Genomic DNA, 55876 nt, shown 5'->3' on the forward strand with positions numbered 1-55876 from the left:
GGCGACACGAACGCGGCCGGGGGCCCGGGCGGCGGCGCCACGGCCGCGCCCACCACCGAGGCCCCGCCGCCCGCCGCCACGGGCTGCGTCGCCTCCGGCTCCTCCGCCACCTGCCAGGTCGTCCGCAGCGCCACGACCACCCGCTACGACGGCGGCGAGATGGGGACCGTCGGCGCGGGCCCGCACACCTTCTTCTGCCAGGTCGACCTCGACCGCACCGAGTCGTACGGCGGCCGCACCAGCCGCTGGTTCGCCCGCACCGACGACGACAGCGGCAACACCAACGTCTACCTCAGCGTCCTCCACCTCTCGGGAGGCTCGGGCGGCGGTGCCGTGGCGGGCCTGCGCGTCTGCTGAGGAGCGTGGTGCTCCGGCCGTCCGGGACGGGGGTGTCTCAGGCGGCCGGCGGCGGGATCTCGCCCGAGCCGCGGGCCAGGAGGGTGGTGCCGAGGATGACGCGTTCCGGCGCCCCGTCGGCGCCGTCGAGGCGGCGGAAGAGCCGTTCCGCCGCCGTGCGGCCGAGGGCGGCGGGGTCCTGGGCGACGACCGTCACGCCGAGCAGGTCGGCCAGTTCGATGTCGTCGAAGCCGACGAGGGCGACCGGACGCGGGAGCGCCGCGAGGGCGCGGACCACCGTGACGGTCACCCGGTTGTTGCCGGCGAACAGCGCCGTCACCGGCTCCGGGGCGGCCAGCAGCTCCCGCACCGCCGCGCTCACCCGCCGGGGGTCGGTGGAACCGAGCGAGACCCACTCCTCCCGGACCGGCAGGCCCGCGTCGTCCATCGCCGCCCGGTAGCCGCGCAGTCGTTCGGCCGAGGTGTGGATGCGGGGCCGGTCGCCGATGAAGCCGATCCGGCGGTGGCCGTGGGCGACGAGGTGGGCCACCCCGTCGCGCGCCCCGCCGAAACTGTCGGAGAGGACGGCGTCGGCGTCGATGAGGCCGGCCGGACGGTCGACGAAGACCGTCGCCACGCCCGCCCTGATCTCCGGCTCCAGGTACCGGTGGTCGTCGCCGGCGGGGATGACGATGAGCCCGTCGACCCGGCGCGCGCACAGCGCGAGCGCCAACTCCTGCTCGCGTTCCGGGTCCTCGGCGCTCGACCCGTTGATGAGGAGGGCCCCGTGCGCCCGCGCGACCTCCTCGACCGCCCGGCTGAGCGGTCCGTAGAACGGATCGGCGAGGTCTTCGAGGACCAGCCCGACGGTCGCGGTCCGGCCCTTGCGCAGCACCCGCGCGCTGTCGTTGCGGCGGAAGCCGAGTATCTCGATCGCCTCCCGCACCCGGCGCTCGGTGTCGGGGGTGACCCCCGGTTCGCCGTTGACGACCCGGGACACCGTCTTGAGACCGACCCCCGCACGGGCGGCGACGTCTTTCATCGTGGGCCGGTTGCCGTAGCGGGTCTCGGGGCGGCGGGCGCTGTCGGCCACGGTGTGCGGTTCCTCCGTCGTGTCGGGTCTCGTGTCGAGCATAGGCCCTGGACAACGTTGTCACGCCAAGGGAGACTGGCGGGAACGACTCCCCGTTCCCGGCCGCCGACTGGAGAATCCGCCTTCATGCACACCGACCTCGCCGAGGGCCTCGTCGTCGCGCTCGACATCGGGGGCACCAAGATCGCCGGGGCCCTGGTCGACGGCGCCGGTCGCGTCGTGCTCCGGTCCCAGCGGCCCACGCCCGCGCGTGAGGACGGCGAGACGGTGATGCGCGCGGTCGCGGACGTGCTCGCCGGCCTCGCCTCCTCGCCGCTGTGGGAATCCGCCCTGGCCGTCGGCATCGGGAGCGCGGGCCCGGTCGACGCCGCACGGGGGACCGTGAGCCCGGTGAACGTGCCGGGCTGGCGCGACTACCCGCTCGTCGAGCGGGTCCGCGGCATCACCGGCGGACGGCCCGTCACCCTCGTCGGCGACGGCGTCGCCATGACGGCGGCCGAGCACTGGGTCGGGGCGGCCCGCGGCCACGACAACGCCCTCTGCCTCGTGGTCTCCACGGGCGTCGGCGGCGGCCTGGTCCTCGGTGGGCGGGTCCACCCGGGCCCCAGCGGGAACGCCGGCCACATCGGCCACGTCTCCGTGGACCTGGACGGCGACCCCTGTGCCTGCGGCGCGCGGGGCTGCGTCGAACGCATCGCCAGCGGCCCCCACCTCGCCCGTCGCGCCCTGGAGAACGGCTGGCGCCCCGGACCCGACGGCGACGTCTCCGCCGCCGCGGTGGCCGCCGCCGCCCACGCCGGGGACCCGATCGCCGTGGCCTCCTTCGCCCGCGCGGCCCAGGCGCTCGCGGCGGGCATCGCGGCCACCGCGGCCCTCGTCGAGATCGACATCGCGGTCGTCGGCGGCGGGGTCGCGGGCGCCGGCGAGGTCCTCTTCGCCCCGCTCCGCCGCAGCCTCGGCGACTACGCCACGCTCTCCTTCGTCCGCAACCTCACCGTCGTCCCCGCCCTCACCGGCACCGACGCGGGCCTCCTCGGCGCCGCGGCGGCCGCCACGCGCGCGCGTGGCGGCGGAGCGTGGGCGGCGACGCCCGCCACCGGCGGCGGTTCCTGAGACCCGGCCGTCGACGGGACGCGGCAGCCGCGAGGGCCTTCGCTCACTCCCGTAGGGCCCTGCCGTCACTCCGGTACGGGCCTTGCCGTCACCCTGGCTACGGGCTCGACCGTCACTCCCGTACGGGCCCCGGCCGTCACTCTGGCTGCGGGCTCGACCGTCACTCCCGTACGGGCCCCGGCCGTCACTCTGGCTGCGGGCTCCACCGTCACTCCCGTACGCGCTCCGGCGTGCGCTGTTCCACGATCACCAGGAACGTGTCGGACTCCAGGTCCATCACGACCCGGGCCGGCACCCCCTCGTCCCGCCGCGCGCCGGCGAACTCCTCCGCCGGCCAGCTGCCCCGCGGACCGCCGGCCGGGAAACGTTCGAGAACCGTACGACTCATCTCCGCACCCCCTCGTGCTCGACGGTGTCAACGACGGTTGCCCGGATGGGTCACGCCCGCGCCCGGACATGTGTTCGTGGTTTCCGTGGCAGGGTGTTGAGGGCAAGCCACAGGGGGCTACCGACGATGAGGGGGAATCGTGATCGTCTGGATCAACGGTACGTTCGGCGCGGGGAAGTCAAGCACCGCGCGCGAGCTGGTCGATCTGATCCCGCACAGCCATGTGTACGACCCCGAGCTGGTCGGCGGGGCGATGAGCCGGCTCCTGCCGGCCAAGCGCCTCGACGAGGTCGAGGACTTCCAGGACCTGCCGATCTGGCGGCGCCTGGTGGTCGACACCGCGGCGGCCCTGCTCGCCGAGGTCGGCGGTGTCCTGGTCGTCCCCATGACGCTGCTCCGGCAGGAGTACCGCGACGAGATCTTCGGCGGGCTGGCCGCCCGCCGCATCGAGGTGCGGCACGTGCTGCTCGCCCCGGAGGAAACGATCCTGCGGCAGCGGATCGACGGCCGCACCGAGCACGGCGACCCCGAGGCCGACGCCCGCGTCCGCGCGTGGTGCCACGCCCACCTCCCGCCGTACCGGGCCGCCCTCGACTGGCTCGCCGCCGACGCGTACACCGTCGACACCTCGGCGCTCACCGCGGCCGAGGCCGCCCGGACCGTCGCCGACGCGGTCCTGGCCGGCCACGCCGCCCCCTGCGGCATCGTCCAGACCCCGGAGCCGACCGGCGAGACCCTCGCGGCCGGAGTCCTGCTCTTCGACGAACAGGACCGCTTCCTGCTCGTCGACCCCACCTACAAGCCCGGCTGGGAGTTCCCCGGCGGCGTCGTCGAGCCCGGCGAACCGCCCGCCCGCGCCGGGATGCGGGAGGTCGCCGAGGAGATCGGCCTCGAACTCGACGCCGTCCCCCGTCTGCTGCTCGTCGACTGGGAGCGCCCCAAGCCCCCGGGCTACGGCGGCCTGCGCCTCCTCTTCGACGGCGGCACCCTCCGCGGCGACGACACCGCGCGACTCCGCCTCCCCGGCGCCGAACTCCGCGACTGGCGCTTCGTCACCGAGGAGGAGGCCGCCGACCTCCTGCCGCCCGTCCGCTACCGCCGCCTCCGCTGGGCCCTCCGCGCCCGCGAACGCGGCACCGTCCTCAACCTGGAGGCGGGCGTCCCGGTGGGGTGAACCTCAGGAGGCGACCGCCGCGGCTGCCGCCGCCGCGAGCCGGTCCGCCGTGTCCGTGGTCACCGGTGCCCCGTGCCCGCAGCACAGGACGGACGGGGAGAGCTTCGCCAGGGCCCGCATCGAGTCCAGGGCGAGGGCGCGGTCGACGTGGAGGACGCCGAACATCACGTCCGGGACGGAGGCCACCGTGTCCCCGGTGAACAACACGCCGTGGCGCGGCAGATGGACGGCGAGGGAGCCGGGGGTGTGGCCCGGGGCGTGCACCACCACCGCGCCGTCACCGAAGCCGAGCTCTTCGCCGTCCTCGACCTCCCGGTCGACCCGGGTCGGCGGCGCCTCCGGCGAGGTCAGGCCGTGCTCGAACAGCGGGCGTTCCCAGTCCAGGAGGTCGGGTTCCGGTACCGGGGCCTCGCCCCGGATCACCGGCGCGTCCAGCGGGTGCGCGAGGATCTCGGCCCCGTGCCGGTCCGCCAGCTCCTGGGCCGAGCCCACGTGGTCCCGGTGGCAGTGGGTCAGCACGATGCGGCGCAGCCGGTCGGGGGCCAGCCCGGCCGACCGTATCGCCGCGGCCGTGCCGTCCGCCGTGCCGGCCCAGCCGGCGTCGATCAGGGTCAGTTCCTCATCGTCCTGCCACAGGTAGGCCTGGCCGATGGAGAAGTCGAGGAGGTGCAGCCGCGGAGTGATACGGGTGAGCTCGATGGATGCCATACGGCGAACCTACGCATCCGCGCGGGTCCGCCGTACGTCTCTACGCTCTCGGCGAGCTTCGCCGAGCGCTGAATCCGAAGGGGCGTCAGCTCTGCTTCGAGCGGGCGTAGTTGACCAGGAAGTGCGCCTCGGCCACCGAGAGGCGCTCCAGCTCCTCCGGCGAGACGGACTCGTTGGGGGCGTGGATCTGCGCCTCCGGCTCGCTCAGGCCGATCAGCAGGATCTCCGACTCCGGGTACAGCGACGCCAGCGTGTTGCACAGCGGGATCGACCCGCCCATGCCCGCCGTCTGCATCTCCTCACCGGGGTACGCGATCCGCATCGCGTCCGCCATCGACGCGTACGCCGGGCTCGACGTGTCCGCCTGGAACGCCTGGCCCTGACCGACCTGCTCCAGCGTCACCCGCGCGTTCCACGGCGTGTGCTTCTCGATGTGGGCGTAGAGCAGCTTCGTCGCCTCGGCCGCGTCCTGGCCCGGCGGCACCCGCAGGCTCAGCTGGGCGCGGGCCGACTTCGGGATCGACGGGGTCGCACCCGCCACCGGGTGGCAGTCGATGCCGACCACGGTGACCGCGGGACGGGCCCAGATGCGGTCGGCGATCGTCCCGGCGCCCGGCAGGTCCACGCCCGACAGGACCTTGGCGTCCTGACGGAAGTCCTCCTCCGGGTACTGCAGCCCCTCCCACACCTGGTCGCCCGGCAGACCTTCGACGACGGTCGAGCCGTCCTCGGCGCGCAGCGAGTCCAGTACGCGGATCAGCGCGGCCAGGGCGTCCGGAGCGGCGCCGCCGAACTGACCGGAGTGCAGGTTGCCCTCCAGGGTGTCGATCTGCACCCGGATCATCGTCATGCCGCGCAGCGTCGCCGTCACGGTCGGCAGGCCCACGCGGAAGTTGCCCGCGTCGCCGATCACGATCGTGTCGGCCGCGAGCAGTTCGGGGTGCTGCTCGGCGTACCGCTCAAGGCCCCCGGTGCCCTGCTCCTCCGAACCCTCCACGATCACCTTGACCGTCACCGGGACGCCGCCGTTGGCCTTCAGGGCGCGCAGCGCGAGCAGGTGCAGGATGAAGCCGCCCTTGCAGTCGGCGGCGCCGCGGCCGTACCAGCGTCCGTCGCGCTCGGTCAGCTCGAACGGCGGGGTGAGCCAGGCGGACTCGTCCAGCTTCGGCTGCACGTCGTAGTGGGCGTAGAGCAGGACGGTCGGCGCGCCGACCGGGCCGGGCAGGATGCCGTACACGGACTGCGAGCCGTCCGGGGTGTCGAGCAGCGCCACGTCCTGGAAGTCCTCGGCGCGCAGGGCGTCCGCGACCCAGTTCGCCGCGGCCTCGCACTCGCTGCGCGGTGCCACGGCCTCGTCCGCCACCGACTCGAAGGCCACCAGAGCGGCCAGCTCGGCCTTGGCCGTGGGCATCAGGGACCGGACGGTCTCGGCGATCGGATTCGTGGACATGGGCACGCTCCTGGTGGGTGCGACGTTACGAGGTGAAGGACGGCGTTCGGCGTAGGTCGTGGTACGGCGAACGCACCGTCGATCCTACGGCTCTGTGGCCCGGCTACCGCGCCGTAGGATGCGTCAGGCAGACCACCGGTCGGATCAGGAGCAGAAACACATCGTGAGCAGCGAGCACGGAGACAACGCCGGTCCGGAGCACGCCGAGCCCGTGGGCGCGGCTCCCGAGGGCACCGGTGCGGAGGCCGACGAGGGCGCGGGCGCCGACGCGGTCGCGGACGGCGGCACCGCCGTGGACGCCGTGCCGGACGAGGGCGTGGTCACGTCACCGGTCACGGCACGCGTCACGGATGAGGGGCCGTCGGACGACACGGAGGACGAGGCCGCGGACGTCTGGGACGTGGTCGTGGTCGGCGCCGGACCGGCCGGCGCGTCCGCGGCATACGCGGCGGCGGTGGCCGGGCGCCGGGTGCTGCTCCTGGAGAAGGCCGAGCTGCCCCGCTACAAGACCTGCGGCGGCGGCATCATCGGCCCTTCCCGCGACTCCCTCCCGCCGGGCTTCGAACTGCCCCTCCAGGACCGGGTGCACGCCGTCACCTTCTCCCTGGACGGGCGCTTCGCCCGCACCCGCCGCTCGCGCCGGATGCTCTTCGGGCTCATCAACCGTCCCGAGTTCGACGCGCAGCTCGTCGAGCACGCGCAGAAGGCCGGCGCCGAGCTGCGGACCGGGGCCACGGTGGTCCGGGTGGAGCAGCACGGCCCGTCCGTGCCGGACCGGCGGACCGCCGCCGTCGTCCTCGGCAGCGGCGAGACCGTCCTCGCGCGCGCGGTCGTCGGCGCCGACGGCAGCGCCAGCCGGATAGGGGCGCACGTCGGGGTGAAGCTCGGCCAGGTCGACCTGGGCCTGGAGGCGGAGATCCCCGTGCCGCCGTCCGTCGCCGAGGACTGGAAGGGCCGCGTCCTCATCGACTGGGGCCCGATGCCGGGCAGTTACGGCTGGGTCTTCCCCAAGGGCGACACGCTGACCGTCGGCGTCATCTCGGCGCGCGGCGAGGGCGCCGCCACCAAGCGGTACATGGAGGACTTCGTCGCGCGGCTCGGCCTCGCGGGCTTCGAGCCCACCGTCTCCTCGGGCCACCTGACCCGCTGCCGCACCGACGACTCGCCGCTCTCCCGCGGCCGGGTCCTCGTCTGCGGCGACGCGGCCGGACTCCTGGAGCCCTGGACACGTGAGGGCATCTCGTACGCGCTCCGCTCGGGCCGCCTCGCGGGCGAGTGGGCGGTACGGGTCGCCGAGGCGAACGACGCGGTCGACGCCCGCCGCCAGGCCCTGAACTACGCCTTCGCCATCAAGGCCGGGCTCGGTGTCGAGATGGCGGTCGGACGCCGGATGCTGGCCGTCTTCGAGCGGCGCCCGGGACTGCTGCACGCGACGCTCACGGGCCTGCGGCCGGCCTGGAACGCCTTCGCCGACATCACCCGCGGCTCGGCCACGCTCGGCGGCATGGTCCGCTCGAACGGTCTGGCCCGGCGGGCCCTGGAAGTCCTCGACCGGCGGATGGACACGTCGTCCGGTGTCGGCCCGGCGGGCCGTGGCGTCACTCCGCGGGAGCGGACGGCGTCCGAGACGGAGGACACGGCGGCTCCCGAGGAGCTGTGATCCCCTAGGGGTGTCCATTCTGGAACGGGACGGACTCCGCCGTCCCGGCCGGTTCACGCGGCCGGGGTGACGGGGCCCGTCGTCGTGATGCGGAAGACGGGGTGCTTGGGCGCGGCGGCGCGCAGCTCCTCGGTGGAGGATTCGGGGCCGACGCCGTCGAAGAAGACGCCGACCTCGGCCTTCCAGCGCTTGAGGTAGGCGCGGAGCAGCACGGGCTTGTCGTCGTCGGCCACCTCGACGGCGGTGAACTCCTGCACGTGCTTGCCGAGGTGCAGCTGCCCGCCGCCCGCGGCCCGCATGTTGTGGGTCCACTGGACGTGGCCGCGGGGCGCCACGAGGTAGCGGTCGCCGTCCACCGTCAGGAGGTTGACGGGGGTGCGGCGCCATTCGCCGCTCTTGCGGCCGCGGACGGCGAGCACGCGGGAGCCCCAGACGCTGATGCCGCGGCGGGTCATCCAGGCGACCGAGCGGTTGAGGACGTGCACCGTGAACCAGCCGGGCTTCATGACGTGAGTGGAGGGGTTGGTGGGGCCGGTGGGCTCGGTGGGCTGAGCGGACATGGGGTCCTCCTCGGGGTTCAAAGTGTGAGCACTGCTCTCGCTTGAGATCAGTGTGCACGGGTTGGTGTGCGGAAGCAAGAGCGGTGCTCTCATTTCGTTGCACTGCTCTGAAAGTGGCACACTGCTCTCCATGACCACCGTTCGAGGAGCCCGCGCCCGCGCCCGCATCGAGATCACCGCCGCCATCAAGGACGAGGCCCGCACCCAGCTCGCCGCCGACGGCGCCGCCAAACTCTCCCTGCGGGCCGTCGCCCGCGAGCTCGGGATGGTGTCGTCCGCCCTGTACCGCTACTTCCCCAGCCGCGACGACCTGCTCACCGCGCTCATCGTCGACGCCTACGACGCCATCGGCACCGCCGCCGAACAGGCCGACGCCGACAGCGCGGGGCAGCGCCCCCTCGCCCGCTGGACCGCGGTCTGCCGGGCCGTCCGCGCCTGGGCCGTCGCCCACCCGCACGAGTACGCCCTGATCTACGGCTCCCCGGTCCCCGGCTACACCGCCCCCCAGGACACCATCGCCCCCGCCGCCCGCGTCGGCCTCGTCCTCATCGAGATCACCCGCCGCGCCCACGCGGGCGAGGGCATCGCCCTCCCCCCGCTCCCGGACGACCTGCGGCCCGAGGCCGAGCGCATCGCCGCCGACATCGCCCCGGACCTCCCCCCGGCCCTGGCCGCCGCGCTCGTCGCCGCCTGGGCGCAGCTCTTCGGCCTCGTCTCCTTCGAGGTCTTCGGCCAGTTCAACCGGGTCGTCGAGGACCGCGACACCTTCTTCGCCACGGCCGCCCGCCGCCTGGGCCAGGACGTGGGCCTGCTGCCGCGCGGCTGAACCCGACGGCGTCCGACGCCCTGCGGGGCTGATGGGGCTGATAGGGCTGACGGGGTGGCTGGGCTGATGGGGCTGACAGGGCTGGCGGCGCTGATGGGTCCCGCGGGGTCGGCAAGACCGGCAGGGCCGTGGCACCGGCAGGGCCGACGGCACCGGCAGGGCCGCGGCACCGGCAGGGCTGACGTGGCCGGCAGGGCTGAAGTGCCCGGCGGAGGAGGGGTGGCCGCGGGACTCGTCTACTCCGGCGGGAGTAGGCGTGACCACCCCGCCGGGCTGACGTCCTCGCGTGCGGCGCGCGGCTAGCGTGGCCGGTATGGACGAGGCGTGGGCGGGTGGGAGCGGCGGCGGAGGGCCCTTCGGGCGGTGGGGCCGGGCGGGCGGCCGCCGGGGGCTGCCCTGGCGGTCGACGCTGCTGATCGCCGTACTGGCCATGGTGGGGACCGGGCTTGCCGCGCGGAACCAGCCCGACCGGGAGGCGCTCGACGCGTTCGGACGGGTGCTGCTGCTGCTCGCGGCGGCGCCGCTGCTGTTCCGTCACCGCAGGCCGGTGCCGGTGGTGTTCGGCGTCGCGGCCGTCACCCTCGGGTACCTCGCGGCGGGGTACCCGTACGGCCCGGCCTTCGTCATGGTGGCCGTCGCCTGCTTCGCCGCCGTGGTCCACGGGCACCGGACCGCCGCCTGGTGGGCACTCGGCCTGCTGTGGGCCGGTCATCTGCTGCTCGCGCACTGGCTCTACCGATGGCTTCCCCCGGCCGGCGACGGGCCCGCGCCCTGGGGTCAGGAGCTGTCCGCGGCCGGCTTCGCCGTCGCCGTGCTCGCCGCGTCCGAGCTGGTACGGGTCCGGCGCGAGCAGTGGGCGCAGCTGCGGGCCGAACGAGCCGCGGCCGAACGGCGGCGCGCCGGAGAGGAGCGGCTCCGGATCGCCCGGGAACTCCACGACGTGCTCGCCCACTCGATCTCCGTGATCAACGTGCAGGCGGGGGTCGGCCTCGCCCTCCTGGACTCTGACCCCGAGCAGGCCCGTACGGCCCTCACCACCATCAAGGCGGCCAGCAAGGAGGCCCTCGGCGAGGTGCGGCAGGTCCTCGACACCCTCCGCACCCCCGGCGACGCGCCCCGTGCCCCCGCCCCCGGTCTCGCCCGGCTCCCCGAGCTCGTCGAGCAGGCCGCCGCCGCGGGCCTGGCCGTCGCCGTGACCACGAGCGGCACGTGGACGGGTCTGCCGCCCGGCGCCGACCTCGCCGCCTTCCGGATCGTGCAGGAGGCGCTCACCAACGTGGTGCGCCACTCCGGTTCCCGTACCGCCCGGGTCGAGATCGCCCGCGGCCCGCGGCGCCTGGACCTGCGCGTCGACGACGACGGCCCCGCCACCGGCACCGAGGCCGGCGGCAGCGGCAACGGCCTCGCCGGCATGCGCGAGCGGGCCGCCGCCCTCGGTGGCACCATCGAGGCGGGCGGCAGGCCCGACGGCGGCTACCGCGTCCACGCCGTACTCCCGCTGCCCCCTGAGGAGACGTCGTGACCGGCGGCGACCCCACGACCGGAGGAGACCTGGTGACCGGAGGAGACCCCGGGGTGGCCGGAGACCTCGGGACGGGTGGAGATCCCGCGATCCGCGTGCTGCTCGCCGACGACCAGTCGCTGGTCAGGGCGGGGTTCCGCGCGCTCCTCGACGCCCAGCCGGACATCGTGGTGGCGGGGGAGGCGGCGGACGGCGAGGAGGCGGTCGAGGGGGTCCGCGCGCTGCGGCCGGACGTCGTGCTCATGGACATCCGGATGCCGCGGCTCGACGGCCTGGAGGCCACCCGGCGCATCACGGGCGATCCCGGGCTCGACGGGGTGCGGGTCGTCATGCTGACCACGTTCGAGCTCGACGAGTACGTCTTCGAGGCGATCCGCGCCGGTGCTTCCGGCTTCCTCGTCAAGGACACCGAGCCGGAGGAACTGCTGCGGGCCGTGCGCGCGGTCGTCCACGGGGACGCGCTGCTCTCCCCGGGCGTGACGCGCCGCCTGATCGAGGAGTTCGCCGCCCGTTCCAAGGCCCCGGCCGCCTCGACCGCGCTGGGCGCGCTGACCGACCGCGAGCGGGAGGTGATGGCCCTGGTGGGGATCGGTCTCTCGAACGAGGAGATCGCCCGCAGGCTGGTCGTCAGCCCTCTCACCGCCAAGACCCACGTCAGCCGCGCGATGGTGAAGCTCGGCGCGCGGGACCGCGCCCAACTCGTCGTTCTCGCCTACGAGTCGGGCCTTGTGCGGCCCGGCTGGCTCGGCTGAGCCGCGTACGCCCCGGGTCCGCCCCTACGGACGGGCCCGGGGCTGATAGGAGAGTGGGCGCGGGGCGGGGTTCAGCCCGCCCAGGTGATCGCCGAACTGTCCCGCCACAGCCGGGCGAGGGCCGCGTCCCCGGTCAGGGTCACGGCGTCGGCGGGGAGGCGGTTCCAGAGGGCCAGGTACAACCGGTGGGCGGCGCCGCTCAGTTCCGTGTCGGCCGGGGCCGCGGTCTCGGCGGTCTCGGTGCTCCGCTCCGTCCGGGGCGGTTCTGTTGCCGACAGCCGTACGGTCCACATGTCGCCGGTGTCCGTGGCGCGGACCCGCAGGGTGCGGGGCTCGGGCGTGTGAACCCGGCTGCGGTCGCGGGCGTGGAAGCCGCGCAGGAGCTCGTCGATGCCGTCGGCGGCGAGGGTCGCGTCCACCGGACCGGGGCCGGTCGCGAGCGCCGATTCGGCGTCGGCGCGGTGGACGGTCGTCTCGTGGGCCTGCCGGCGTGCCCAGAAGGCGAGCGGCGAGGGGGCGGGCAGGAAGGTCCAGCACTCCAGCGTCTCCGGCGCCGCGCGGAGGGCGGCGACGAGCAGGGCGTGGCCCTCGCGGTAGTGGCCGAGCAACTCGTCGCCGTCGAGCGCCGGTTCGCCGCCGTCAGGGTGGTACGTGGTGTGCCCCTCGGCCACGAAGGCAGTGGCCCAGCGGTGCACCATGGTGGTGTGCCGGAGGAGGTCCCGGATCCGCCAGTCCGGGCAGGTCGGCACGGCGGCGTCGGGTCCGGCCTCGGCCGCCGCGTCCGCGAGGGCCAGGCCCGCGGTCTCCAGGGCGTCGATGTGTTCCGTGATCTTCATCGTGTGTGCGGTGCTCGCGTCCATGGGATGGATTCTGGCAGCTCCGAGCGACTCGGCGGGGTGGTGGCGCCGACGGGTCCGACGCCACCCCTCCGGGTCAACTCGCCCGTTCCGCTCCCGCGTTGCGCGCCCAGTAACCCATCGCCGCGGCGCCGGCGGCGAGTACCGCGACCGTGGTGAGCGCCACCGGCAGGGAGAACCAGTCGGCGAGGAAGCCGATGGACGGCGGGCCGAGCAGCATGCCGCCGTAGCCGAGGGTGGAGGCCGTCGCGACGCCGCCGGGGCCGGCGAGGGCGCCCGCGCGGGCCACGGCGACGGGGAAGATGTTGGCGAGGCCGAGGCCGGTGACGGCGAAGCCGAGGAGCGTGGCCCAGACGGTCGGCGCGAGCGCGCCGAGGAGCATTCCGGCGGCGGCCGTCGCCCCGCCGGCCACGAGGGTGCGGGTCTGGCCGAGGCGTTCGAGCAGCGCGGTGCCGGAGAGCCGGCCGGCGGTCATGGTCAGGGCGAAGACGGAGTAGCCGGCGGCCGCCACGCCCGGGTGCGCGTGGAGGTCCTGTTCGAGGTGGAGGGCGCCCCAGTCGGCGAGCGCCCCCTCGCCGTACGCCGTGCAGAGCGCGATCACCCCGAAGACGACGACCGTGCGGCGGGAGGCACGCGCGCGGGTGCCCGCCGAGGCGGGACCGGCGGGCGTCGCGAGGGTCTCGGGGAGCACCGGCGAGGGGTGGCGCAGGAGTACGGGCCCGGCGACCGCGGTGAGGGCCAGGCCGACGACGGTGAGGCCGAGGAGGTGGGTGGTGGGGGAGAGGCTGCCGGCGAGCAGGCCGCCGATGCCGGCGCCGAGCATGCCGCCGAGGCTGAAGGCGGCGTGGAAGCTGGGCATCACGGGGCGGCGCAGCGCGGTCACCAGGTCCACGGCCGCGCTGTTCATGGCGACGTTGATGCCGCCGTACGCGGCGCCGAAGACCAGCAGGACGAGGCCGAGCGCGAGCGGCGACCGGGTGAGCGCCGGCAGGGCGACCGAGAGGGAGAGGAGTACGGCGGTGGCGACGGTGACGGGGTGGGAGCCGTAGCGGCGGCAGAGCCGGCCCGTCAGCGTCATGGTGATCACGGCGCCCGCGGACACGCCGAGCAGGGCGAGGCCGAGGTCGCCGGCCGAGGCGCCGGTCTGCTGCTTGACGGCGGGGATGCGGACCACCCAGCCGGCGAAGAGGAAGCCGTCGAGGGCGAAGAAGAGGGTCAGGGCGGAGCGGAGGCGGGACAGGGAGTCGGTGGCGGTGTCTCCGCCGGGGCCCCCCGATACGGCCGTCCGTACTTTGTTTAGTAGCGGCACAAACTCAGGATAGGGGTCGGCGGCCCGTGGAATCAACTGCGCCGGCGGCGTCCGGGCCGGGGTGCGGTGGGGTACGGGGCCCCGTGGCCGTCCGATCATGGGAGACTCGCCCCCATGAACGGCAAGGCGACGACGATCCGGACACGGCTGGACAGGGGGCGCAACGCGCTCGGCCCCGCGCTGGAGCTGGTGCATACCGGCAGGGCGCCGACACGGGCCGTCCTCACCGCGGAACTCGGCGTCACCCGCGCCACGGCGGGCGCCGTCGCCGCCGAGCTCGAAGCCCTCGGCCTCATCCGGGTCGACTCCAACCCCGGGGCCGCCGCCGGTTCCCAGGGCCGCCCCTCGCACCGGCTCGCCGTCGACGAGAACGGCCCCGTCGCCCTCGCCGCCCAGGTCCACGCGGACGGCTTCCGCGCCGCCCTCGTCGGCCTCGGCGGCACGATCGTCGCCACCGCCCCCGGCTGCGTCACGGTGTCCGCCGACCCCGCCCAGGTGCTCGGTGCCGTCGTCGACGCCGGAGCCGCCCTGCTCCGGGAGAGCGGCCGCCGCTGCGTCGGCGCCGGGCTCGCCGCCCCGTCGGCCGTGGCCGAACCCGAGGGCACCGCCCTCAACCCGCTCCACCTCGCCTGGCCCGCCGGGGCCCCCGTCCGGGAGATCTTCGCCGAGCGCGTGCGCGCCGCCGGCATCGAAGGCCCCGCCTTCACCGGCAACGACGTGAACCTCGCCGCCCTCGCCGAGCACCGCCACGGCGCCGGGCGCGGCGCCCGCGACCTGCTCTGCGTGGCCACCGGCCACCGGGGCGTCGGCGGCGCGCTCGTCCTCGACGGCCGCCTGCACACGGGCAGCTCGGGCCTCGCCCTGGAGGTCGGCCATCTGACGGTCAACCCGGAGGGGCGGCCCTGCCACTGCGGCAGCCGGGGCTGCCTGGATGTCGAGACCGACCCGCTCGCCTTCCTCACGGTCGCCGGGCGGGCCCCTGGCCCCGAGGTCTCGCTGCTCCAGCAGGCCCGCGACCTGCTGCGGACGAGCCGCGACGACGCGGGCGTCCGGGTCGCCGTGGGGGAGCTGATCGACCGCCTCGGTCTCGGCCTCGCGGGGCTGGTGAACATCCTCAACCCGGACCGGATCATCCTCGGCGGCCTGCACCGCGAGCTCCTCGACGCCGACCCCGAGCGCCTGCGCGCGGTCGTCGCCGACCGCAGCCTCTGGGGCCGCAGCGGCGGCGTGCCGATCCTGCCCTGCACGCTCGATCACAACAGCCTCGTCGGCGCCGCCGAACTGGCCTGGCAGCCGGTGCTCGACGACCCGCTGACCGCGTTGGGGCGCGCGGCGGCCTGAGGCGTCCGGGGCGGCCGGCGAAGGCCTCCCGCCGTGGCCCCGAAGCCCTGATCCCGGCTACGACCTGTTCTCGCTCGCCCGCCGGGGGGCCGCGAGATCGTCCCCACGGCGCGCGAGGCGATCGGCGAGGGGGGACGGCTGAGCGGCGGCGCCGGGGTCGCGCGGCCCCGGCGGCCGGAGGGTCATCTCCCCGGGTCGGGGCGGCCTTCGGCCACCGCGGCGAGCCGGTCCAGGGCCATGCGCGTCCCGGTCTCGTTCTGGTCGGCGGGCACGGCGTCGGGGATCCCCTCGTGCACGATCCGGACCTCGGTGCCGCCGCCGACCGGGATCAGCGTCGTCGTCAGGGTCATCGCGCCGTGCATCCGGGCGTCCTCGGACTCGAACTCGATGATCTCGACGACCCGTTCGTCCGGCACCAGCTCCACGAACCGGCCGTGGTACGTGTCCGTGCGCGCCCCCGACTTCCCGGTGCCGTCGATCGTGTCGTAGTGGAGCGAGACCCGGAACTCGCCTCCCTCGCGCACGTCGAAGGAATGGACCTCGCAGGTCATGCCGTACGGCACCCGCCACCGCGCGACCGCGTCACGGTCGAGCAGCGAACGGTAGACGGCCGAGGGCGGGGCGTCGACATGTCGGGACACGCGTGAGGTGTACACCCCTCAAGGCTAGGGGGTGTCTTGCCGATCATGCCGATCATGCCGGGCTCGTGGGGCCGGTCGTCGGTCTCCGCGGCAAAAGGGTTGGGCAGGGCCGTGTGGACGACGTACCGTTCGGTTTCATGATCACTAATGAATCCGATCTTCCTCCGCGCCTCGGCAGCCTCACCTTCCACGGGCCGCTCTCCGAGGAGCGCGCCACCCGCATGATCGAGCGGCTGGCCGCCGCCGGCCCCGCCGACGTGCTCGACATCGGCTGCGGCTGGGGCGAGTTGCTGCTGCGCGTACTCGACGCGGCGCCGGGGGCCAAGGGCACCGGCCTCGACATCATCGCCGAGGACCTGGACCGCGGGCGCGCCCTGGCGGAGGAGCGGGGGCTCGCGGACCGCGTGGCCTTCGTCGAGGAGTCCGCGCTCGGCACCGAGCGGGGCCCGGTCGACGCCATCCTGTGTCTCGGGTCGAGCCAGGCGCTCTGCGACCCCGAGCTGCCGCACGACCCCGCCGCCGCCCTGCGCGAACTGCGCCGCCTCGTGCGCCCGGGCGGGCGGGTCGTGCTGGGCGAGGGCTTCTGGGAGCGCACCCCCACCGAGGCGGACCTGGCCGGGATGTGGCCCGAGGCGAGCGCGGACGAGCACTTCACCCTCGGCGCGCTCGTCGACCTCGCGATCGAGGCGGGCTTCCGGCCCGCGTGGATCGAGACGGCGACCGCCGGCGAGTGGGAGGAGTTCGAGTCCGGCTACCGCTACGACACCGAGGTCTGGCTCGCCGCCCACCCCGACCACCCGCTCGCCGCGGAGACCCGCGAGCGTGTGGACCGTCAGCGCTCCACCTGGGTGAACGGCTACCGGGGCGTCCTCGGCATGGCCTACCTCACGCTCGTCGCCGTCGCCTGACCCCCGGCCGGCGGGACCCCGCGCCGCGGGCGCCCGGGCCCGCCGGCGTCACCACCGCCGCCCGGTTCCCATCCCCTTGCGGCCGGGCGCCGAGAGGTGCAGCACCCGGAAGCGCTCGCCCTCGCCGGCGGGCGCTTCCGCGTCCGCCCACAGGGTGAACGAGAGCAGCTCCCAGTGGCGCGGGTCGATCGCGAGGGCGGAGGCCACCACCCCGTCCCGCCGGGCCTCCCGCGCGTGCCGGGTCAGCGCGTCCGTCACCGCCTCGCCCGGCGGGACCTCCTCCCCGAGCGGGATCCGGCGCCGGGACGCGGCACGCGGCGCCGACGCGGACGCCGGCCCCTCCTCGTACGACAGGCCCGTCCAGTGCTGGACGACGGGCCGGCCGAAGTCGCGGACGATGCCCTGGAAGCCCGGGCCCCAGAGGAACGCGTTCATGCCCTCGTGGCCCGACCACAGGTAGAAGGGTGCGTACTGGTTCACGGGTGATCCGGCCTCCCGCTCCCTGATCAGGTACGCCTTCAGGCCGAGCCCCGGGAAGTCGTCGAGGAGGTGGCCCCTGGTGGCCACCCGCTCGCGGATGATCCCCATGTCGTAGTCGGCGGGCAGGGTGATCTCGTACTGCATCGCGTGCACGGGACGGACTCCGGATCTCGGGAGGTGCGGCGGTCGGAGCCGCCGCGGGTACGGGGTGTCAGGCCGAGGCGTCGCGCGGGGCGAGGAGGGCGAGGAGTCCGCGCACCGCGCTGTCGAACGGCGCCCGTGAACCCGCCGCCCGGGCCAGGACGTAGCCGCCCTGGACGGTGGCCACGACGGTCGCCGCGGTCTCGGCCGGGTCGAGGGATCCGCTCAACTCGCCGCGGTCCAGGCCCTCCCGCACCACGTCGGCGAGCCGGTCGCGCAGCCGGCCGAGCACCTCCTCGATCGGGGCGCGCAGTTCCGGGTGGGCGATGACCTCGGGGTCCATCGTCAGACGGCCCACGGGGCAGCCGCGCAGGACCTCGCGCTCGCGCAGCAGATAGGCCTCGATCCGGGCGTACGCCGACCCCTCGGCGCCGAGGACCGCCTCGGCCGCCGCGCCCAGCTCCTCGGCGGTGCGCCGGATGGCCGCCAGCGCCAGGTCGGGCTTGCCCGCGAAGTGGTGGTACATGCTGCCCTGGCCGGCGCCCGCGGCCTGCTGGACGGCCTTGGGGCTGGTTCCCACGTAGCCGCGCTCCCAGAGCAGCTCGCGGGTCGCCTCGATCAGCCGCTCGGGGGTGCTCATGCTCATGATCGCACTGTACATACCAGTAGGTACAGAACGGTAGCGGTCACCCCCGCCCGCCGTACTCCCGTCGTCGTACGCGCGAAGCCGCTGCCCGTACGACGACCCGGGCCCCTAGCGGAGCGATGCTCGAACCAGGGACATCATCCCAGCGCACCGAGGAGCTGAACCGTCATGAACACACTTGCCTACGCGGGGCCCGGCCCGTGGATCCTGTTCGTCCCGCTCGTGTGGGCCGCCGTCGTCATCGGCGTCGTCACCCTCGCCCGCCGTGCGGGCCTGCGCCGGGGCGGTGGCTTCCCGGGCGGCCGCGACCGGGGGCCCGACGAGCGTTCGCCGATCGCGCTGCTCGGCCACCGGTTCGCCGCGGGCGAGATCGACGAGGACGAGTACTGGCGCCGGCTGACCGTCCTGGAGGAGCAGTTCGGCCGCTCCGTGCCCCCCAAGGGGCGCCGGACGTGACCGGCGGGCCCGCCCGTCCGCGTCGTGCGCCTGACTCCCCGTCGCCCGCATAGTGTTCCTGACGTAGCGACAACCCCGCACTCGGCACGGAGGAATCATGCGCAAGGTCGTTTCCGGTCTGTTCGTCTCGCTCGACGGTGTCGCCCAGTCGCCGAACGAATGGCAGTTCGCCTTCGACGAGGAGATGGGCGCCGCGCTGGGGGAGACGCTGGAGACGGCCGACACGATCCTGCTCGGCCGGGTGACCTTCACGGAGTGGGCCGGCTACTGGCCGACGGTGACCAGCGGAGAGGACGCCGGCTTCGCCCGGTGGATCAACGAGTCGCCGAAGTACGTCTTCTCGTCCACGCTGGAGAGCGTGGACGAGTGGGCGAACAGCACGCTCGTCTCCGGCGACCCGGCGGCCGCGATCGAGAAGCTCAAGGCGGGCGAGGGCAAGAACATCACCGTCGCGGGCAGCCCGACCCTGGTGCGCTCGCTCCTGGAGCGTGACCTGCTGGACGAACTGGTGCTGCTGATCCACCCGGTGGTGGCCGGTGAGGGGCGCCGGAAGCTGTTCGCCGACGACGCCGCGCTCAAGAAGCTGGAGCTCGTCAGCGCCCGGCCGACCAGCAGCGGCGTGATCATCGCGACCTACCGCCCCGTGCGCTGACCCGTCGGTGTCCGGCCCGCTCAGCCCGCCCGGCCCACCAGGACCGAGCGGGCCCCGAGCGGTGTCAGGACCGGGTCGATCGGCGTGCTCAGCGGCACCCCGACCGGGAAGCGGCCGTAGCCCGCGAGGGGACCGTCGGTCGCGGCACCGTACGCGGCGTGCGCGCACTCCTCGACCGGGGCGGCGGACGGAGGCGCCGTGAGGGTGAACCACACGACCTTCCCGTCGGCCCCGCACGGACGGACGCCCCAACTCTCGCTCACGGCACCGACGATGGCCAGACCGCGGCCGGAGGTGGCGAGCCGCTCGTACGCGGCGAGGGGGTCGAGGCCGTCCAGCCCGTCGAGCGTTTCCGGGTCGGCGGCCTCCGGTATGCGGGGGTCGTGGTCCCGGACGGAGACCGTCAGCCGGTCCAGCAGCAGCTCGACCTCGACGACGCACCGCTTGTCCGGCTGCGCGTGCCGGTGGACGTTGCTCAGAAGCTCGGTGACACCGAGCACGGCATGGTCGACCAAGGCGTCGAGATGCCAGTGGCGCAGATGGGCGGAGACGATCCTGCGGACCTGACCGATCCGCGACGGCAGGGCCTGGAGCTCCACCGCGTAATACCTGCTCGGCTCGCTGATCACGGCTGCGACTCCCCGAAGTAGTCCGGAAGAAGACGAAGATCCCGATATCTCATGCGGTACAGCAGAGCGGTGACCGGAACGCAACGTCACCGCCGATGACTCCTGGTGAGATGGTTCCAGCGTGAACCAGGGGTGAGCGCCCCGCAACTCGCGGCGATCCGTGCCAGGTCAGGGCCTGTGCGCGCCGGCTCAGCGCCGTCCGGCGGCCCGCTTGAGCGCCGCCAGGAAGCGCCCGGACCCGGCCGAGTCCCCGGTGCCGTCGCCGTCACCGTCCTGGTGCAGCGTCAGCCGGTACCGGGTGCCGTTCACCGTCGCCACCGCCTCGTCCGACTTGGCGAACCACGGCCGCCCCGCCCGGACGGCCCCCACCGGGGCGCTGTCGATCTCGCTGCCGTAACTCGTGAGCAGCGCGAGCCGCCCGTCCTCGATCCGTACCTCGCCCGCGCGGGTCAGCGAGCGGGGCCAGCGTGCGATCCGTACGCCCCGCGCCGTGAACTCGGGTTCCGCCATGACGATCCGCCCCTTTCACCCGGTTGTCGCTACCAGTGTGCCGGGCCGTCCGCGACCGCACCAGTAGCCCGTCCGCAAGGCATCCCTATGGATCCCCAAAGGGAACGTTTGCCCAGGTGGGAGCGGTATCGTCGGCAGTGGGGCACCACCTGGACGCGACCGAGGAGAACCACGGATGAGCACCACGCAGAACAGCGCGGGCAGCGGCGTCACCGGCGCGGCGGCGACCGTCGACGTCGACCGCAGCGACCCGGCGTACCGGACCTGGCTCAAGGAGGCCGTCCGCAAGGTCCAGGCCGACGCCAACCGCTCCGCCGACACCCACCTGCTGCGCTTCCCGCTCCCCGAGAAGTGGGGGATCGACCTCTACCTCAAGGACGAGTCCACCCACCCCACCGGCAGCCTCAAGCACCGGCTCGCCCGCTCCCTCTTCCTCTACGGCCTCTGCAACGGCTGGGTCCGGCCAGGCAAGCCCGTCATCGAGGCGTCCAGCGGCTCGACCGCCGTCTCCGAGGCGTACTTCGCGAAGCTCATCGGCGTCCCCTTCATCGCGGTCATGCCCCGCACGACCAGCCCGGAGAAGTGTCGGCTCATCGAGTTCCACGGCGGCCGGTGCCACTTCGTCGACGACTCGCGCACGATGTACGAGGAGGCCGCGGCCCTCGCCGAGCGCACCGGCGGCCACTACATGGACCAGTTCACCTACGCGGAGCGGGCCACCGACTGGCGCGGCAACAACAACATCGCCGAATCGATGTACCAGCAGCTGAGACTGGAGCGCTACCCGGAGCCCGCCTGGATCGTGGCCACCGCCGGCACCGGCGGCACCTCGGCGACCATCGCCCGCTACGTCCACTACATGCAGCACGACACCCGGATCTGCGTCGCCGACCCCGAGAACTCCTGCTTCTTCGACGGCTGGACGCACCACGACCCGGACGCCACCGCCGACTGCGGCTCCCGCATCGAGGGGATCGGCCGCCCCCGCATGGAACCCAGCTTCGTACCCGGCGCCGTCGACCGCATGATGAAGGTGCCCGACGCGGCGAGCGTCGCCGCCGTCCGCGCCCTGGAGTCCGCGATCGGCCGCAAGGCGGGCGGCTCCACGGGCACCGGCCTGTGGAGTGCCCTCAAGATCGTGGCCGAGATGGTCGAGCGGGAACGCACCGGCAGCGTCGTCACCCTGATCTGCGACGGCGGCGAGCGCTACCTCGACAAGTACTACTCCGACGACTGGCTGGCCGCCCAGGGCCTCGACATCGCCCCGTACACCGCCGCTATCGAGCGCTTCCTGGAGACGGGGGCCTGGCCGGAGTGAGCCGCCGGTCGAGCCGGCGCGCCGCGTCCCGGAACGACAGCCCCACGCCGGGCGCGGCGACCCGCAGCGCGAGGCGCAGCGGGGCCGGGCCGTCGGCCGCCATGGTCCAGCGGAGCCGGGTGCCCTTCCCGGCGGGGGAGAGGGACCACTCCTCCGCCATGGCCGTCACCCCGGGGGCGTTCGTCTCGTCCACCCGGTACGCGTAGCGGACGTCGGGCTCGGAGGCCAGGATCGTCTCCTCGAACGCTATCCCGCCCCGCAGTCTGACCGTCCGCCCCGCGCCGTCGCCCGTCGGTACGGCGGACGTCACCGCGGTGAACCAGGCGGGCAGGCTCCCCACCTCCACGGCCACCGACCGGTAGACGACCGGGGGAGGTGCGGCGAGCGTCGCCGTGAACACCAGGCGGACGGGCGCAGAAGCGGTGAAGTCGAGCTCCACCGGCCTCAGTCGGCGTGCCATGGACCCTCCGGGGGACGGGAGCGGAACACGCACCCTAGCTGACGCCCCGTCAACGGCACAGGGGTCGTCCCTGTGCTCCATGCCTCACTCCCCGGAGGAGCACAGGGGTCGTCCCTGTGCTCCACGCCTCACTCCCCGGAGGTGTCCCGCCGCCGGACGGCGGGGCACCTCCGGGAGCGTCACCCCTGCCGCAGCAGCCCGTCCAGCGCGCGGCCGAACAGGAACCGGCCCGCCGCCCGCAGTACCGGATCGAAGGCGCGCGGCACCCCCCGCACCGCCAAGTCCTCCGTCCACACCACCCGGCAGCCGCCGCCCGGCGCGTCCGCCACCTCGACGAGCGCCCAACCCAGCACGACACGGCCGGACTTCGCCAGCCGGCACGCGCCGGGACGGCCCGCGGCCGGCGGCTCCCAGCGCACGACCTCCATCGGGTCGTCGAAGCAGAGCCGGCCGACGCCCGTCCGGGCGGTGAACCGCGTCCCCGGGCCGTTCGGGCCCGGTGTCAGCACGGTCGTCCGGGTCAGCGGCACCTGGCGCCCGTGCGCGGGCCAGTCCGTCAGCCGCCGCCACGCCTCCGCCGGATCGAGCGGCACGGAACGCTCGATCCGGAAGAGCGTCACGTCGCCACCTCGCGAAGGACGGGGCTCACGCCTGCTCCTCGCCCGCCACCAGGACGCCCGGCAGGTGCTCCGCCACCTCGGCCCGTACGCCGTCGGGAAGGCCGCGGTCCGTCACCCAGGTGTCCACCTCGCCGAGGTCGCCGAACGAACTCAGCCCGACCGTCCCCCACTTGGTGTGGTCGGCGACGAGCACCACCCGGCGCGCCGAGCGCATAAGGCAGCGGTTCGTCTCCGCCTCCGCCAGATTGGGCGTCGACAGGCCGGCCTCCACCGACACGCCGTGCACCCCCAGGAAGAGGAGGTCGAAGTGGAGCGACCGGATCGCCCGGTCCGCCACCGGACCCACCAGCGCGTCGGACGGCGTGCGCACACCGCCCGTCAGGACCACCGTCGCCGCCCCGCGCCGCGACTCGCCCCCCGTGCCCGCCGACTGCGCCTCGTGGAACACGTCCGCGACCCGCACCGAGTTGGTCACCACCGTCAGATCGGGCACGTCGAGCAGGTGCCGGGCCAGGGCGAAGGTGGTCGTGCCCCCGGACAGCGCGATGGCCGTGCCCGGGGCGACCAGGGCCGCCGCCGTCCGCGCGATCTCGTCCTTGGCGCTCGGTTCGAGCACCGACTTGGCCGCGAAACCCGGTTCGTGGGTGCTCGCCTCGACCACCGGAACGGCCCCGCCGTGCACCTTCGCCACCATGCCCTGCCGCGCCAGCGCGTCCAGGTCGCGACGGATCGTCATGTCCGAGACGTTCAGCCGTCGGGTCAGCTCGTTGACCCGGACACCGCCGCGCCGCCGGACCTCGTCGAGGATCAGGGCGCGCCGCTGCTCCGCGAGGAGGTTCTGGTTGTCAGTCACCGCCGGGGCCGGTCCTTCCGCAGAAGACAAGGGGATGGGTGTCGGATTCGGTGAGGAACGGTGCGCAGGCGCACGACCGTCCGCGATCCTGGTGCCGACGTCGCATCTTCCCACTCCGAGAGGAAGTCGCCTCAGTGTCCCCTGCCACACCCGCCCCGGAGAGCGGGGGCGCGGCGCTCGAACTCCTCGTCCACGGAGTCGGCGGAGCCACCCCCCAGGACATGCTCGACGACCCCAGGACCGTAAGGATCACCGGGGACCGGACCGCCGCCGTGTTCCGGCGCGGCGACGACCTCGACGCCGAGGACCATCCCGAGCGGTACGCGGCCCGCCCGGTCCCGGAGGCGTACGTCTGGTGCAACCTCACCTCCGGCGACGGCGCCCGCGCCCTGTGGCTGCTGCTCCTGCCCTTCATGGTCGCGAACCTGGCGCACTGGATGCGCCCGCCGGCCCGGAACCGCCCCGGACTCGTCCGGCTCTACGGCGTCCTCGTCAGGCTCGTCGCCCTCACCCTCACCGTGCTCCTCACCGCGGCGGCCTGCGAGGTCGCGCTGGACCTGACGGCATGGCAGTGCGCGGGCACCGCCGGGTGCTCCGACAGGTACTCCTGGCTGGGCTTCCTCTCCGTCGGGCGCGGCGGCTGGTGGTCCGTGCCGGGCCGCCGCCTCGTCCTCGCGGCCCTGGTGCCGGTCGCCCTCGTCGGCCTCCTCTGGTACCTGTCCAACCGGACCTGGAGCGCCTACGAGGCCCAGCGCCCGCCCGCCGGCTACGACGCCCCCGTGCCCGAGCCGCGGGCGGACACCGAGACAGCCGACAGCGGCGAGGGCGGCGGCGGGGACGATCCGGTACCGGTCGAACTCAGGCCCGCCCTCGGGCGCCCCGGCTTCTGGTACGGCCGCCGGCTCGTCGCCCGGCTCAGGGCCGCCCACACCGCTGCCGGCTTCCTCACCGTCACCGCCGCCCTCGCCACCGCCACCGCCCGCCACGACGCGGGGGAACCGGGAGTGCGGGCGGCCCTCGGCTCGGCCCTCCAGGCCGCCGTCGCCGTGCTGTCCTTGCTCGTCGTCTGGGTCGTCTGCCGCCGCGGCCGCAGCGAGAGCCGGCTCGACCTGCGCGTCGAACACGCCCTCGTCTCCTGGCTGCCCGGCGCCTCCTTCACCCTGCTCGCGCTCACCGCCCTGCACACCGGCTGGTCCCGCCCCGGCTGGACCTCCTCGGGAACCCTCCCCGGCGACGCCGTCTTCGGTGGCCTCACGCTCGTCCAGGGCGGCCTGGTCGTCGCCCTCGGCGTCGTCGCCCTGCTCCTCCAGCGGCCCCGCCGGGACCCGCGGACCGCCCTGCGCGGCCTCGGCGGCCCCGCCGTCGCCATGCTCGCCTGCGCCCTCGCCGGCGTCATGTCCGGCGGAGTGGCCCAGCGCGTCGCCGACTGGCTCGACGGCCCGGCCACGCCCGGCATGGGCCAGGGGCCCCGGATCGGTCCGCCCGTGCTCCTCAGCTGGCAGGCGTCCGTCATCCCGGTGCTCCTGCTGCTGCTCCTGGCGCCCGCCGCGCTCCTCGTCGTACGGACCGCGCTCACCGCGCGGCGGCTCCGCCGGGCGGTCGAGGACGACTACGACGCCGCCGCCGAGCGCGACCCGGTCCGCACCGGCCGGATCGCCTCGGTCCGGGCCCGCGCGGGGCTCACCGACTCCGCCCCGGTCCTCGTCGGCGTCCTGTCGGGCGCCGCACTGCTCCTCGGGGCCGCCTCCGTGGCCGGCGCCTGGGCCAGCGGCAACGTCCCCGGCCGGGCCTTCGACGGCGCCCACCCCGCCGTCGCCTCCCTCGCCTCGGTGGCCCAGGCGCTCGGTTCCTGGATGATCGGCTTCGGCTTCCTGCTCTTCGTCACCTGGGGCCGACGCGCCTACCGGGACGCCTCCGCCCGGCGCACGATCGGCATCCTCTGGGACGTCGGTACCTTCTGGCCCCGCGCGGCCCACCCCTTCGCGCCGCCCTGCTACGCCGAACGCGCCGTCCCCGACCTCACCTGGCGGATGAGCTCCTGGACCGGGGCCACCGGCGGCCGGCTGGTGATCTCCGGCCATTCGCAGGGCAGCGTCCTCGCCGCCGCAGCCGTCTGGCAACTGCCGCCCGCGACCCGCGGCCGGGTCGCGCTGCTCACCTACGGGTCACCCCTGGAGCGGCTCTACGGACGCTGGTTCCCCGCCTACTTCGGCCCCGAGGCGCTGCGCGCGCTGCACCGCACGGTCCACTGCTGGAGCAACCTCCACCGTGCCACCGACCCCATCGGCGGACCCGTGCGGGTGCCCGCGGAGGACGGCCGCCCGGCCGTCGACGCACCGGTCCTGCTCGACCCGGTCGCCTACGGCCGCACCCGCAGGCACCCCCTGCCCGAGCCGATCCTGGGGCACTCCGACTACCAGGCAGACCCGGCGTTCGCCGAACGCCGCTCGGCCCTCCTCGACCGGCTGCCACCGGCACTGCCCCACCAGCGCGCCGCGAACGAGCCGAACGAGCCGACGGGTCAGGGGAGTTCGGGCAGGTCGTCGGGGTAGAGCAGCGTCAGGTCGTCCGTGCTGGCGTCGGCGAGCGCGGCGACCCGGCCCGCGTGCCGCTCCACCATCGACTCGAACGTCTGCCGCGCCGTACGGCCGTTGCCGAACGCCGGCCCCTTGGGCAGCTTCGTGAAGTACACGACCAGCGCCTCGTCCGTGCCCTCGGCGAGCCGGTACTCGTGCTCGTCCGCCTGCTGCCGCACGATCCGCAGGAGCTCGTCCGGGTCGTAGTCGCCGAAGGTGATGGTCCGTGAGAAACGGCTCGCCACACCGGGGTTGACGGTCAGGAAGCGCTCCATCTCCGCCGTGTACCCGGCGACGATGACCACCACCGCGTCCCGGTGGTCCTCCATCAGCTTCACCAGGGTGTCGATCGCCTCGCGGCCGAAGTCCCGCCCCGAGTCCTCCGGCGACAGCGCGTACGCCTCGTCGACGAACAGCACGCCACCGCGCGCCCGGTCGAAGGCCTCCTGCGTACGGATCGCGGTCGAGCCGATGTGCTCGCCGACCAGATCCACCCGGGAGACCTCCACCAGGTGCCCGCGCTCCAGGACACCGAGCGAGGCGAGGATCTCGCCGTACAGCCGGGCCACCGTCGTCTTGCCCGTGCCCGGGTTGCCGGTGAAGACCAGATGACGCCGGACCGAGGCCGCCTTGAGCCCCGCCTCCTGGCGCCTGCGTCCCACCTCGATCATGTTGGTGAGGGTCCGCACCTCCAGCTTGACGCTCTCCAGACCCACCAGGGCGTCCAGCTCCCCGAGCACGTCCTGCGAGGAGCGGGACTCGGGCGCGGGCTCCGGCACCGGCGCAGGAGCGGCCGGCCGGTCGCGGGGCACGGGCACGGTCCCGAGCAGCCCCGGCGACTGCGCGGCCGTCAGGACCGTCCCGCCGTCCGGTACGGAGGAACGGACCGCGCTCTCGTCGCTGGTGCAGTCCTCCGCGCTCGCCCCCTCCTCGGGGAACTCGTAACCGCCGCGCGCGCACCGCTCCGTACGGCACTTGCGCAGGATGGTCCGGCAGCCGTCCGTGACGTGGAAGCCGTACCCCCCGCTGCCCGTCACCCGGCAGCCGTGGAAGGAGCCGCGTCCTTCGGCCGACACGTAGAAACCGGCCTCGGCGGGCGAGGTGACCGTGCACCGGTCGATGGTCGGGTCGGCGCCCTTGGTGACGATGACCCCGGTCTGCACGGAGTCGATCGTGCAGCCCGCGAGGGTGCCGCCGCTGCCGTGGTCCCGGAACCAGGCACCCGTGGACGCCTCCCGGATCCGGCAGTCGTCGAGCTGGGCCGTCGCCCCGTCGCTCACCGACACCGCCGTGTTCCGCACCTGCGACAGGTCGCTGTCGACGACGTCCACCCGCGAGCCCCGGTCGAGGACGAACAGCGCGTCCGGCACGTCGTGCACCCGGCAGGCGTCGAGGACCGCGGTCGCCCCGTCGCTCACCCACACCGCCGGGTAGTCGCCCGTACTGTCGTGGATCTCGCACTGGTTGGCGTCCACCCGCGTCCCCGGATCCCACACCGACAGGCCGTTGCGGCCGAAGCGGCGGACGGTCGACCGGGTCAGCGTCAGGACCGAGCGCGAGCGCAGGTCCACCGCGTTCTCCGGGACATCGTGGATGTCGCAGTCCGAGAGCGTGAGCACCGCGTCCGTGTCGAGCGTGATGCCGTCACCCGTCGTGCGGTGCACCGAGGAGTCGGTGAGGTGGGCCACGGCGCGGGACGCGATCTGGAGGCCCGCGCCCTTGATCTCGTACACCTCGCAGCCGACGCCCTCCAGGCCGCTGCCCTCGCCGGTGACGGCGATCCCGGCGCCCGAGGCGTGATGGATCCGGCAGCGCTCCAGGCGCGGATGGGCGCCGCCCCGCACCGAGACGCCCGCCTGCCCGGCGGACACCACCTCGCACTCCTCGAACACGCCGCCCGCGCCGTCGAGTACGGCGATGCCGACGCCGGCCGGGTTGTCGATCGTGCAGCGGCGGGCCGTCGGCCGGGCGGCGCCGCGCACCTCGATCCCGGCGGCGGACCGGGTCATGATCCGCAGGTCGACGAGTTCGGGCGTGCCGTCCTCGATCAGCAGCGCGGGCGCCGCCGCGTCCTGCCCCTCGATGTGCAGGTCCTGCACCGTCACGGAGGCCCGCAGGGTCAACGCCACCCCGTCCGGCGGCGCGATGCGCACCGACCCGACCCCGCCCTCGGGGCCGCGCAGCGTGACGGCCCGCCGCACCACCAGGTTCTCCCGGTACGTGCCGGGCGCGACCGTGAGGACGTCCCCGTCGCCCGCGGCCTCCAGGGCGGCGGCGAGGGAGGGGTACTCACCCGTGCGGCGCCGCCACCGCGATGTGCCGGTGTGCGTCACCTGGACCGTGCCCTGTGCCATGGGTGTGTCCTGCCCCCGCCTCATGCCTCGCCGCTGATCCGATGCCCCACCGTAGCGCGCGCGGCGGCGCGGGGCCGACGGGTCGCGGGGCCGGTCCGAGGTGGTCGGGCCCGGTCGGCAGCGGTCCGGGACGATCGGGCTCGGTCGGCCCGTTCGGAAACCGTTCGGCACCCCGCGTGACCGGGGGTCCACCGTGTGCCGGGCACTCAGCTTCCGGTGCCCGTACGGCCCCAGTCGGGACCGGCCGCCGCCCACGCGCGGTCGAGGCGGGCGTACCGGGCGAGCACCAGGCGGCGCACCGCGAGGCGCCGGACGGCCTCCACCAGGAGGCCGGCGAGGAGCGCGGCCGTCACACCGGCGACCACCGCGTGGGCCCGGGCCGCGTCCGCCCGCAGGGGCGGCGCGACCTGGTGCCCGCCGCGGTCCGTCCACAGCGGGAAGGTGTCGCCGGGCGCGGAGTGCCGCCGGGCCGTCGTCACCGTGCCGGTGCGCGCCGAGCCGTCCGGAGCCGTCCAGCGGGCCACCACCGAGCGGCGCAGCCGGTCCTCCCCGACGGCGTCGGCCGTGCGCGGTCCCGTCGCGGGCCCGTCGGCCGCCCGCACCACCCGGGCCGTCGTGACCACGCGCTGCTCCTGCTGCGTGCGGACCGCGCGCTGGAGCGAGCCGTTCGCCGAGGAGCCCGCGGCCCAGCCGGCCAGCGGCACCACGACGCAGAGCAGCGCGGCGGCAGTGAAGGCCAGCCACGCCTCGACGAGATCCGTGGTGCGGCGCAGGGGGTTGCGCCGCCAGCGCCAGACTCCGGTGGCTGCGCGCACGTCGGAACCCCCTCGTCGGTCGGCGCTACTCCAACGAGTGTGCCCCGGGGCCGGGTTCCCCGCCCGTCGGAGCGGAGAAGTGCGAGCGGGCTCCGGAGCCGAAGCGGCGCACGGCGGGCGCCTCCGACCGGCCCCGACAGGGTCCGCTCCGGTCAGTCGATGATCTTCACGGCGTCGCCGACCCGGATCGTGCCGGTGTGCTCGGGGACGAGGTTCTGCCCGAAGATCACCCGGCCGTCGTTCTTGCGGTGCCGGGCGAGCGTCCACAGCGGTTCCTTGCCCCGCTCGGCGGTGAGCTGGTTCGTCGTGGTGACGACACAGCGGCCGCACGGCCTGGCGACCCGGAAGGTGACCTCTCCGACGGCGAGCCTGGTCCAGCCGTCCTCCGCCCAGGGCGCGGTCCCCTCGATCACCAGGTTCGGCCGGAACCGGTTCATCGGCAGCGGGCCCTCGTGGGCGTGGTCCCCCTGCGCGATCAGGGAGTTCAGCGCGTCGAGCGAGGACGTGGCGGCGACCAGCAGCGGATACCCGTCCGCGAAGCTCACCGTCTCGCCGGGCAGCGCGTACGCCGGGTCGACCGGGCGCCGGTGCTCGGGCGCGTCCATGTGCACGAGGGTGGCCTCGCACTCCAGGTACGCCGACAGCCACGCGGCGGCCTCGGCGCCGGCCGGAACCGCCTCCACGTACTGGTCGAAGATCTCCACCGTGACCGTGCCCGAGGGGTGCGGTACCCCGACCGTCAGCGGAGGGTGGCCGGGCGCGGACAGGCCGAGCGAGCCGTCCGGCAGCAGCTCGGCGGTGGCCAGCGCCATCCGGGGGTGACGGCGCTGGGTCACGACCTTGCCCGTGCCGTCGACGACGGCCCAGCGGCGGTCCCCGGCCAGCCCCCAGGGCTGCACCTCGGCCTCCGTGGGCGCCAGCGCGCGCATGGCCTTCACCGGGTGGACGTGAACGGAGCGGAGAACAGGAGTCGGCATACCGTCATCCTGCCAGCCGCCCCGGCCCCGACGTCGACCGGTGGCGGGAGCCGCTCAGTAACCCCCGCCCTGGTAAGGACGGTTGTACGGGTCGTCATAGGGCGCGGGCGACGGGACCGGCGCGGGCCGGGGGGCCGCCGGGCGCATCGCCTCGTATCCCGCGGGGGCCGGGCGGGCCGGCTGCGGGTACGAGCCGTTCTGGTAGCCGCGCGGGGCCACCGGCTGGTTCGGGATGTACGGGGTCGGCGCGTGCTGCAGGGGCACGGGGGCCATCTGCGGCGCGGGCTGGGGGTAGCCGTAGCCGCCGCCGTACGCGGGCGCGGGGTGCGGGCTGGGAGCCGCCGGGAGGGCGGGCAGTGCCGAGGGGAGCGCCGGCAGGTACGAGCCGCTTCCGGAGAAGCTGCTGCCGGTGTCGTAGGCGGCGGGCACTCGGATCGGGGCGATCTGAGGAGTGCCCCGCTCCGCGACCAGGGAGTCGTAGATGGGGGTGTCCGGGAAGGACGGCGCGGTGTAGTAACCGCCTCCATAGGTGGAGCGGGGGGAGGTCATGGCACATAAGTTAAGCCCACGATGTGCCGGTTGGGGAGCCCCCTTCTTGCGCTCATCCGATTTACGTTGGTTTTGTCCGCCTGACCTGCCAAAACCTCGTTAAAGAACCCGTTAACATCGGGGTTTCCAGGGGGTCCCCCGGTCAACAAGAAGTGACGGACGAGCTACAAAGGGCGACACCTGCCGCGCATTCGCGGGAACCGGGGCTTCGGGCCCCCGGTAGCGGGGCCGCAGGACCGTCGTTCCGGCGTTCACCGCTTCTCGCGACGACATCCACAACCTGCACACGGCACGCTTCACGGCGCCTTCTCCCGGAAGTAACAGAAAACCGAGTTTGATCCGGGCGAATGCCCGCTCGGAAAAGAGCCAATCCGCTGCGCCGCCGTGCGACCCCGCCCCGTCTTCTGCCCCAACTCCCATTCCAGAGTGCCCGATCGCCCTCTCCGGTTTGCCCTCGCTTATGGGCGGGGGCGGGCCCCGTCCCGGGCGGTCTGCCCGGAACGGAGCCCGTGGTGCGGGTTATCGGGACAGCTCTTCGAGTGCGGTACGGGCGAAGGAGTGGTCCTGCTCGGGGGCGCCGCCGCCGACCCCGACGGCGCCGACGAGGCGGCCGTCGCGGTGGACGGGGACGCCGCCGGCGATGAAGAGCAGCGGCCGGTCGAGCGCGGTGGACAGTGTGTGGAACGGGCCCTCGGGCTTGACGAGGTCGACCAGGTCGGCCGTCGGGGCGTTCAGCTGGAGGGCGGTGTACGCCTTGCGGGTGCTGGTCTCGCCCGAGATCAGGACCGCCCGGTCGTCACGGCGGAAGGCCAGCAGGTGCCCGCCGGCGTCGAGGACGGTGACGCTCACCGTCACACCGGCCGCCTCGGCGGCGCCCCGCGCCGCGGAGATCAGCGTCTCGGCGTCGGCGGTGGTCAGCGGGGTCAGGGTGGTCGTGCTCATGGCGCTTCTCCTGGGAGTGAGGTGCGGGTCGTGTGGGGGAGGGGGGGAGTCAGGGGGACGGGAAGTCAGTGGAGTACGGGGGTTCGGACGGAGGCATCGGCCGGGTCGGCGGCCGCGTCGGCTGAGTCGGCCGCGGGTGTACGGCGCTCCAGGGCCGCGGACAGGAACGCGAGGCCCAGAGCGGCGGCGGCGAGGACCGCGCCGACCCAGTTCGGGGACGTGTAGCCGAAGCCGGCGGCGATGACGAGCCCGCCCAGCCAGGCGGCCAGCGCGTTGCCCAGGTTGAAGGCGCCGATGTTGACGGCGGAGGCCAGCGTCGGGGCGCCGTGCGCCTGGTCGAGCACGCGCTTCTGCAGCGGCGGCACGGTGGCGAAACCGAGCGCCCCGACCAGCAGGATGGCGAGCGCCGCGAGGACCTTGCTGTGCGCGAACACCGGGAACAGGGCGAGGACGACAGCCAGCCCGCCGAGCGTGGCGTACAGCAGGGGCATCAGCGCCCGGTCGGCGTACCGGCCGCCCAGCAGGTTCCCGAGGAACATGCCGACGCCGAACAGGACCAGCAGCCAGGTGACGGCGCCGTCGGAGTATCCGGTGACCTCGGTCATCATCGGTGCGATGTAGGTGATCGCGGCGAAGACGCCGCCGAAGCCGAGCACGGTCATCGCCATCGCCAGCAGCACCTGCGGGTTGCGGAACGCGGTCAGCTCCCCGCGCAGCCGGGCGCCTTCGGGGCGCGGCATGGCCGGCACGAGCCGGGCGATGCCGAACAGGCCGACCACACCGAGCGCGGCGACGATCGCGAAGGTCGTGCGCCAGCCGACCGCCTGTCCGATGAAGGTGCCCAGCGGCACGCCCACGATGTTGGCGATCGTCAGTCCGGTGAACATCGTGGCGATGGCACCGGCCTTCTTGTCCGGTGCGACGAGCCCGGCGGCGACGACGGAGCCGATGCCGAAGAACGCGCCGTGCGCGAGCGACGCCACCACCCGGCCGACCAGCATCATCCCGAAGGACGGGGCGAGCGCGGAGACCACGTTGCCGAGCACGAACAGGCCCATCAGCACCATGAGCATCCGCTTCCGGCTGACCTTGTTGCCGAGCACCGTCAGCACCGGCGCCCCGATGACCACGCCGAGCGCGTAACCGGTGACCAGCAGGCCCGCCGTCGGAATGGTGACCCCGTAGTCGGCGGCGATCTCGGGCAGCAGCCCCATGATCACGAATTCCGTGGTGCCGATGCCGAAGGCGCCGACGGCCAGGGCGAGAAGTGCGAGAGGCATGAGCCCGACCCTTCCTTGGTTTGCTTGAGTGAGCTCCTAGTGAGCTTTCACAATAATTGCATACGCGCGATAAGCGCAAGCGCAGGCAATCTGTGGGGTTGGGATGTGGGCGCAAGGGGGGCGCTTGGTGGGTGTGCGGGCGCCCGCCGGGGGGCCGCTCTGCGGGCGGCGGCGAGGCGGTGTCGCGCGCGGTGGAGGGGGTGCTGGACGCGACAACGAGCCCACCATCGGCTGAGGCCGATAGCGGGCTCCTGCAACTACTCCGCGCCGGGGTGAGGCGTCACTCCCCGCTTCGGGACACGTAGTTCGCGGTGTACGTACGGCCCTTCCACGCCGCGCCCCGGCCCCGGTAGTGCTGCACCGCGGAGTCCACCGTCATCAGGAGGTAGAGGAGAGCGGTGAAGGGGAGGAGCGGGGCGAGCCGGAGGGGCTGGCGGTAGTAGCGGAGCATCGGGACGTACGTCCCCGTCATCACGGCCCAGGCCGCGCCGCCGGCCCAGGCCGCCACGGCGTCGCCGGAGGCCGCTCCCGCCAGGAGGGCCACCGGCGGCACCAGGTAGACCACGACGAGGCCGGCCACCGTGCCCGCCAGGAGCAGGGGGTTGTTCCGCAGCTGGGCGTAGGCGCTGCGCGAGACCATGCGCCACAGCTCGCCGAGTCCGGGATAGGGGCGGACGCTGTCGACGTGATCGGCGAGGCCGAGCCAGATCCGGCCGCCCGAGCGCCGCACGGCGCGGGCCAGGGAGACGTCGTCGATCACCGCTCGGCGGATCGATGCGGGGACGGCCGCCGCGACCGCCGTCTCGGTCCTGAGGAGCACGCAGCCGCCCGCCGCCGCGGTCGCCAGGGGGCGGGGGCGGTTGATCCAGCGGAAGGGGTAGAGCTGGGCGAAGAAGTAGACGAAGGCCGGCACGACGAGGCGCTCCCAGGCGCTGACGACCCGGAGGCGGGCCATCTGGGACACCAGGTCCAGATCGTGGGCCACCGCGGCGGACACGAGGAGCCGCAGGCTGTCCGGCTCGTGGGAGATGTCCGCGTCCGTGAGCAGGAGGAACTCCGGGGCGGGTTCACGCGCGCGTGCCAGTGCCATGCCGTGCCCGAGCGCCCACAGCTTGCCCGTCCAGCCGGGTTCCGGGTCGCCCGGCGACACGACCGTCAGCGGAAGGCCGCCATGGCGGCCGGCCAGCTCGGCCGCGAGGCGTCCCGTGCCGTCCGTGCTCCCGTCGTCGACGAGTACGACCTCCGCCGGACCCGGATAGTCCTGGGCGAGGAGCGACGGCAGGCTCAGCGGCAGGACGGCGGCCTCGTCCCGCGCGGGGACCACGACCGCCACCCGCGGCCACCGCTCAGGCGCCTCGGCCTCCCGGGAGCCGCCCCCGTCCCGCACGGGCGTCGCGGGGAGCCGCTGATCCGTGCACCAGAAGAAGCCCTGGCCGAGGAGCAGCCAGGCCCAGACGGCGAGCGAGCCGGTCGCGAACCAGGCGAGGGGGGTCATTCGCGGCAGTCTGCCCCAGATCGAGGGGCGCGTGAGGCTCATCGGCTAGGGTGACCGGGTGAAGATCGCGCTCATGGACTCCGGAATCGGCCTCCTCCCGGCGGCGGCCGCGGTACGCAGGCTCCGGCCGGACGCGGATCTGCTCCTTTCCAACGACCCCGACGGCATGCCGTGGGGTCCGCGCACGCCCGAGGACCTCACGGAACGCGCGCTGGCCGTCGCCCTCGCCGCCGCCGAGCACCGGCCGCAGGCGCTGATCGTGGCGTGCAACACCGCCACGGTGCACGCGCTGCCCGCCCTGCGCGCCGCCCTCGAACCGCACATCCCGGTCATCGGCACCGTACCCGCGATCAAGCCCGCGGCCGCCGGCGGCGGCAAGGTCGCCATCTGGGCCACCCCGGCCACCACCGGCAGCGCCTACCAGCGCGGGCTCATCCGCGACTTCGCCGACGGCGCCGACGTCACCGAGGTGCCCTGCCCGGGCCTCGCCGACGCCGTGGAGCACGCCGACCGGGACGCCGTCGCACGGGCGGTCGCCGCCGCGGCCGCGCTCACCCCGGCCGACGTCCGCGCCGTCGTCCTCGGCTGCACCCACTACGAACTGGTCGAGGAGCACGTCCTCGCCGCCCTGGAGGCCCGCGGCCGGGCCGGACTGCCGCCGCTCGTCTTCCACGGCTCCGCCGACGCCGTCGCCGCACAGGCGCTGCGCCGCGTCGGAGCCGAGCCCGCACCCGACGCGGACCCCACCGGCACCCTCGCCGTCCTGCTCAGCGGCCGGCCCGGGCAGCTCCCCGGCACCGCCCTCACCTACGCCGAGGGCCGCCTCCTCGCGGCGACCGCCCCCGCTCACTGAGGGTGAGCGGGCGACCCCGCTCCGACACGCTGGGACGCGCGAAGCCGGGTACTCTCCCTGTATGAGGGAGCACCACCGGCACCCGCAGACCGACGACCGGCCGCCCGTCATCTGGACCGGCCGCGCCACCAACCGCCTCCAGTGGGTCGCGGCCGCGGCCGGCGCCGCCTGCATGGCCCTCGGCATCACGCTCGCCGTCGAATCGCCCTGGACCTCCGGCGTCGCGGCGCTGCTCATGGCGGTGATCGGCTGCGTCGCGGCCGGACTGCTCGTCCTCTTCGGCACCCTCGCCTTCGTCCACGTGGCCGTGAAGGTCGACGACCGCGCCATGGAGGTCCGCTGCGGCCACATCGGCGTGCCGCGCCGACGCATCCTCCTCTCCCACATCGTCGGCGCCGAGTTCGCGCCGAGCGTCACCCCGCGCCAGTGGGGCGGCTGGGGCTACCGCTGGCGCCCCGAGAAGGGCACGGCCGTCATCGTCCGGCGCGGTGAGGGCCTGGTCCTGCGCCTCGGCGACGGACGCACGTTCACCGTCACCGTCGACGACGCCGAGTCCGCGGTCCGGTTCATCCGCGACCACCTCCGCCACCCGACCCCGCCGACACCCCCCGCTCCCACCGGGGTGTGAGGGCCGGGGCCGCAGCGCTGGCGCGGGACCGGGCTCCACCGCAGGTCGGAACGGGCGACAGGGGATGGCGAGGACGCGCCGACCGGGCGTCCGGCGGACAGGGGCGACCCGTACACTCCGCAAGGTGAGCACCACCATCACCCCTGTCGACGCGTCCGGAGCAGACTCCGCACCCACGCCGGGTTCCCGGCTGCGGCGGTTCGTGCGGCCCGGGGCGGCTCTGCTGTCCGGGCTGCTGCTCTTCCTGAGCTTCCCGCCGCGCCCCCTCTGGTGGCTCGCGCTGCCGGCCTTCGCCCTGCTCGGCTGGACCCTGCGGGGCCGCCGCCCGCGCGCCGGATTCGGGCTCGGGTACCTGGCGGGCCTCGGCTTCATGCTCCCGCTGCTGATCTGGACCGGCGAGGAGGTGGGCCCGGGACCGTGGCTCGCGCTCGCCGCCGTCGAGGCGCTCTTCGTGGCCGCGGCGGGCCTCGGCATCGCGGCCGTCTCCCGGCTCCCCTGGTGGCCGTTCTTCGCCGCCGGGGTGTGGATCCTCGCCGAGGGGGCACGCGCGCGCGTGCCGTTCGGCGGCTTCCCCTGGGGGAAGATCGCCTTCGGGCAGGCGGACGGCGTCTTCCTGCCGCTCGCCGCCGTCGGCGGCACACCGGTGCTCGGCTTCGCCGTCGCCCTCTGCGGCTTCGGCCTGTACGAGGCGTACCGGCAGGTCCGCGCCTACCGGGCCACCGGCACCGTCCCGCGCGGCCCGCTCGCCGCCGCCGCGCTCTCCGTGCTCCTGCCGGTCACCGGCGCGCTCGCCGCCCTGCCGCTCGTCGACGACTCCGCCGAGGACGGCACCGCCACCGTCGCCGCGGTCCAGGGCAACGTGCCCCGCCTCGGCCTCGACTTCAACTCCCAGCGCCGCGCCGTCCTCGACAACCACGTCGCCCGCACCCGTGAGCTCGCCGAGGCCGTGAAGGCGGGCCGCGAGCCGCAGCCCGACTTCGTCCTGTGGCCGGAGAACTCCTCCGACATCGACCCGTACGCGAACGCCGACGCGGCCGACGTCATCGACGGCGCGGTCCGGGCCATCGGCGTGCCCACCGTGATCGGCGCGGTCGTCGCCCCCGAGACCGGCAAGCTCCGCAACACCCTCATCGAGTGGGACCCGCGGCGCGGCCCGGTCGCGACGTACGACAAGCGGCACGTCCAGCCCTTCGGCGAGTACATCCCGATGCGGTCGTTCGTGCGGATCTTCAACAGCAACGTCGACCGGGTGAGCCGCGACTTCGGCGCCGGGACGAAGGTCGGCGTCTTCGACCTCGCCGGCACCAAGGTCGGCCTGGCCACCTGCTACGAGGCGGCCTTCGACTGGGCCGTCCGCGACACCGTCACCCACGGCGCGCAGCTCATCACCGTGCCCAGCAACAACGCCACCTTCGGCCGCAGCGAGATGACCTACCAGCAGCTCGCGATGTCCCGGGTGCGGGCGGTCGAGCACAGCCGGTCGGTGGTCGTGCCCGTCACCAGCGGGGTCAGCGCGATCATCCGCCCCGACGGCGAGATCGTCGCCCAGACGAAGATGTTCACCCCGGACGTCCTGGTGGAGAAGGTGCCGCTGCGCTCCTCGCTCACCCCGGCGACCCGCATGGGCACCCTGCCCGAGGCGCTGCTCGCCGCCCTGGCCGCCGCCGGTCTCGGCTGGTCGGCCTCCCGCGCGGTACGGGCCCGGCGCGGCCGGGCGGAGTGAGGCGGAGCGAAGCGGGCGGAGCTGGGCGGGGCGGAGTGAGGCGGGGCGGAGTGAGGCGGGCGGAGCCGGGCGGAGCCGGCGCCACCGGCCTCCGGCCGTAGATGATCTAGGGTCGGGCCATGGCTACCCCTGACTTCATCCGTGCCCTGCGCGAGACCGCCGGTCACCAGCTCCTCTTCCTGCCCGGGGTGAGCGCCGTCGTGTTCGACGACCGGGGCCGGGTGCTGCTCGGCCGGCGGTCCGACAACGGTCTCTGGGCGATCATCGGAGGCATCGTCGACCCGGGTGAGCAGCCCGCCGACTGCGCGGTCCGCGAGGTGTACGAGGAGACCGCGGTGCGCTGCGAGGTCGAGCGGGTCCTGCTCGTCGAGACCCTGCGCAAGCCCGTCGTCTATCCGAACGGCGACATCTGCCAGTTCATGGACGTGTCCTTCCGCTGCCGGGCCGTGGGCGGCGAGGCACGGGTCAACGACGACGAGTCGACCGAGGTCGGCTGGTTCGAGGTGGGCGCCCTGCCGGAGATGAAGCGCTTCTCCTACCTCCGGATCGAGAAGGCGCTCGCCGACGACCCCACATGGTTCCGCACCACAGCGACCAGCTGAACTATGGGCTCGACGCACATCGGTGGGGGAGGGGGCCCTTCGTAGGGTGCGGAGCATGAGCGCACCCCTCACCGCCCTCGGTTCCGACCCCGCCGAGCCGCTGCCCCGCGCGGCCGGACTCGCCCTCGACCTCACCGGCCGCACCGCGCTCGTCACCGGCGCGGCCGGCGGCATCGGGCGCGCGTGTGCCCTGCGCCTCGCCGCCGCCGGAGCCCTGGTCAGAGCGGTCGACCGGGCCGCCGAAGGCCTGGAGACCCTGGCCGCCGAGGCCGCCGCGCTCCCGGGGGGCCTGGAACCCCTGCTGCTCGACCTCACCGACCTCGACGCCGCCGAGGCGTCCGCCGCCGGCGCCGACATCCTCGTGAACAACGCCGGACTGCAGCTCGTCCGCCCCATCGAGGAGTTCCCGCCGGACGTCTTCCACACGGTGCTCACGGTGATGCTCGAAGCGCCGTTCCGGCTCATCAGGGGTGCGCTGCCGCACATGTACGGCCAGGGCTGGGGGCGCGTCGTCAACATCTCCTCCGTCCACGGACTGCGCGCCTCCGCGTACAAGTCCGCCTACGTGGCCGCCAAACACGGACTGGAGGGCCTCTCCAAGACGGCCGCCCTCGAAGGCGCCCCGCACGGCGTCACCTCCAACTGCGTCAGCCCCGGCTACGTCCGCACGCCGCTCGTCGAACGGCAGATCGCCGACCAGGCCGCCGCCCACGGCATCCCGCCGGAGCGGGTCCTCTCCGAGGTGCTGCTCGCCGACTCCGCCCTCAAGCGGCTCATCGAACCGGACGAGGTCGCGGAGGCCGTCCTCTACCTCTGCAGCCCGCAGGCCTCCTTCATCACCGGCACCTCCCTGACCCTGGACGGCGGCTGGACCGCCCACTGACCGCGGCCCCGGGAAGGTCGTCCACAGGGGTGGTGCGATCACAGGTACGGCAGGTATCCCTGTGTCCATGTCCCACGAACACGTCTCCTACCTGGAACTCCTCGCCCGAGGAGCCGCGACGGAGGCCTACGACCGGCCGGTGCTGCTCGCCCGCGCGAGCGGCGCGGGCCCCGAGGCGCTGGCCGAACTCGAAGAGGCCAAGCAGCTCGCCCTGCGCGTCCGGGCCGAGCTGGAGGGCCGGCGGCGCCGCGAGGCGGAGCTGTCCGCGCTCTTCGCCACCGCCCACGACCTCGCGGGACTCCGCGACCTCGACGCGGTGCTGCGCGCCATCGTGCAGCGCGCCCGCTCGCTCCTCGGCACCGAGGTCGCCTACCTGAGCCTCAACGACCCGGCCGCCGGCGACACGTACATGCGGGTCACCGAAGGGTCCGTGTCGGCCAGGTTCCAGCAGCTCAGGCTCGGCATGGGGGAGGGGCTCGGCGGCCTCGTCGCCCAGACCGCCCGCCCCTACGTCACGGACGACTACTTCGATGACGCCCGCTTCCAGCACACGCGGACCATCGACACGGCGGTACGCGACGAGGGCCTCGTCGCCATCCTCGGCGTCCCGCTCAGCCTCGGCAGCCAGGTCATCGGCGTGCTGTTCGCCGCCGACCGCAGGGCCAGGGTCTTCGAGCGCGAACAGGTCGCGCTGCTCGGCTCGTTCGCCGCGCACGCCGCCGTCGCCATCGACACGGCCAACCTGCTCGCCGAGACCCGCACCGCCCTCGCGGAGCTGGAGCGGGCCAACGGGATCATCCGCGAGCACAGCGCCGTCATCGAACGGGCCTCGGAGGTCCACGACCGCCTCTCCGAACTGGTCCTGCACGGCGGCGGCGTCCACGACGTGGCCGATGCCGTCTCCGAGGTCCTCGGCGGCACCGTGGAGTTCACCGGGACGGAGGCGGGACCGGCCCGCCCTGCCGACGGCCACGCCGTCCGCGACGGCGACGACTGGGTGGCCGCCGTCTCCGCGGGCGGCGAGACCCTGGGGGCCCTCGTCCTCCACGGGCAGCCCGAGCTCGACCCGGTCGACCAGCGCACCCTGGAGCGCGCCGCCCTGGTCACCTCCCTGCTGCTGCTCGCCCGCCGCTCGGCCGGCGAGGCCGAACAGCGGGTGCGCGGCGAACTCCTCGACGACCTCCTGGACGCCCCCGACCGCGACCGCCGCCTCCTGCGCGAGCGCGCCGCCCGGCTCCGCACCGACAGCGAGGCCCCGCACGTCGTGCTCGCCGCGCGCGTCGACCGGGCCGCCGGCGAAGCGGACGGTGACGGGGGCCGCCGCGAGAGCGCCGACCGCCGGCGCCTGTGGTCGGCCGCCTCGCACCTGGCCGCCACCCGCCACGGACTCGCCTCGGCCCGCGACGGCGGCACGGTCCTGCTGCTGCCGCTCGGCCCCGGCGAGAGCGCCGCCGACCTCGCCCGGCAGACCGCCAGGAACCTCGGCGGCACCCTGCGCGAGCCGGTCACCGTCGGCGCGTCCGCCCCCGTACGGACGATCCTCGACCAGCCGGACCGGGTGGCCGTCGCCTACCAGGAGGCCCGCCGCTGCCTGGACGTACTGGTCCTCCTGCACCGGTCCGGCCAGGGCGCGGCGGCGGAGGACCTCGGCTTCCTGGGCCTCCTCCTCGCCGACAGCCGTGACATCGACGGCTTCGTCGACCGGACGGTGGGCCAGGTCGTCGGCTACGACCAGCGCCGGGGCACCGACCTCGTGCGCACCCTGGAGGCGTACTTCGCGAGCGGCATGAGCCCGGCCCGCACCAAGGACGAACTCCACGTGCACGTCAACACGGTGGCCCAGCGCTTGGAGCGCGTCGGGCGCCTCCTCGGCCCCGACTGGCAGTCACCGGCCCGCGCCCTGGAGATCCAACTGGCCCTGCGCCTGCACGCGATGTCGGCCGCCGTCACCGGGAGATGACCCCGACGGCCCCGTGCCCCGCTCGACCCGAGCGGGGCACGGGGCCGTCGGCGAGGGTCAGGCGTCGACACCGACACGGGAGTTCGCGGGGCGTCCTCAGCGATCTCACCGAGGTCCCGGTCACGGGTCTCGCGGGCGCAGGCGAGGGCGACGACGGTGAGCAGCGCGGCGGCGATCACGTACAGGGCCTGGCCGTGGCGGCGAGCAGCAGCGGCCCGAAACCGTCCTGGTCCACCCGCCGCGCCCCGGACGACCATGCGCGACGCTCTCTTTGTGTGTGCTGCCCCTATGCCCTGGCTCGGTCGGCCCGCTTAACGTGGGCAGACCCGGGGCCGGGACGGGCAGCGGGTGGGTCGCGCCGTGGGCGCACGAGTGGGGGAGGTCGGGCGTGGCCGACAGACGGAGCAGGGGGACGCGGTGGTGTGGGCGCGCAGCCCGGGTCATGGCCGTGGTGGGGGTGGTCGCGGCTGCGGTCGTGGTGTCGCCCGCCGCCGCGAGTGGCGCCACGACGGCTACCGCGGCCGCCCCGCCCCCGTACCTCACCCTCGAAGCGAGCTACGGGGCGGGGACCGTGACCAACGGCTGGGAGCGCGTCGAGCGCTATGCCGACACCACCACCGGATTCCGTACCGAGGGCTTCCCCGCGGACGGCCGCGGGGACCAGGACGGGAAGCGCGTCACGTACTTCGGCGGCGTCGCCCGGCCCTCCTCGGGGCGGTTCCTGCTCTACTCGGCCCCCGGCTGGAACACCGGAAGCCGCACCACACCCGTCCTCCTCGTCCACGGGGCCAACGACACCGCGGACCGCGCCTGGGCCAACCCCGGCGAATCGGGCGGCTACGGATGCGGCGCCGCCTCCTGCCCCTCGACCGGACTCATGCAGTACCTCTCCCAGCGCGGCCACCGCGTCTTCGCCGTCGGATTCGCGCACAAGCAGGGCGACAACCTGATGCAGGCGCAGATCGTCGGCGACGCCATCGCCGCCGTCAAGGCCAAGTTGGGCGTCGACAAGGTCGACCTCGTCGGCTGGAGCAAGGGCGAGATGTCGACCCGGGCCTACGTGTCCTCCGTGAAGCCGAGCTGGGGCCGGGCGTACGCCGGTGACGTACGGCGTCTGATCACCCTCGGCGGCCCCAACGGCGGCTACGACTACCCGTACGCCCACGGCTGGGCTCACGACTTCTCCATCTGGCCGGAGTGCGGAGGCAAGGTCAACGCGCCCTCCCCGCACTCCCACATGACCTGCTACGGCCTCTACACCGCGCACCCCGAGTACTCCATGACCCCGGTCGGCGGACAGGACAACTACCCCGGGCAGCGGCAGATGCTGGCCCGCTGGGACGGCGTGTACGGAGTCGACGGCGCCGCCCAGGACTGGTACACGACGTACTACGGCGGCCAGGGCTTCTACACCGCCGGCAGCGGCATCCAGGCCGCCATCGACGCCGGATCGCTGATCGCCCCGCTGCACGCCGCCGGCGTGCCCGCCACCGTCACCACCTACCTCCTCGCCGGCGGATCCGCCGACATCGTCGGCATCTTCAACGAGAACCGGGGACCAAGCGACGGCGTCGTCTTCACCTCCAGCGCGCTCGACACCACCGGCATCACGACGGTCGGCGGCACGGCCACCATCGCCGCCGCCAACCACCTGGAACTGGGCTGGCACGGCTCGGCCGCCACCCAGGTCGCCACCTGGCTCTCCTGAAGCACCCGCCACGACCACAGGACCCGAGGACATGACCGCTCTCCACACCCGCCGCGTCACCACCGGCAGACTGACCCAGCAGATCACCGAGACCGGAACCGACGGCGAACCCGTCGTCTTCGTCCACGGCAACGTCTCCTCCTCCGCGTTCTGGCACACCACGCTCACCGCGCTGCCGGACCACTACCGCGCCATCGCCGTCGACCTGCGCGGCTTCGGAGGCACCGACCCGCTGCCCGTCGACGCCACCCGAGGCCTGCGGGACTACGCCGACGACCTCGCCGACCTGCTCACCGCCCTCGACATCGACCGGGCCCACCTGGTCGGCTGGTCCATGGGCGGCGGCGTGGTCACCCAGTTCCTGCGCGACCACCCCACCGCCGTCCGCTCCCTGACCCTCGTCAACCCCGTCTCCCCGTACGGGTTCGGCGGCACCCACGGAGCGGACGGCGCCCTCAACTCCGAGGACGGCGCCGGATCCGGCGGCGGCACGGCCAACCCGGGCTTCGTCCGGCTGCTCGCCGAAGGCGACCTCGGCGAGGACTCCCCGCTCTCCCCGCGCTCCGTCCTCGCGGCCTGCTACGTCAAGCCGCCGCTGCGCCCCGAGCACGAGGACGCGTACGTGGCGTCCATGCTCACCACCCGCCTCGGCGACGACCACTACCCGGGCGACAGCAAGGAGTCCGCCGCGTGGCCCGGGATCGCGCCCGGCACCCGGGGCGTGCTCAACTGCCTCGCCCCGATCCACTTCCGCGTCGACGACCTGCACCTGATCGACCCCAAGCCGCCGGTCCTGTGGATCCGGGGCGAGGACGACGTCATCGTCTCCGACACCTCGATGTTCGACCTGGCGCACCTCGGCGCCCTCGGCGCGGTGCCGGGATGGGACGGAACCCCCGCGCAGCCGATGCTGGCGCAGACGCGCCGCGTCCTCGACCGCTATGCGGCGGCCGGCGGCACCGTGCGGGAGGTCGCCGTCGCCGACGCCGGGCACGCCGTCCACATCGAACGCCCCGAGGAGTTCGGCAAGGCGCTCATCGAGGTGCTGTCCGCATGATCGTGTGCCGTACCCGGCAGGGGGAGGTCCGTGGCCGGACCTCCCCCGACGGGGTGACCTCCTTCCTCGGCATCCCGTACGCCGCCCCGCCCTTCGGCGCCCTGCGCTTCCGGGCACCGGCGCCGCCCGAGCCCTGGACGGGCGTACGCGATGCCACGGCCCACGGGCCGTCGGCGCCGCACGCCCCTTACGCCCCGCCCTTCGACGCCCTCATCCCGGAGCACGACATCCCGGGCGAGGACTGTCTGAACCTCGACGTCCGGACCCCGGCGCCGGGGCCGGGCGCCCGCCTCCCCGTGATGGTCTGGCTGCACGGAGGGGCGTTCACCAACGGCTCCGGCTCGGCGTCCGGGTACGACGGGAGTGCCTTCGCCCGGGACGGCGTCGTCTGCGTCACGCTCAACTACCGGCTCGGAGCCGACGGTTTCCTGCACCTTCCCGACCGCCCCGACAACCGCGGCCTGCTCGACCAGATCGCCGCGCTCCGCTGGGTCCGGGACAACATCGCCTCCTTCGGCGGCGATCCGGACCGCGTGACGGTCTTCGGCGAGTCGGCGGGCGCGATGAGCATCGGCTCCCTGCTGACCACCGAGGCGGCCCGCGGCCTGTTCCACCGGGCCATCCTGCAGAGCGGAGCCTGCCACCACTTCCTGCGCCCGCCGTCGGCCCGGCTGATCGCGGACCGCCTGGCCGAGAAACTCGGCATCAAGCCGAACCCGGAGGCCGTCGCGGCCGTACCGATGTCCGAACTCCTGTCGGCCCAGTCGGAGTTGCGTGCCGAGATCGGCGCCGACCCGGACCCGGCCCGGTGGGGCGAGGCGGCCCTCAACGTGATGCCGTTCGAACCCGTCCACCCGGGCCTCGCCCTCCCGGCCCCGGACTGCGGCGTCGACCTCCTCGTCGGCAGCAACCGCGAGGAGTTCCGCCTCTTCCTCGTCCCGACGGAAATACTCCACGTCATCCCCGAGTCGTCGCTCCGCGCCATGACCGCCGCCTACGGCCTCGACCCCGACGAAGCCCTCCCCGTCTACCGGGCCACCCGCCCGGACGCCACCCCGGGCGACCTCCTCGCAGCGGTGGCCACCGACTGGTTCTACCGGATCCCGGCCATCCGCCTCGCCGAATCCGTCCCCGGCACCCACCTCTACGAATTCGCCTGGCGCTCCCCCCGCTTCGACGGCGACCTGGGCGCCTGCCACGCACTGGAACTGCCCTACGTCTTCGACCGCCTCGACGACCCGTCGTACGCGCCGCTCCTCGGCGACCACCCGCCCCAGGCCCTCGCGGACGCCGTGCACGGCGCCTGGGTCTCCTTCGCCGAGACCGGTGATCCCGGCTGGCCGGCGTACGACACGACGACCCGCGCGACGATGACCTTCACCACCACCCCCACCACCGTCCCCGACCCCCGGGCGCGGGAACGGCTCCTCTGGGAGGGCGTCCGCTGACGGGCCCCGGCCCCGGCCGTGTCGACGCGCCTACGGAGCCGTACCGCAGGCGCGGGCCGGGCGCAGGCTCACCACGGCGGCCTGGGGCACCGCGACCACGCCGCCGGATGAGGTGCGCACCGACACCTCGCGGGCGTCGGCGGCGACCAGCTCACCGCAGGTGACGCCGGTGCGCGTCAGCACCTCGACGACGGGAGCGGGCGCGCCTCCGCCCCCCGTCGTGACCCAGGCGACCACGACCGCCCCGACGACCAGGACGACGCCGAGCACGCAGCAGACCGACGCGCGGGCCAGCGCCCGGGTCACCCGTGACACCTCCTGCTCGGTCCAGCGCCGCAACGCCTGTCCGCCCAGGAGGATCTCGCTCCCCGGCACCCCGTGCGCGGCCCGCACCGCGAGCAGCGAACCCGCCACGAGGAGCACGAAGGCCGACACGAGCAGCCCGCTCGCGGTGGTACGGGCCCACACCGGAAGGTCCGCGAGGTTGTCCCGGCCCTTCAGGAGGACGAGCACCGCGAGGAGCGTCGTCAGCCCGGTCAGGCCGGTGCGCCAGCCTTCGGCCTGTCTGCGCAGTTCCGGCAGGCGCGTGAACTCCAGCTCCCGGGCCCGTTCGGCCCACCGCCGGTCCGAGTGCGCGGTCACCGGACGCGCCAACTCGCCCCGCACCCGCGGAACGAGGTGTCCGGCGGACACGCGGGGTGCGCGTGCCCGCACTCGCAGAAATGCGTCTCGTCGGTCAGGGGGTCCGGTTCCGCCGCACCTCGTGCGCTCGGGTCCGGGTTCCTCAGGAGCCGGCCCAGCACCCCCTTCGTCCCGGTCCCCGGCAGCGCCCACGCGAACAGCGACTCCGTACGCCCGTGGCAGCGCGGGCACGTTCCGGCGACGACGACGCCCGTCCCCGGCACCGTCCGCCGGGTGAACAGGGCGGAGTCGACCTCGCCGAGGTCCTCCTCCGCGTACACCGTGGCGTGGTCGTGCGATCGGGCGGGTGAGCTGGTCATGCGCGGTCCTCGCGGGTGTCCTCGGCCGAGTCGTCATTCGTGTCGTCGGGCGCGTCCCCGGGCGCGTCCCCGGGCTCCGGTTCCAGCCCGAACAACGTCGCGTACAGGCGCAGTCGCTCCCGCACCCACGCGGGCGACTCCCCGACGGCCCGGGCCCGGACGGCCACCTGTTCCCGGCTCACCGTCCCGCCGAGTGCGGGCAGCCTCCCGTCGAGCCGTTCGGAGAGGATCGCCAGATCCTGCCAGCGCGGCACGACGTCGGGTCCCCCGCTGATCTGCGGCACTTCCCCTTCGAGGGGCAGGTAGGGCCTGATCCGCTGCCACGTGCGGCCGACCGGCTCGCCGAGGCGGCCGGCGACGCTGACGAGGTCGAGCGGCACGAGAGGGGATCCGGCGGGGGAGACGCGGTGGTCCGGGTCGAGGGTCGCGAGGGTGTGCGCGTCGGGCATCTCGGCGGGGAGGGCGGCCATGGCCTCGGCGTCCAGCGCGGGTACGAGCGCCCCGATCGCACGCAGTGGCACGAGCGCGGCGTACGCCTCCCGCACGCCCTGGTGGCGTTCGCGCGCGTAGACGGCGAGCTTCTTCGGGGTCAGCGGGGCCCACCGGGGGGTCTCGCACCACTCGCCGTCGTCATCGTCGTCGTCGATGCCGTAGGTGAGCAGGGCGATCGTCTCGTCTCGGGAAGGGGTGAACTTCTTCAGTTCCTTGGGGAGTTCGGCCGCGACGAGGTCCGGTCCGAGCTTCAGGCGGTCCGCCTCGCGGTTCGCCGTCTTCCACATGTACGAGAGTTTCTCGCGGAGCTCCTGGCTCGCGGTGAACAGGACGGCCGAACTGGCGGGGACCGGGTAGTCCGCCGAGTCCCAGGAGGGATCGGGGCCGGAGAACGCGTACTTGCTGGGAATCGGCAGTTCGTCCCAGGCCCGCAGCAGGCTTGCGGCGTCCGGAAGGGAAACCGCGGCGGAGCGCAGTTCGTCGAGGGTCCAGGACAGCTCCTCCCAGCTGGTCGTGTGCGGCTTGACGTAGGCGAGGTCCCGGAGGGACACCCCGCCTTCGAGCCGGACGTCCACGTCGTGAAGCCAGCCCACGAGCGTCCCGGTCTCGGGTGACGGGACGAGGGTCCGTCCGGCCGATCCCTTCGTGTAACGACGGCGGTGGGTCAGACCGAGGTCCCGCGCGTGGGCGGAGAGGATCCGCTCCGCCTTGTGCAGCGGGATCTCCCACTCCGCGGCGAGGTCGAGGGTGGCGGCCCACGGCAGCGCCGTCCGTCCGTCGCCCGTGTCCACGACGTAGCGCCGCAGGAGGTGGAAGAGGTCGTACGGAACCGAGGCCCAGCGCTCCACGGCTTCCGGGTCGGGTACCGGGCGCAGCCAGCCGAAGCGGGTGACCGTCCGTACGGCCTCGTGCGTCGTGCGGCCCGCCAGGAGCGCCGCCGCCCGGAGGTCCCAGGGGGTGGTGGTGGGCCGCCAGCTGTCCTCGCCGTCCGGGACGTAGAGCAGTGACAGCTCGTCCCGGGTGCACACGTGGTCGCGGTGATGGTCGGGCGCGGAGGGGACCGGGTCGGAAAGGAACGGCGCGTACTTGACGCACGTGTCCGTCACATCGCCCAGGGAGGTGCGGTATTCGGCGGAAGTGCGGACGATCCCGCTGAGGTCCCCCGGCGGGTGCCGGTAGTGGATCCCCCTCTTCCCGCGGTCCTTTCCCCCGGTGACGCCCCCGAAGCTGACGGCGAGGTGGGGGTACGGGTCCCTCTCCGGGCCCAGGAGCCCGGACACGACGTGCAGGTCGGTGTAGTCGGGCTTCCAGTCGAGAGCGCCGGCTCCGAAGACCGGTGGGGCCGCCAGTCGCGGATGGGCGACGCGCAGGGACCGGGCCGCGCGCAGCACCTCCGCGACCTCCACCCGCTGCGTGTGGGCGACCTTGACCGCGTTCCGCCAGTCCCCTTCGACGTCGTCGGCGATGTGCGACCAGCCCGGCTGCGGTACCGGATGCCCTTCGAGGGACGCGGGAGCCGCTTCGCGCTGCCCGCCGAGCCGATGCCCGAGGGCGGCGGTCCGCCACGGCCGGATGGCGTCGTGGAGCCGTCCGTCCTTGCCCCTGGCCCTCGACCGATCGTCCACGTGTGAGTCCAGCCTGAACCAGCCGACGTCGTCGAGGTCGACGGTACGGCCCGGGCCGGCCGCGACCCGCACGCCCTTGCCCCGCCACTCCTGCCACAGGATCCGGGCGACGGCGGGGTTGCGCGACTCCATCGACCAGAGCCATGCGAGGGTCAGGGCGGGCCACTCGGCCAGCACGCGAGCACCCAGGCGGATCCGGTCGTGCGCCCACCTGATGTCGAAGTCCTCCAACTTGTTCCGGTTCACGCTGAGTTTGCCCCGGTACTCGCCCGACAGGTTGAGGACGTGGCCGACCGCGCGCTTGTCGGTGACGATGCCGTCGCACACGATCGCCCCGTTGCCCTCGACCCACCACAGGGTCCCGGGGACGGCCTCGACGGCCGACTCGGCGGCGATCGTGAACTTCCCCTCCCCGGCCTGCAGGACGCCCGCGGGCCAGGTGGCACCCCGGCCGTCCTCGTCCCGTACGTCCAGGGCGAACTCGCCGACCAGTACCTGGGAACGCAGGGCGGACAGGCAGGAATCGCCGTCCAGGTGGCGGTCGTTGCGCAGGTAGAGGCGGACGCGGGTGCCGCCGTCCGGGAGGTCCGTGGGGCCCCGCTCGTCGACCTCCCGCACCCGGAACAGACTGCCGCTGACCGGGATCTCCACGCGCAGCGCCTTCTCGGCGGGCTTGCCGTCGGGGCCGACCGGCCGGGTGACGATCACCATCTCGTCGGCCAGCATGAAGTAGCTGAACACGCCGATGCCGAAACGGCTGTTGGGGTAGAGGCGCAGCGTCCTGTCCTGGCGCAGCCACGCCGCCTGTTCGCGGCGGAACGCCTGGGACTGGTCGAAACGGCGGCCGCCCTGGGTGAACGTGCTCCTGAGCTGGCTCTCGGTCATGCCGACGCCGTTGTCGACGCACTCGACGTAACGGCGGCCGTGCTCGTCCCGGCCGGTGCGGAAGGTGATGCCGCCCGCCCAGGGGCGGGGTGCCTTGCCGCAGCTCCGCAGGTAGCGGACGCGCATGTCGCGGTAGCGGCAGGCGTCCAGGGCGTTCTGGTACAGCTCCCGCAGGGCGAGCGCGGGCTTCCCGTCGTACAGCTCCTCGCCCATGAGCAGGCGCCGGATCTCCGTCTGGGCCAGGGAGAAACGGGTGAGGGGGACGTCGTACGCGTCGAGGCCGTGCTGCTCGGCGGGTCGCAGGCGGTGGACCGTGAGGCGGGCGGGCAACCCGCCGAGCAGGGCGCCCTCGTCGGTGGGGAGCCGCTTGGCCGACTCGGCGAGCGCGTGGACGAGTTCGTCGGCGTCCTCGACGGCCGAGGTGAGTGCCGCGTGGAGCGCGGGGTGCGGGCAGACGGCGTCCAGATGCAGGTACGCGGGTGCGTCACCGGTGCGGTCGAGGTCCCACACCGCGTCGCGGAGGACCGCGATCAGCTCGTCCGGCACCACCGGGTCGGAGACCGCGAGGTGCTCGGCGACGACCTCCGGCATCCGGCGGGCGTCGAAGGAGAGGAGTCCCGCGACACGGAGCAGCGCCGCCAGCGGGCCGGTCCGCAGGCGCTGCGGGGTCTTCCGTACGACATGGCGCTCGGGGAGCGTGTGCCGCCGGCCCTCGGGCGCGTCGCCGAGGGTGAGGCCCGCGGCCACGGTCCGCAGGGCGGCGGAGAGTTGGGCCGTCCGGCCGGTGGACGCCGGGCTCCGGCCACCCGCCGGCGGAACCGTCCCGTCGAGCAGCCGGGCCACGAAGCCGGCGCACCACACCTCGGGCACGGGCTCCTCGTCGGTGGCGAAGCGTTCGGCGATCCACCGGTGGGTCAGCCACAGGGCGACGGCATGGCGGTCGTCGGACGGGTCGGCGTCCCACCAGAACCAGTCCACCAGCTTGTCGGTGATCTGGGGATGGTGCTCGGTGATCTGCTCGTAGTGCCGCCGCAGCTCGTCGGCGTCGGGCCGGCGGCGCACCGAGCGCGGACGGATCTCGGCGGCCTGGCTCAGCCGGTCGGCCCAGGCCGCCTCGTGCAGCAGGACACCGGCGATCAGGGCCGTGACCTCCAGGGCGGACAGCCCGGCGTCCTTGGGCAGCAGCATCGGGAGGACGTCGCGCAGCAGCCGTACGGGGAACTCGTCGTCGGCCCACGGGTCGTCGATCCGCTGCCGCGCGTGGTGCACGTGCCGGGCGACGTCGGCCGCGAGGAGGGCCAGGCAGTCCTGGAAGCGGGCGACGGCCTCGTCGTCGCCCGTCGCCACGTGGTCCCAGAGCGCCGGCATCCGCACGGCGTCCTGCCACTCCTCGAGGAGACGCCTGCCGTGGGCGACCTCGCGGGCCCTGGTCTCGGCCTCCCGGTCGGCGCCGTAGCGGACCTGGACCCGCTGCGTCCCCGCCCCCGCGCGCCGGGCCAGGTTCCGGGTCTCCCGCCGGGCCGCCTCGTACACCTGCTGCACCGTGGTCGCCTCGGTCAGCGGGTCGAGGGCCCGCGCGAGGGCGAGCGAGAAGAAGCTGCCGGTCTCCGAGCAGCCGCCGCGTTCGCCGGGCCCGCAGCCGGTCAGCACGGCGAAGCCGGAGCGGGGCGGACCCGTGAGGATGCGGCTTCCGAACGCGGCGCCTGCCGCGTCCTCGGCCGACCGGCACGCGTCGACGAGCCACAGGACGGTGTGGGCGGCGCAGTCGACCAGGTACCGGCTGATGTCGGCCTCGAGAAGGGACTCGCGCACGTGCGGTTGATCCCAGCCGCCCCCGGCCGCGCCGGTTGCGGTGGAGGCCCGCGCGTCGGCGGGCACCAGGTAGTCGGTGTCCCCGACGCGCACCCCGTGCCCGGTGAAGTGGAGGAGCAGCGTGCTGCCGGCGGGTGCGGCGACGGCCAGCGCGGTGATCCGCTCGGTGATCTCGTTGCGGGTCGGATCGCGCAGCGTCTCGACGGCGTAGCCGCTTCCCCGCAGGGCGGTTTCCATCGCCGCGAGGTCGGCGTCGACGGCGGCCCCGAGGGGAGGGAGGTGCCGGGCGACACCGGGGTTGTCCCGCACACCGATCAAGAGCGCCACACGGCTCACGTCCGCCACCACCGACCCCCCGGTTCCCCTCCGAAGATCACATGATGACATCCGGGGCGAGCGGAACGAGGTCGGGGCGTTTGGCGGTGCGGTCGTCCCCGGAGGAGCGGCCGCGCAACCGGCGGCCGAGCCACGGGCCGAGGAACTCGGCGGCCCAGCGCAGCTCGCGGGCCACGCCGTTGGTGCCGTGGCCCGGCGGCGTCGGCAGGGGGCGGGTCCAGGAGTCGTCGCTGCCGGGCAGGGCGAGGGCCTGGGCGACGGCGGCGGCGATGCGCTCGTGGCCGAGGGGGCCGGAGTGCAGCCGGTCCGCGCTCCACAGGCGGAGGTCGCTCACGACGTCGTGGTCGCCGATCTCCGCCACGACCACGCCGTGCCGGTGCGCGGCCGTACGGATGCGCTCGTTGAGGGCGACGAGGCGGTGGCGGACGGGTCGGGCGAGCGGGATGACGCGGGTGACGTCCGGGAAGGTGAGGGTGGCGACGAGCGCTCCGCCGGCGGTCAGCGCGGCGAACATCGCCTCCAGATGGCCGGCGGTCTCGTCGGCGTCGAAGCGCGGCCGCAGCAGGTCGTTGACCCCGGCGACCACGGTCGCCAGGTCGGGCCGCAGGGCGAGCGCCGGCGCGAGCTGCTCGGCGTGGACCTGCCCGGCGACGCGGCCCCGGACGGCGAGGTTGGCGTAGCGCAGGTCGGGGTTGTCCCGCCCGAGGTGTTCGGCGAGGCGGTCGGCCCAGCCGCGCAGCCCCGTGGTGTCGTCGCCGTCGCCGAGTCCTTCGGTCTGGCTGTCGCCGAGGGCCACGAAGCGCGAGAAGCGAACCGGTGTGGCGGTCATGGGCAGGGCCTCTCTCCAGGAGCGGTCCGTGGGCCCGTCCCGTTTTCGCATCGTTGATTAGTCGCGAAAGCGAGTATAGACACCAGGCCATGGCACTCGTAATCTCCGATACACCTATTCAACAAGTTGCCTAGAGGTGGTCGTCCCGTGCATCCCTTCCGCAAGGCCGTAGAAGACCGCGACGAGGCCGCGATCGAGGCGCTCCTCGCCGAGAACGTCGTCTTCACCAGCCCCGTCGCCTTCAAGCCCTACCCGGGCAAGGCCATCACCGCGGCGATCCTGCGCGGTGTGATGCGCGTCTTCGAGGACTTCGCCTACGAGCGGGAGATCGCCGACCCGGCCGGCCGCGACCACGCCCTCGTCTTCACGGCCACCGTCGGCGGCAAGCGCATCCAGGGGTGCGACTTCCTCCACTTCGACGAGGAGGGCAAGATCGACGACTTCACCGTCATGGTCCGGCCGCTCTCCGCGGCCCAGGCGCTCGCCGAGGCCATGGGGGCCCAGTTCGACCGGATCGCCCGCGAGGCCGCGGACGCCGCCGGGGCGTGACCGCCGCGTCGCGGGACGCGGCGGCCACCCCTGTTCAGCGGGTGGAAGCGGTCGCGCCGTCTCGCCCGGTGCCGGCGGGGGCATCGGCTCGGCGGATGGCGGCGGTGCATCGGCTCGGCGGGTGCCGGGGCTCAGGCGCGGCCGTCCGGTCGGCAGGGGGAGGTGGCGCGTCCTGTCCAGGCCTCCAGGTCGCCCAGGGCGGCGGTGAAGTCGCCGAGCATCGGACGCAGGTGGTCCGCGTCGAGCGGGACGAGGCCGTCGGTGTGGGCGCCGCCCGGCACGATGCGGTAGCGGTGCAGCGCGGCGCGGCCGGCGTCGGCGACCATGCGGTGGTAGACGTCTCCGAACGCGGCCGGCGGGGTGAGGGCGTCGAGGCTGCCCTGGACGCTGACGAGCGGGCGGCGGATGTTCCCGCTGAGGGAGACCCGCGCCACGGCCTCGTGCACCGCCCGCGGGCGGGACGCGAAGTCGTAGTCCGTGTCGCAGCCGGCCCCGGTGCCCGCGGGGCAGAACGGGGTGCCGGCCCGGCCGGCGCCGTCGAAGTCGGGGTCGAGCTCCTCGCGGACCACCCGCTGGAGGAGGTCCCACTGGCGGGCGTGGTGCCAACCCCACTGGGGCTCGGAACCCCTGGGGTAGCCGACGGCGTGCAGCTCGGCCTCGGCGGTGCGGTCCCCCCGCGCGTGGCGGGGATAGGCGCGCAGCGCGGGCGGGAGGGTGGCGAGCAGTCCGCCACCGGGGGTGAAGGTGAGGGCGTTCCAGTCGACTCCGCCGGTGTACAGGTCCGGCCGGTGTTCGAGCTGCCAGCGGACGAGGTAGCCGCCCGCGGACAGGCCGGCGGCGTAGGTGGAGCGCGGGGCGCGGCCGTAGTGCCGACCGGCCACCGCCTTTGCGGCGACGGTGAGTTGGGTGACCCGGTGGTGCCATTCGAGGATCGCGTCGCCGGGGCGTTCGCCGTCCTCGTAGATCTCCGGGCCGGTGTTCCCCTTGTCGGTGGCGGCGTACGCGTACCCCTTCGCGAGGACCTGGTCGCTGATGATCCGGTCGTTGGCGTACTGCTCGCGCAGGCCCGGCGGGCCCGCGACGACCAGCCCGCCGTTCCAGTCGTCGGGCAGCCGGATGACGAACTGGCTGTCGTGCCGCCAGCCGTGATTGCTGTTGGTCGTGGACGAGTCGGGGAAGTAGCCGTCGACCTGCACGCCCGGCACACCGGACGGGGTCGTCGTGCCGGAGGCCTCCAAGCCCGCCCAGTCCTCCGGATCGGTGTGCCCGGTGAGCCGGGTGCCCGTCGTGGTCAGATCGGCGAGGCGGGCGGAGACGGTGTACTCCGCGCCGGGGACGCGGACCCCGGCGGGCCCGGACGGATCGGACGCCGGGGCGGACGGGCCGGCCGTCGGCAGGGGAGCGGCGGTGGCCGGTACGGCCAGGACGGTGGCCATCAGGAGCGGTGCGACGGCCAGGGAGCGGAGGCGCGGGGAACGGCGCATGAAACCTCATCTCGTGGTGTGCTGACGCCGAGGAATCTAGGAACCGCAGGTCCCCGGGGGTAAGTACGGAACGGCAGGGGTGGCGGGGGCCGGAAGGCACATGACCATCGGTCACCTTCCCTGCGAGACAGGCGACTTCGTGCGGGCACGTCGGCCGGCCCCGCGTACGCTGCGGGGGCCGTGCGTCCGCGCGGGAGTCCCCGGAGGAGGCCCGATGTCGCGCCCTGTGCCCTGGATACCCGCGGTCCTGTACGGGGCCGTGCTGGTCGGGGGCGTCTACTACGCCCTGATCGGACCGGGCTTCGGACTCCGCACCGCCGGGTTCGCCGCGCTGCTGTGCGTACTTGCCGCGCTGGACGGGCGGGCGTGGCGGATGCCCGGGAGCGCCGTGTTCGCCCTCAGGGTCGTCCTGCTCGGCGCGGTGGCCGCGCTCGACGCCTCGGGGCTGTCGCGAGTGCTGTTCGTACTGGTCCCGTTCCTGGGGTTCTTCGCGTTCGGGCCGGCCGTGGGGACGTGGCTCGGCGCGGGCTGCGTGGTGCTGCTCGCGGGCGCGTTCACGGCATGGGTGCCGGACTGGGAGCTGCGCGCCGAGTACATCGCGGACCTCCTTATGTTCTCCCTCGGGGTCGTCCTCGCGCTGGCCATGGCGGCGGTGGCGGTACGGGAGCAGCAGGCGCGGGGCCGCCTCGAAGGCACCCTCGCGCAGGTGGCGCAGCTGTCGGCGGCCCGCGAGCGCAACCGCCTCGCGCGCGAGATCCACGACAGCCTCGGACACCATCTGACCGCGATCGGCATCCAGTTGGAGAACGCCGAGGCGTTCGCCACGCTCGACCCGGAGGCCTCGGCCCGGGCCGTGGCGCACGCCCGCTGGTCCGCGGGTCGCGCCCTGGACGAGGTACGGGCCTCCGTGCGCACCCTGGGCCCCGAGGCGGAAGCGGAACCGTTGGGCCTCTCCCGTACCCTCGCCGACCTCGTCCACCACCTCGACGGCGGCGCCCACCGGATCTCCCTCGACGTGTCGGGCACCGAGCGGCGGCCGCTCCTCGTCCTGTACCGGGCCGCGCAGGAGGGCCTCACCAACGCCTGCCGGCACTCCGGAGCGAGCGCGATCGACGTCACGGTCCACTACGACGACGACGGCGCGCGCCTGTGCGTCACGGACAACGGCCACGGCCTCGGCGGGGCCGAGGAGGGCTTCGGCCTGGCCGGACTCCGCGAGCGGGTCCGGCTCGCCGCCGGGACGGTGGACCTGCGCAGTTCGGACCGGGGCACCGTCCTCACGGTGGGGGTGCCGTGGTGACCGGGCCCGGGGGAGCGGAGGCGGCGGACGTGCGGGTGCTGGTCGTCGACGACCAGGACCTCGTGCGCGAGGGCATCGCCGCGCTGCTCGGCATCCAGCCCGGCATCGACGTGGTGGGGAGCGCGCGGGACGGCGCCGAGGCCGTGGAGGAGGCCGAGCGGTGCCGCCCCGACGTCGTGCTCATGGACATCCGGATGCCCGGCACGGACGGCGTGGCCGCCACCGCCCTGCTCCGCCGCCGGCTGCCGGGCTGCCGGATCGTGATGCTGACGACCTTCGACGACGACGAGTACGTCGGCCGGGCCCTGAA

The 55876-nt window shown here is 74.3% G+C and carries 51 protein-coding genes and 1 pseudogene (1 of these 52 cut by a window edge); 25 read left to right on the forward strand and 27 right to left on the reverse strand.

Annotated features, from left to right (window positions below; all coding sequences use genetic code 11):
• Positions 1–357, forward strand: a pseudogene (locus MRBLMG1_RS03830) (serine/threonine protein kinase); the annotation flags it as partial.
• 37 nt (positions 358–394) lie between these two features.
• On the opposite strand, the gene MRBLMG1_RS03835 reads toward MRBLMG1_RS03830, so the two are convergent.
• Complete coding sequence (locus tag MRBLMG1_RS03835) at positions 395–1429, reverse strand: LacI family DNA-binding transcriptional regulator (protein WP_367820709.1); 1035 nt, start codon at positions 1427–1429, stop codon at positions 395–397.
• Between the two features lie 126 nt (positions 1430–1555).
• On the opposite strand from MRBLMG1_RS03835, the gene MRBLMG1_RS03840 reads away from it, so the two are divergent.
• Positions 1556–2542 carry an ROK family protein gene (locus MRBLMG1_RS03840; protein ID WP_367820711.1) on the forward strand — a complete coding sequence of 329 codons (987 nt, stop codon included), beginning with the start codon at positions 1556–1558 and terminating at the stop codon, positions 2540–2542.
• A 208-nt stretch (positions 2543–2750) separates the two neighbouring features.
• On the opposite strand, the gene MRBLMG1_RS03845 is transcribed toward MRBLMG1_RS03840, so the two are convergent.
• On the reverse strand, positions 2751–2930 hold the full coding sequence (locus MRBLMG1_RS03845) for a hypothetical protein (protein WP_367820713.1): 180 nt from the start codon (positions 2928–2930) through the stop codon (positions 2751–2753).
• A 139-nt stretch (positions 2931–3069) separates the two neighbouring features.
• On the opposite strand from MRBLMG1_RS03845, the gene MRBLMG1_RS03850 reads away from it, so the two are divergent.
• Complete coding sequence (locus tag MRBLMG1_RS03850; RefSeq protein WP_367820715.1) at positions 3070–4104, forward strand: NUDIX hydrolase; 1035 nt, start codon at positions 3070–3072, stop codon at positions 4102–4104.
• A gap of 3 nt (positions 4105–4107) precedes the next feature.
• Here the strand turns inward: MRBLMG1_RS03850 and MRBLMG1_RS03855 are convergent, their stop codons facing one another.
• Together MRBLMG1_RS03855 and MRBLMG1_RS03860 are read right to left on the reverse strand one after the other, a co-directional pair.
• Positions 4108–4812 carry an MBL fold metallo-hydrolase gene (locus tag MRBLMG1_RS03855; RefSeq protein ID WP_367820716.1) on the reverse strand — a complete coding sequence of 235 codons (705 nt, stop codon included), beginning with the start codon at positions 4810–4812 and terminating at the stop codon, positions 4108–4110.
• 85 nt (positions 4813–4897) lie between these two features.
• On the reverse strand, positions 4898–6262 hold the full coding sequence (locus MRBLMG1_RS03860) for a dipeptidase (protein ID WP_367820718.1): 1365 nt from the start codon (positions 6260–6262) through the stop codon (positions 4898–4900).
• A 118-nt stretch (positions 6263–6380) separates the two neighbouring features.
• Between MRBLMG1_RS03860 and MRBLMG1_RS03865 the strand changes: the two genes are divergently transcribed.
• Positions 6381–7922 carry a geranylgeranyl reductase family protein gene (locus MRBLMG1_RS03865; RefSeq protein WP_367820720.1) on the forward strand — a complete coding sequence of 514 codons (1542 nt, stop codon included), beginning with the start codon at positions 6381–6383 and terminating at the stop codon, positions 7920–7922.
• Positions 7923–7975: 53 nt separating this feature from the next.
• On the opposite strand, the gene MRBLMG1_RS03870 is transcribed toward MRBLMG1_RS03865, so the two are convergent.
• Entirely contained in the window at positions 7976–8482 is a 507-nt protein-coding gene (locus MRBLMG1_RS03870; protein ID WP_367820722.1) for a nitroreductase family deazaflavin-dependent oxidoreductase, read from the reverse strand.
• Between the two features lie 130 nt (positions 8483–8612).
• Here MRBLMG1_RS03870 and MRBLMG1_RS03875 point away from each other — a divergent pair, with 130 nt between their 5' ends.
• The 3 genes from MRBLMG1_RS03875 to MRBLMG1_RS03885 all read left to right on the forward strand — a co-directional run bounded on the left by MRBLMG1_RS03875 (position 8613) and on the right by MRBLMG1_RS03885 (position 11582).
• Positions 8613–9308: a TetR/AcrR family transcriptional regulator gene (locus MRBLMG1_RS03875; RefSeq protein WP_367820724.1), complete on the forward strand. Its 696-nt coding sequence runs from the start codon at positions 8613–8615 to the stop codon at positions 9306–9308.
• A gap of 313 nt (positions 9309–9621) precedes the next feature.
• Complete coding sequence (locus tag MRBLMG1_RS03880) at positions 9622–10830, forward strand: sensor histidine kinase (protein ID WP_367820726.1); 1209 nt, start codon at positions 9622–9624, stop codon at positions 10828–10830.
• Between the two features lie 89 nt (positions 10831–10919).
• Positions 10920–11582: a response regulator gene (locus MRBLMG1_RS03885; RefSeq protein ID WP_367821018.1), complete on the forward strand. Its 663-nt coding sequence runs from the start codon at positions 10920–10922 to the stop codon at positions 11580–11582.
• Between the two features lie 71 nt (positions 11583–11653).
• On the opposite strand, the gene MRBLMG1_RS03890 is transcribed toward MRBLMG1_RS03885, so the two are convergent.
• Both MRBLMG1_RS03890 and MRBLMG1_RS03895 read right to left on the reverse strand, forming a co-directional pair.
• Positions 11654–12418 carry a maleylpyruvate isomerase family mycothiol-dependent enzyme gene (locus MRBLMG1_RS03890; protein ID WP_367821020.1) on the reverse strand — a complete coding sequence of 255 codons (765 nt, stop codon included), beginning with the start codon at positions 12416–12418 and terminating at the stop codon, positions 11654–11656.
• 97 nt (positions 12419–12515) lie between these two features.
• Positions 12516–13748, reverse strand: coding sequence for an MFS transporter (locus tag MRBLMG1_RS03895; RefSeq protein WP_367820727.1), 1233 nt, complete (start codon positions 13746–13748; stop codon positions 12516–12518).
• A gap of 114 nt (positions 13749–13862) precedes the next feature.
• On the opposite strand from MRBLMG1_RS03895, the gene MRBLMG1_RS03900 reads away from it, so the two are divergent.
• Complete coding sequence (locus MRBLMG1_RS03900) at positions 13863–15089, forward strand: ROK family protein (RefSeq protein ID WP_367820728.1); 1227 nt, start codon at positions 13863–13865, stop codon at positions 15087–15089.
• A gap of 182 nt (positions 15090–15271) precedes the next feature.
• Here the strand turns inward: MRBLMG1_RS03900 and MRBLMG1_RS03905 are convergent, their stop codons facing one another.
• Positions 15272–15745, reverse strand: coding sequence for an SRPBCC family protein (locus tag MRBLMG1_RS03905; RefSeq protein ID WP_367820730.1), 474 nt, complete (start codon positions 15743–15745; stop codon positions 15272–15274).
• 122 nt (positions 15746–15867) lie between these two features.
• On the opposite strand from MRBLMG1_RS03905, the gene MRBLMG1_RS03910 reads away from it, so the two are divergent.
• Positions 15868–16638, forward strand: a complete 771-nt coding sequence (locus tag MRBLMG1_RS03910; RefSeq protein ID WP_367820731.1) for an SAM-dependent methyltransferase — start codon at positions 15868–15870, stop codon at positions 16636–16638.
• A 48-nt stretch (positions 16639–16686) separates the two neighbouring features.
• On the opposite strand, the gene MRBLMG1_RS03915 is transcribed toward MRBLMG1_RS03910, so the two are convergent.
• Both MRBLMG1_RS03915 and MRBLMG1_RS03920 read right to left on the reverse strand, forming a co-directional pair.
• Positions 16687–17271 (reverse strand): DUF4865 family protein, encoded by a 585-nt coding sequence (locus tag MRBLMG1_RS03915; protein ID WP_367820733.1) that lies wholly within the window; start codon positions 17269–17271, stop codon positions 16687–16689.
• A 58-nt stretch (positions 17272–17329) separates the two neighbouring features.
• Positions 17330–17920 carry a TetR/AcrR family transcriptional regulator gene (locus MRBLMG1_RS03920; protein ID WP_367820735.1) on the reverse strand — a complete coding sequence of 197 codons (591 nt, stop codon included), beginning with the start codon at positions 17918–17920 and terminating at the stop codon, positions 17330–17332.
• A 153-nt stretch (positions 17921–18073) separates the two neighbouring features.
• Between MRBLMG1_RS03920 and MRBLMG1_RS03925 the strand changes: the two genes are divergently transcribed.
• Both MRBLMG1_RS03925 and MRBLMG1_RS03930 read left to right on the forward strand, forming a co-directional pair.
• Complete coding sequence (locus MRBLMG1_RS03925) at positions 18074–18361, forward strand: SHOCT domain-containing protein (RefSeq protein ID WP_367820736.1); 288 nt, start codon at positions 18074–18076, stop codon at positions 18359–18361.
• Between the two features lie 97 nt (positions 18362–18458).
• Complete coding sequence (locus tag MRBLMG1_RS03930) at positions 18459–19013, forward strand: dihydrofolate reductase family protein (protein WP_367820738.1); 555 nt, start codon at positions 18459–18461, stop codon at positions 19011–19013.
• A gap of 20 nt (positions 19014–19033) precedes the next feature.
• Here MRBLMG1_RS03930 and MRBLMG1_RS03935 read toward each other — a convergent pair whose 3' ends face one another.
• Both MRBLMG1_RS03935 and MRBLMG1_RS03940 read right to left on the reverse strand, forming a co-directional pair.
• Positions 19034–19642 (reverse strand): ATP-binding protein, encoded by a 609-nt coding sequence (locus MRBLMG1_RS03935; RefSeq protein ID WP_367820740.1) that lies wholly within the window; start codon positions 19640–19642, stop codon positions 19034–19036.
• A gap of 189 nt (positions 19643–19831) precedes the next feature.
• Positions 19832–20152, reverse strand: a complete 321-nt coding sequence (locus MRBLMG1_RS03940; protein WP_367820741.1) for a hypothetical protein — start codon at positions 20150–20152, stop codon at positions 19832–19834.
• A gap of 175 nt (positions 20153–20327) precedes the next feature.
• Between MRBLMG1_RS03940 and MRBLMG1_RS03945 the strand changes: the two genes are divergently transcribed.
• Complete coding sequence (locus tag MRBLMG1_RS03945) at positions 20328–21470, forward strand: PLP-dependent cysteine synthase family protein (protein WP_367820743.1); 1143 nt, start codon at positions 20328–20330, stop codon at positions 21468–21470.
• Here MRBLMG1_RS03945 and MRBLMG1_RS03950 read toward each other — a convergent pair.
• From MRBLMG1_RS03950 to MRBLMG1_RS03960, 3 genes are all read right to left on the reverse strand, one after another.
• Entirely contained in the window at positions 21430–21930 is a 501-nt protein-coding gene (locus MRBLMG1_RS03950; RefSeq protein WP_367820744.1) for an SRPBCC family protein, read from the reverse strand. The genes MRBLMG1_RS03945 and MRBLMG1_RS03950 overlap by 41 nt on opposite strands.
• A 179-nt stretch (positions 21931–22109) precedes the next feature.
• Positions 22110–22550: an SRPBCC family protein gene (locus tag MRBLMG1_RS03955; protein WP_367820746.1), complete on the reverse strand. Its 441-nt coding sequence runs from the start codon at positions 22548–22550 to the stop codon at positions 22110–22112.
• A 25-nt stretch (positions 22551–22575) separates the two neighbouring features.
• The gene (locus tag MRBLMG1_RS03960) at positions 22576–23403 is read right to left on the reverse strand and encodes a DeoR/GlpR family DNA-binding transcription regulator (protein ID WP_367820747.1); all 828 of its coding nucleotides are present in this window, start codon (positions 23401–23403) and stop codon (positions 22576–22578) included.
• 134 nt (positions 23404–23537) lie between these two features.
• On the opposite strand from MRBLMG1_RS03960, the gene MRBLMG1_RS03965 reads away from it, so the two are divergent.
• On the forward strand, positions 23538–25955 hold the full coding sequence (locus MRBLMG1_RS03965; protein ID WP_367820749.1) for a hypothetical protein: 2418 nt from the start codon (positions 23538–23540) through the stop codon (positions 25953–25955).
• On the opposite strand, the gene MRBLMG1_RS03970 is transcribed toward MRBLMG1_RS03965, so the two are convergent.
• From MRBLMG1_RS03970 to MRBLMG1_RS04000, 7 genes are all read right to left on the reverse strand, one after another.
• Positions 25925–28333 (reverse strand): right-handed parallel beta-helix repeat-containing protein, encoded by a 2409-nt coding sequence (locus tag MRBLMG1_RS03970; RefSeq protein WP_367820751.1) that lies wholly within the window; start codon positions 28331–28333, stop codon positions 25925–25927. The two genes, MRBLMG1_RS03965 and MRBLMG1_RS03970, sit on opposite strands and share 31 nt — an antisense overlap.
• A gap of 206 nt (positions 28334–28539) precedes the next feature.
• Entirely contained in the window at positions 28540–29148 is a 609-nt protein-coding gene (locus MRBLMG1_RS03975; RefSeq protein WP_367820753.1) for a hypothetical protein, read from the reverse strand.
• 152 nt (positions 29149–29300) lie between these two features.
• Positions 29301–30125, reverse strand: a complete 825-nt coding sequence (locus tag MRBLMG1_RS03980) for an MOSC domain-containing protein (RefSeq protein WP_367820755.1) — start codon at positions 30123–30125, stop codon at positions 29301–29303.
• 54 nt (positions 30126–30179) lie between these two features.
• Positions 30180–30674 (reverse strand): DUF6643 family protein, encoded by a 495-nt coding sequence (locus MRBLMG1_RS03985; RefSeq protein WP_367820757.1) that lies wholly within the window; start codon positions 30672–30674, stop codon positions 30180–30182.
• 519 nt (positions 30675–31193) lie between these two features.
• Positions 31194–31616: a GlcG/HbpS family heme-binding protein gene (locus tag MRBLMG1_RS03990; protein WP_367820758.1), complete on the reverse strand. Its 423-nt coding sequence runs from the start codon at positions 31614–31616 to the stop codon at positions 31194–31196.
• A gap of 65 nt (positions 31617–31681) precedes the next feature.
• The gene (locus tag MRBLMG1_RS03995; protein WP_367820759.1) at positions 31682–32896 is read right to left on the reverse strand and encodes an MFS transporter; all 1215 of its coding nucleotides are present in this window, start codon (positions 32894–32896) and stop codon (positions 31682–31684) included.
• 280 nt (positions 32897–33176) lie between these two features.
• Positions 33177–34391, reverse strand: coding sequence for a glycosyltransferase (locus tag MRBLMG1_RS04000; protein ID WP_367820761.1), 1215 nt, complete (start codon positions 34389–34391; stop codon positions 33177–33179).
• 58 nt (positions 34392–34449) lie between these two features.
• On the opposite strand from MRBLMG1_RS04000, the gene MRBLMG1_RS04005 reads away from it, so the two are divergent.
• From MRBLMG1_RS04005 to MRBLMG1_RS04045, 9 genes are all read left to right on the forward strand, one after another.
• Positions 34450–35244: a glutamate racemase gene (locus MRBLMG1_RS04005; RefSeq protein WP_367820762.1), complete on the forward strand. Its 795-nt coding sequence runs from the start codon at positions 34450–34452 to the stop codon at positions 35242–35244.
• Between the two features lie 61 nt (positions 35245–35305).
• Entirely contained in the window at positions 35306–35872 is a 567-nt protein-coding gene (locus tag MRBLMG1_RS04010) for a hypothetical protein (RefSeq protein ID WP_367820764.1), read from the forward strand.
• A gap of 124 nt (positions 35873–35996) precedes the next feature.
• Positions 35997–37595 (forward strand): apolipoprotein N-acyltransferase, encoded by a 1599-nt coding sequence (lnt, locus tag MRBLMG1_RS04015; RefSeq protein ID WP_367820766.1) that lies wholly within the window; start codon positions 35997–35999, stop codon positions 37593–37595.
• A gap of 119 nt (positions 37596–37714) precedes the next feature.
• Entirely contained in the window at positions 37715–38197 is a 483-nt protein-coding gene (locus MRBLMG1_RS04020) for an NUDIX hydrolase (RefSeq protein WP_367820767.1), read from the forward strand.
• A 55-nt stretch (positions 38198–38252) separates the two neighbouring features.
• Entirely contained in the window at positions 38253–39080 is an 828-nt protein-coding gene (locus tag MRBLMG1_RS04025) for a 3-hydroxybutyrate dehydrogenase (RefSeq protein ID WP_367820769.1), read from the forward strand.
• A gap of 67 nt (positions 39081–39147) precedes the next feature.
• Entirely contained in the window at positions 39148–41040 is a 1893-nt protein-coding gene (locus MRBLMG1_RS04030) for a helix-turn-helix domain-containing protein (RefSeq protein ID WP_367820770.1), read from the forward strand.
• Between the two features lie 442 nt (positions 41041–41482).
• Positions 41483–42748, forward strand: coding sequence for an esterase/lipase family protein (locus MRBLMG1_RS04035; protein WP_367820772.1), 1266 nt, complete (start codon positions 41483–41485; stop codon positions 42746–42748).
• A gap of 31 nt (positions 42749–42779) precedes the next feature.
• The gene (locus MRBLMG1_RS04040; RefSeq protein WP_367820774.1) at positions 42780–43805 is read left to right on the forward strand and encodes an alpha/beta fold hydrolase; all 1026 of its coding nucleotides are present in this window, start codon (positions 42780–42782) and stop codon (positions 43803–43805) included.
• On the forward strand, positions 43802–45253 hold the full coding sequence (locus MRBLMG1_RS04045) for a carboxylesterase/lipase family protein (RefSeq protein WP_367820775.1): 1452 nt from the start codon (positions 43802–43804) through the stop codon (positions 45251–45253). The genes MRBLMG1_RS04040 and MRBLMG1_RS04045 overlap by 4 nt, the downstream gene beginning before the upstream one ends.
• Before the next feature lie 30 nt (positions 45254–45283).
• On the opposite strand, the gene MRBLMG1_RS04050 is transcribed toward MRBLMG1_RS04045, so the two are convergent.
• The 4 genes from MRBLMG1_RS04050 to MRBLMG1_RS04065 are packed head-to-tail and all read right to left on the reverse strand — an operon-like array spanning position 45284 to position 52233.
• The gene (locus MRBLMG1_RS04050) at positions 45284–45895 is read right to left on the reverse strand and encodes a hypothetical protein (protein ID WP_367820776.1); all 612 of its coding nucleotides are present in this window, start codon (positions 45893–45895) and stop codon (positions 45284–45286) included.
• Entirely contained in the window at positions 45892–46254 is a 363-nt protein-coding gene (locus tag MRBLMG1_RS04055) for a hypothetical protein (RefSeq protein WP_367820778.1), read from the reverse strand. The genes MRBLMG1_RS04050 and MRBLMG1_RS04055 overlap by 4 nt, the downstream gene beginning before the upstream one ends.
• Entirely contained in the window at positions 46251–51395 is a 5145-nt protein-coding gene (locus tag MRBLMG1_RS04060) for an HD domain-containing protein (protein ID WP_367820780.1), read from the reverse strand. The genes MRBLMG1_RS04055 and MRBLMG1_RS04060 overlap by 4 nt, the downstream gene beginning before the upstream one ends.
• Positions 51396–51441: 46 nt before the next feature.
• Positions 51442–52233, reverse strand: a complete 792-nt coding sequence (locus MRBLMG1_RS04065) for an SGNH/GDSL hydrolase family protein (protein WP_367820781.1) — start codon at positions 52231–52233, stop codon at positions 51442–51444.
• 147 nt (positions 52234–52380) lie between these two features.
• Here MRBLMG1_RS04065 and MRBLMG1_RS04070 point away from each other — a divergent pair, with 147 nt between their 5' ends.
• The gene (locus MRBLMG1_RS04070) at positions 52381–52782 is read left to right on the forward strand and encodes a nuclear transport factor 2 family protein (protein ID WP_367820783.1); all 402 of its coding nucleotides are present in this window, start codon (positions 52381–52383) and stop codon (positions 52780–52782) included.
• Between the two features lie 131 nt (positions 52783–52913).
• Here the strand turns inward: MRBLMG1_RS04070 and MRBLMG1_RS04075 are convergent, their stop codons facing one another.
• Entirely contained in the window at positions 52914–54266 is a 1353-nt protein-coding gene (locus tag MRBLMG1_RS04075; protein ID WP_367820785.1) for a tannase/feruloyl esterase family alpha/beta hydrolase, read from the reverse strand.
• A 214-nt stretch (positions 54267–54480) separates the two neighbouring features.
• Here MRBLMG1_RS04075 and MRBLMG1_RS04080 point away from each other — a divergent pair, with 214 nt between their 5' ends.
• Both MRBLMG1_RS04080 and MRBLMG1_RS04085 read left to right on the forward strand, forming a co-directional pair.
• On the forward strand, positions 54481–55566 hold the full coding sequence (locus MRBLMG1_RS04080; protein WP_367820787.1) for a sensor histidine kinase: 1086 nt from the start codon (positions 54481–54483) through the stop codon (positions 55564–55566).
• Positions 55560–55876 carry the start of a response regulator gene (locus MRBLMG1_RS04085; protein WP_367820789.1) on the forward strand. The gene runs 328 nt beyond the window's last position, so 317 of the gene's 645 nt are visible here — the first part of the coding sequence; it begins with the start codon at positions 55560–55562; its stop codon lies off the right edge, out of view. The genes MRBLMG1_RS04080 and MRBLMG1_RS04085 overlap by 7 nt, the downstream gene beginning before the upstream one ends.

The organism is Streptomyces sp. LMG1-1-1.1, from assembly GCF_040815545.1.
In the GTDB taxonomy this organism is placed as follows: Bacteria; Actinomycetota; Actinomycetes; order Streptomycetales; family Streptomycetaceae; genus Streptomyces.

What these genes read in the sequence shown, in the direction of transcription:
- MRBLMG1_RS04080 (WP_367820787.1), top strand. Translation starts at nt 54,481, where the DNA reads ATGTCGCGCCCTGTGCCCTGGATACCCGCGGTCCTGTACGGGGCCGTG.
- MRBLMG1_RS04010 (WP_367820764.1), top strand. Translation starts at nt 35,306, where the DNA reads ATGAGGGAGCACCACCGGCACCCGCAGACCGACGACCGGCCGCCCGTC.
- MRBLMG1_RS03995 (WP_367820759.1), bottom strand. Translation starts at nt 32,896, where the DNA reads ATGCCTCTCGCACTTCTCGCCCTGGCCGTCGGCGCCTTCGGCATCGGC.
- MRBLMG1_RS04000 (WP_367820761.1), bottom strand. Translation starts at nt 34,391, where the DNA reads ATGACCCCCCTCGCCTGGTTCGCGACCGGCTCGCTCGCCGTCTGGGCC.
- MRBLMG1_RS04025 (WP_367820769.1), top strand. Translation starts at nt 38,253, where the DNA reads ATGAGCGCACCCCTCACCGCCCTCGGTTCCGACCCCGCCGAGCCGCTG.
- MRBLMG1_RS03920 (WP_367820735.1), bottom strand. Translation starts at nt 17,920, where the DNA reads ATGTACAGTGCGATCATGAGCATGAGCACCCCCGAGCGGCTGATCGAG.
- MRBLMG1_RS04065 (WP_367820781.1), bottom strand. Translation starts at nt 52,233, where the DNA reads ATGACCGCCACACCGGTTCGCTTCTCGCGCTTCGTGGCCCTCGGCGAC.
- MRBLMG1_RS03970 (WP_367820751.1), bottom strand. Translation starts at nt 28,333, where the DNA reads ATGGCACAGGGCACGGTCCAGGTGACGCACACCGGCACATCGCGGTGG.
- MRBLMG1_RS03985 (WP_367820757.1), bottom strand. Translation starts at nt 30,674, where the DNA reads ATGACCTCCCCCCGCTCCACCTATGGAGGCGGTTACTACACCGCGCCG.
- MRBLMG1_RS03980 (WP_367820755.1), bottom strand. Translation starts at nt 30,125, where the DNA reads ATGCCGACTCCTGTTCTCCGCTCCGTTCACGTCCACCCGGTGAAGGCC.
- MRBLMG1_RS03880 (WP_367820726.1), top strand. Translation starts at nt 9,622, where the DNA reads ATGGACGAGGCGTGGGCGGGTGGGAGCGGCGGCGGAGGGCCCTTCGGG.
- MRBLMG1_RS03845 (WP_367820713.1), bottom strand. Translation starts at nt 2,930, where the DNA reads ATGAGTCGTACGGTTCTCGAACGTTTCCCGGCCGGCGGTCCGCGGGGC.
- MRBLMG1_RS03945 (WP_367820743.1), top strand. Translation starts at nt 20,328, where the DNA reads ATGAGCACCACGCAGAACAGCGCGGGCAGCGGCGTCACCGGCGCGGCG.
- MRBLMG1_RS03840 (WP_367820711.1), top strand. Translation starts at nt 1,556, where the DNA reads ATGCACACCGACCTCGCCGAGGGCCTCGTCGTCGCGCTCGACATCGGG.
- MRBLMG1_RS03990 (WP_367820758.1), bottom strand. Translation starts at nt 31,616, where the DNA reads ATGAGCACGACCACCCTGACCCCGCTGACCACCGCCGACGCCGAGACG.
- MRBLMG1_RS04020 (WP_367820767.1), top strand. Translation starts at nt 37,715, where the DNA reads ATGGCTACCCCTGACTTCATCCGTGCCCTGCGCGAGACCGCCGGTCAC.
- MRBLMG1_RS03950 (WP_367820744.1), bottom strand. Translation starts at nt 21,930, where the DNA reads ATGGCACGCCGACTGAGGCCGGTGGAGCTCGACTTCACCGCTTCTGCG.
- MRBLMG1_RS03930 (WP_367820738.1), top strand. Translation starts at nt 18,459, where the DNA reads ATGCGCAAGGTCGTTTCCGGTCTGTTCGTCTCGCTCGACGGTGTCGCC.
- MRBLMG1_RS03940 (WP_367820741.1), bottom strand. Translation starts at nt 20,152, where the DNA reads ATGGCGGAACCCGAGTTCACGGCGCGGGGCGTACGGATCGCACGCTGG.
- MRBLMG1_RS04045 (WP_367820775.1), top strand. Translation starts at nt 43,802, where the DNA reads ATGATCGTGTGCCGTACCCGGCAGGGGGAGGTCCGTGGCCGGACCTCC.
- MRBLMG1_RS03925 (WP_367820736.1), top strand. Translation starts at nt 18,074, where the DNA reads ATGAACACACTTGCCTACGCGGGGCCCGGCCCGTGGATCCTGTTCGTC.
- MRBLMG1_RS03910 (WP_367820731.1), top strand. Translation starts at nt 15,868, where the DNA reads ATGATCACTAATGAATCCGATCTTCCTCCGCGCCTCGGCAGCCTCACC.
- MRBLMG1_RS04075 (WP_367820785.1), bottom strand. Translation starts at nt 54,266, where the DNA reads ATGCGCCGTTCCCCGCGCCTCCGCTCCCTGGCCGTCGCACCGCTCCTG.
- MRBLMG1_RS03860 (WP_367820718.1), bottom strand. Translation starts at nt 6,262, where the DNA reads ATGTCCACGAATCCGATCGCCGAGACCGTCCGGTCCCTGATGCCCACG.
- MRBLMG1_RS03855 (WP_367820716.1), bottom strand. Translation starts at nt 4,812, where the DNA reads ATGGCATCCATCGAGCTCACCCGTATCACTCCGCGGCTGCACCTCCTC.
- MRBLMG1_RS04035 (WP_367820772.1), top strand. Translation starts at nt 41,483, where the DNA reads ATGGCCGTGGTGGGGGTGGTCGCGGCTGCGGTCGTGGTGTCGCCCGCC.
- MRBLMG1_RS03865 (WP_367820720.1), top strand. Translation starts at nt 6,381, where the DNA reads ATGCGTCAGGCAGACCACCGGTCGGATCAGGAGCAGAAACACATCGTG.
- MRBLMG1_RS03890 (WP_367821020.1), bottom strand. Translation starts at nt 12,418, where the DNA reads ATGAAGATCACGGAACACATCGACGCCCTGGAGACCGCGGGCCTGGCC.
- MRBLMG1_RS03900 (WP_367820728.1), top strand. Translation starts at nt 13,863, where the DNA reads ATGAACGGCAAGGCGACGACGATCCGGACACGGCTGGACAGGGGGCGC.
- MRBLMG1_RS03870 (WP_367820722.1), bottom strand. Translation starts at nt 8,482, where the DNA reads ATGTCCGCTCAGCCCACCGAGCCCACCGGCCCCACCAACCCCTCCACT.
- MRBLMG1_RS04055 (WP_367820778.1), bottom strand. Translation starts at nt 46,254, where the DNA reads ATGACCAGCTCACCCGCCCGATCGCACGACCACGCCACGGTGTACGCG.
- MRBLMG1_RS04030 (WP_367820770.1), top strand. Translation starts at nt 39,148, where the DNA reads ATGTCCCACGAACACGTCTCCTACCTGGAACTCCTCGCCCGAGGAGCC.
- MRBLMG1_RS04040 (WP_367820774.1), top strand. Translation starts at nt 42,780, where the DNA reads ATGACCGCTCTCCACACCCGCCGCGTCACCACCGGCAGACTGACCCAG.
- MRBLMG1_RS03875 (WP_367820724.1), top strand. Translation starts at nt 8,613, where the DNA reads ATGACCACCGTTCGAGGAGCCCGCGCCCGCGCCCGCATCGAGATCACC.